Raw genomic sequence first — 56,818 nt, 5'->3', positions numbered from 1 at the left:
CGTTGAAGTGGCTGCTGCCGCTGAAGAGGCTGCCCTGCGCATTGCCAACGAACTCGGCGTCACCGGGGTCATGGCCGCAGAGCTGTTCGAAACTCCGGGAGTCGGAGCAGGCTTCCTTATCAACGAGCTCGCGATGCGTCCGCACAACACCGGCCACTGGACGCAGGACGGTTCCATTACGAGTCAGTTTGAGCAGCACCTGCGGGCCGTGTTGGACCTTCCGCTGGGCGCAACGGATGCCCTGGCCCCAGTGGTGGTCATGAAAAACTTCCTGGGCGGCGACAATCAGGACCTCTTCAAGGCCTTCCCCATGGCGTTGGCCTTCGAGCCCGCGGCAAAAGTGCATTCCTACGGCAAGTCCGTTCGCCCGGGCCGCAAGATCGGCCACGTGAACCTGGTTGGCAGCTCGGTTTCCGACGTCGACTCCGTCAGGCAGCGCGCGACCACCGTGGCCAACATCATCCGTGACGGCCGAAAGCCCGAGCAGACCACCCTAGAGGAGACCGCATGACTTCGGAAAGAACAGCCCCGCTGGTTGGGCTCGTGATGGGCTCGGACTCCGATTGGCCGGTGATGGAGGCCGCCGCAGACGCCCTGGCCGAGTTCGGCATCCCCTTTGAGGCAGACGTCGTGTCAGCTCACCGCATGCCTACTGAAATGATCCGCTACGGCCAGACTGCCCACGAACGCGGCCTGCGCGTCATCATTGCCGGGGCCGGCGGGGCTGCCCACCTTCCCGGCATGCTGGCTTCGGTCACGCCCCTTCCCGTCATCGGCGTCCCCGTCCCCCTCAAAACGTTGGACGGCATGGATTCATTGCTGTCCATCGTCCAGATGCCTGCCGGCGTTCCCGTGGCCACTGTGTCCATAGCCGGTGCCCGCAATGCAGGTCTTCTCGCCGTTCGCATGTTGGCTTCAGGCACTGACGACCTTGCATCGAAGCTCCGCGCGGATCTCCTTACCTTCGCCCAGGAGTTGAACGACGTTGCCACAAAGAAGGGCGAAAACCTGCGCCACAAAGTAGAAGAGGTCTTTTCCCCTGCGAATGCCTCCGCCCGGAGCCCCCGCTAGGAAGGCAGCGGTTGATGACCATGCACAAGACCCCCAGTCAGCCCGGTTCCGCCCTGACTGATCCCGTCCGCTATCCGTCCGGCGCCAGCGCTCCGGTGCGGACCAAACGCGCCTTCGTGCTGGTCCTCCTCACTCTCTTTGTTCCCGGCAGCGCCCAAATTGTTGCCGGGGACCGCAAACTTGGCCGCATCGCTTTGCGCGTCACCATCACGGTGTGGGCCCTAGCCCTGCTCACATTGTTCATTGCCTTGGTGAACCGGACGATGCTGCTCAGCGTCGTCACGCATCCGGTGGGTTCGTTGTTCATCATCGTGATCCTCGTGGCGTTGGCTTTGGGGTGGGCCTTCTTGTTCCTCAATACCCTGAGGATCATCAGGCCTGCGCTCCTAGCACCGGGAATGCGCCCCATCATCGCCGTCGTCCTGGCGGTGACCACGGTCCTCGCCAGCGGATCGCTGGGCTATCTCGCCTATGTCCTGAACGTAAGCCGCAATGCAATCGGCAGCATTTTCAATGCCGGTCCCGCCATTGATCCAGTGGACGGACGGTACAACTTCCTCATGATGGGTGGCGACGCCGGGGACGATAGGACCGGCCGCCGCCCGGACAGCCTTTCCGTCATCAGCGTCGACGCGAAAACCGGCGAGAGTGCCATCATCTCTGTCCCCCGAAACCTTCAGAACGCCCAATTCAGCGAGGGCTCGCCTATGCGCGGGATCTACCCCGATGGCTACAACTGCGGGGACGAATGCCTCATCAACGCTGTCAACACCGAGGTCACCAATAACCACCAGGACCTCTATCCAGGGGTCGCGGATCCCGGAGCGCAGGCCACGCTCGAAGCCGTGTCCGGCACCTTGGGCATCACCGTCCAGGCGTATGTCCTGGTGGACATGGACGGTTTCGCCAAACTCATCGATGCCATGGGCGGCATCCGTATCAAAGCCGGTGGCTGGGTGCCCATCAGTGGTCCCGTCACTGACGAGGCCAACGGAATTCACGGCATGCCTGACGGTTGGATTCCTGCCGGCGACCAACACTTGAATGGCTTCCAGGCCCTTTGGTACGGACGGTCCCGCGAATTCGTTGATGACTACGCCCGCATCGCGCGCCAGCAGTGCGTACAGCAAGCCATGCTCAAGCAGTTGGACCCTGCCACGCTCCTCACCAAGTTCGAGGACATCGCCAACGCCGGCACCAAGGTGGTTGACTCCAACATTTCCTCGAACCAGCTGGGCAGCTTTGTGGACCTCGCCTTGAAGTCCAAGAACCAGCCTGTCAAGCGCCTCACCATCGGCCCCCCGGACTTTGACGCGTCCTTCTCCACGGTGCCGGACTTTGACCTGATCCATTCCAAGGTCCAGGAAGTGCTGGCCTCGTCCGACACCCCCAAGGCGAGCGACGCCGTCGTTTCCTATGATGGAGCCGGGGCCGGAGCCTTTATGGCCGCGGGGCCGGTTGCGGGTTCCGTTCCCGTGAGCCAGCTGCCGTCGCCTTCGGCCGATTTCACCCCGGTGACCACCACGCCCGACGGCACCCCGATCACCATCGAGTTGCTGAACGGCCTCAAGGCCCAAGGCGATGAGCAAGGTATCCGTGACCTCGTGGCAACCAACGGACAGTGCGCACCGCTGTAAGCTGCCTTCCGCCCACCCCACGTTCAGCGCAACGATAAGGACTTTCTTTCGTGTACCAGATTGAGAATGTTTTGCGACCCTATGCGTGGGGTTCGACGACGGCGATCGCCGGCTTGCTTGGCCGGCCGGCGTCAGGTGGTCCCGAAGCCGAAATGTGGATCGGAGCCCACCCGGACTCGCCCTCCACAGCCGTTCACCCCAACGGTGTCACCCAGCCCTTGGACGCGTTGATCGCGTCGGATCCCCTGCGCTGCCTGGGCTCGGAAAGCCTCGCCGAATTCGGCCCACGGCTGCCGTTTCTCACCAAGCTCCTGGCCGCAGAGCAGCCGCTGTCCTTGCAGGTGCACCCTAGCCTTGATCAGGCCCGGGAAGGATTCGCACGGGAGAATGCGGCCGGCGTCCCCGCCGATGCAGCAGACCGCAACTACCGGGATGACAACCACAAACCGGAGATGATCTTCGCCCTCACTCCGTTCAAGGCATTGTGTGGTTTCCGTTCACCTGCTGAGTCCAGGGACATCTTTGGGCACCTGGCCCACGTCCTTGATTCCGCGGCAGTGGACGTTCCCGATGTCATCAAAGGCGTCATCGCAGATCTCGGCCAGCCTGATGAGCCTGCAGCCCTGAAAGCAGCCTTCAGCCGACTCATCGAGGGTGGCACCGGCGTCTCCGACGCTATCAACGAGGTAGTTGCCGTCCTTTCCGCCGGCGCGCCCCTGGAGCCGCACCGCGAAGCGTTGACCGCCATGGTGGACATCAATGAAGCCTTCCCCGGAGATTCCGGCGTCCTCATTTCCCTTCTTCTGAACCATCTTTCCTTGCAGCCCGGTGACGTGGTTTACCTGCCGGCCGGCAACGTGCACGCTTACCTCCATGGGTTGGGCGTGGAGGTCATGGCCTCCTCTGACAATGTTCTCCGTGGCGGACTCACACCAAAGCACGTGGACGTCCCCGAATTGCTGAAGACTGTACGCTTCGAAGCACTCGGCGTGCCCCGCATCGAGGCCAGCGGAACCGAGTTCGGGCAGGAACTGTACCGGCCGCCCTTCAAGGAATTCCAGCTGCAGCGGATTGAGCTTGGCCCGGGCGCCGAACCGGTGCCGCTGGCGCAAACCGGGCCCGCCGTCGTCGTGGTGGTGTCTGGTTCGGTGTTGCTCGACTCCCCCAAGAGTGATCTCAGGCTGCAGCGTGGTGCTGCAGCGTTCATCCCCGACATCGAGGCCCCCGTGAACGTCCACCCCGTGCAGGGAGCGACGGACACCAGTGTTGCCTTCGCGGTGACCACGGGGCTGGGGAACTGATTCATGGAGTTTTTCCTGCAAACGCCCGCATGGGCGGCTGTCCAGCGTTCCTTGGGACGCCGTGTCCATGAGCAGTCCGGGCCGGGCTGGAGTTTCCTCGCGATCGAGGAGAAGAACCCCGCCGGCAAGGTCATCTACGCCCCCTATGGCCCCGTGGCGGAGTCCGTGGAAGCTTTCGACGCCGCCACTGCTGCCCTGGTTGCCCTGGCAAAGGCGGAGGGTGCTGTGTTCGTGCGGATGGAGCCCGCGGCCGCCGGATTCACAGCGTCTGACGCCGATGCTCTCCTTCGCGCCCGCGGTATGACACCGGCGCCGGTTAACCAGCAGCCTGAGCTCAGCTGGATCGTGGATCTTGACGGCGACTTCAAAGACGTCCTGGCCGGGATGAAGCCGACCAACAGGAACCTCTACCGGAACATCCACAAGAAGGGTGTCACGTTCCGCGCTTCCCAGGATCCCGCCGACATCTCTGTGCTTCTGCATTTCCTCCATCTGACAGCTGCACGGAACGGCTTCAAGCCCCAAAGCGACGAGTACCTCACGCAAGTAGCCGCTTCCCTGCTGCCCAATGGCGCGGGAACGCTGTTCATCGCGGAGCTTGAAGGCGAACCGATCGCCGCTGCTTTCGCCTATGACTCCGCTGATACCCGCGTGTACGCCCATGCCGCTTTGGACGACACCCACCGCAAGCTCAGCGCAGGCATCCCGCTCCTGGTGACTTTGATGGCTGACGCCAAGGAGAAGGGCCTCAAACACGTAGATCTTTGGGGTGTGGCGCCGGAAGACCAGCCGGACCACAAATGGGCGGGCTTCACTGCGTTCAAAAAGTCATTCGGAGGCCGCGAAGTCTCCTACCCGGGCACCTGGGACCTCCCGGTCAACAAGCTCCGCTACGGCGCCTACCAGCTTGCCAGGAAGCTCCGCGACAAACTGCGCTAGGCCAGCTCCCGAAGTCAGCACAAGGAACCCGTACCTCCACCACCCACTTTGAGGGCGCCTGCATCACGACACGCCCAGACAGTCGGCGTGCCCGCCGGTTTCCAAAGTCAAAGTAGGTGATGAGAGCACACCTCACTCACTGCTGCGCAGGAGCGCCCGACGTCGGCACCACCGAAGCGCCGTCGTCGAACCCTTGCGTGTTGATCGGCGGGGCCACCCTAATTCCCATGGGCACCGTCGTCCAGGCGCCACCACTCCATCTGCGTAGCGAAATTGTGCCCGGCGCGGTGAGGAACCCGTACCTCCACCACCCACTTTGAGGGCGCCTGCATTACGACACACCCACACACCCGGCGTGCCCGCCGGTTTCCAAAGTCAAAGTAGGTGATGAGAGCACACCTCACTCACTGCTGCGCAGGAGCGCCCGACGTCGGCACCACCGAAGCGCCGTCGTCGAACCCTTGCGTCTTGACCGGTCGGCACCTCGGCGGACCGTGCGCATAACCGGCGAGGCCACCATAATTCCCATGGGCACCGTGGTCCAGGCGCCACCACTCCATCTGCGTAGCGAAATTGTGCAGGGCGCGGTGAGGAACCCGTACCTCCACCATCCACTTTGAGGGCGCCTGCATCACGACACACCCAGACACCCGGCGTGTCCGCAGGCTTCCAAAGTCAAAGTAGGTGATGAGAGCACACCTCACTCACTGCTGCGCAGGAGCGCCCGACGTCGGCACCACCGAAGCGCCGTCGTCGAACCCTTGCGTGTTGATCGGCGGGGCCACCCTAATTCCCATGGGCACCGTCGTCCAGGCGCCACCACTCCATCTGCGTAGCGAAATTGTGCCCGGCGCGGTGAGGAACCCGTACCTCCACCACCCACTTTGAGGACCCCTGCATCACGACACACCCACACACCCGGCGTGTCCGCAGGCTTCCAAAGTCAAAGTAGGTGATGAGAGCACACCTCACTCACTGCTGCGCAGGAGCGCCCGACGTCGGCACCACCGAAGCGCCGTCGTCGAACCCTTGCGTGTTGATCGGCGAGGCCACCCTAATTGCCCATGGGCACCGTGACCGGGCGCCACCACTCCATCTGCGTAGCGAAATTGTGCCCGGCGTGGTGAGGAACCCGTACCTCCACCACCCACTTTGAGGACCCCTGCATCACGACAAACCCAGACACCCGGCGTGTCCGCAGGCTTCCAAAGTCAAAGTAGGTGATGAGAGCACGCCTCGCGAACTGCCCACCCCAAATTCGCGCGCAACCGAAGCCGTCCGGGCACAAAGAAGGACGGCGAGTATCGCGAAAGCGGCATCAAATCGACGAGGTACGAGGAGATAGCCGCCGAGCGTTGCTCGCCGTCCTTCTGTTAGGTGCGGAGGTTACGGCTTGCGCGCGTACGTCTCCCACTTGGATGCGTGGTGCTCAGCCTCTACGAAGCGGACCGTCCCGGACTTGGAGCGCATCACGATGGACTGCGTCATGACGCGGTCCTTCTGGTAGCGCACACCGTGGAGGAGGTCGCCGTCGGTGATGCCGGTTGCTGCGAAGTAGCAGTTGTCCGAGGTGACGAGGTCGTTGGTGGACAGGACGCGGTCGAGGTCGTGTCCGGCGTCGATGGCCTTCTGCTTCTCTTCGTCCGACGTCGGCCACAGGCGACCCTGGATCACACCGCCGAGCGACTTGATGGCACAGGCTGCAACGATGCCTTCCGGGGTGCCGCCGATGCCCATCAGGGCGTCAACGCCGGTACCGGAGCGGGCTGCTGCGATGGCGCCGGCGACGTCGCCGTCCATGATGAACTTGGTGCGGGCACCGGCTTCGCGGATTTCTTCCACGAGGGGGCGGTGGCGGTCGCGGTCCAGGATCATGACGTTGAGCTGGTTGACCTTGACGCCCTTGGCTTTGGCGATGAGGTGCAGGTTCTGCTTGACGGGCAGGCGCAGGTCCACCATGTCGGCGGCTTCGGGGCCGGTGACGAGCTTCTCCATGTAGAACACAGCGGAAGGGTCGAACATGGATCCGCGCTCGGCAACTGCCAACACTGCCAGGGCGTTGTTGATGCCCAGGGCGGTCAGGCGTGTTCCATCGATGGGGTCCACGGCGACGTCGCACTCGGGACCGGTGCCGTCACCAACTTGCTCGCCGTTGAACAGCATGGGGGCTTCATCTTTTTCGCCTTCACCGATGACCACGACGCCGTTGAAGTGGACGGTGTGAAGGAACGAACGCATAGCATCGACGGCGGCACCGTCTGCCTTGTTTTTGTCGCCGAAACCTACCCAGTGGCCACCGGCAATTGCCGCGGCTTCGGTGACACGGACGAGTTCAAGCGCAAGGTTGCGGTCGGGTTCGTCGAGGCCGACGGCAAGCGACGGCGAAATCGTGGAATACTGCTGGGTCATTGGTGCAGGAGACACTTGAACCTCTTCTTCGAGTGACGATTCACGGGACCGGACATGGTTGCACTAGGCAACCCGGGGTTCCTCTATCAACGATCATAGTCGCCGAGTGGTCCGGGAGTCGTTGGATGACCACGGCCCGCAATACCGGCGGTGAGGTTGCCGGATGTGTGTTCCCTGCCTCGATAAGCGATTATGGAGAGGTGAGTGAAACGCAGGACAAGCCCGCTGCCGGCAATGAGCCGGATGCCGCGGAGGCTAGCCAAACAAGCGCCCAGGCATCCCCGGATGCCCCCTATAAACCCGTCATTGCGGCGAAAGCTGCCAAGCGGGCCAACGCTTCGGTCATCGGCATGGTCATAGCGCTGCTTGTCTGTGTACTGGCTTTCCTCCCCATCGTTTTGATGAACCCGGCTCCCAAGGGCGAAGGTTTCAGGCCGGATGTTGACGTCGCGTCCATATCCCGCAACGCCACGGGTGTGGCGGGATTCACACCTGTCACTCCGGATACGGGCGACACATTCAAGCCCAACTACGCCCGTTGGGAGTCCGGCAGCGGAAGCGGCGTTCCTACCTGGGAGATTGGTTTCCTGACTCCCAAGGAAAACTTCATCGGGCTCACCCAGACCAGCCAGGCAAACCCCACGTGGGTTCTGCAGAAAACGGAGAACCTTCCTGTCACTGGCACGCGTAGTGCAGGCGGCCAGGAGTGGGAGCTGCGCGACTCAGGCAAGGAAAAGCGCAGCATGGTCCTGGAGTACCGCGGTACCACCATCATTCTGAACGGCACCGCAAACCTGGATGAGTTCGCAACTTTGGCGGCCGCCGTCGTGAAGTCCGCAGAGCAGGCACCGCCCGCAAGCGCACCGGCCACCGCCACTACATCCGCGCAGCCCTCCGCCTAACTTCCTATCCGGCTCACCCGGCGCAACAGTTTCACGGACTGCCCCGTCCGCGTCGTAAAGTAAGGCTCGTGCCTACTTACCTGACTCCAGCCCTGGCGTGGCGCCGTCTCCGCGAGGGCAACGAACGTTTTGTTTCCGGCGAATCCCTGCACCCCAACCAGGATGCTTCGCGGCGATCTTCTCTCATTGAGAACCAGAACCCCTTCGCCGTGATCTTCGGCTGCTCGGATTCACGGCTCGCTGCAGAAATTATCTTTGACCTGGGACTCGGTGACGCCTTCGTGGTGCGCACGGCCGGCCAGGTCATTGATGATGCGGTCCTGGGTTCCCTCGAGTACAGCATCAGCGAACTTCGGGTTCCGCTGATCGTCATCCTCGGCCATGACAGCTGCGGTGCCGTGAAGGCCACCAAGGCGGCCGTAGAAACAGGCGAGATGCCCCCGGGCTTCATCCGCGACCTCGTAGAGCGCATCACACCGTCCGTCCTGACCGCCAAGCGCAATAGCCAGGAAGACGTCAACGACATGGTGGTGGAGCACGTCAAGCAGACTGCTGCCCGCCTGGCTGACAGCTCACGTGTGATTTCCGACGCCATCGACGACGGCCGGGTTGCCGTGATCGGCCTGTCGTACAAGCTCGACGAAGGCCGTGCGGCGCTCGTTTCCGGGATCGGCAAGCTCTAGGAAGGCGTGCTCCGGCCCCAGCGCCGGAGCACGTAGCACTCCTCTCCGGGTTTTCTGTGGAGCGTCCAATCGCCCTAAGCTAGCCCCATGACTTCCACCACTGAGTTCCGTATTGAACATGACACGATGGGCGAAGTTCGCGTCCCCGTGAACGCCCTGTACCGCGCCCAGACGCAGCGTGCTTTGGAGAACTTCCCGATCTCCGGCAAGACGCTTGAGCGCACACACATCGAGGCTCTTGCCCGCGTGAAGAAGGCAGCTGCACTGGCGAATGCCGAACTGGGGGTGCTCGATGGTGAGCTCGCCGAGGCTATCGCCGCCGCTGCCGATGAGGTTGCCACCGGTAAGTACGACGGCGACTTCCCGATTGACGTTTTCCAGACCGGCTCGGGCACTTCCTCCAACATGAACACCAACGAGGTCATCGCCGAGCTGGCATCGCGCGCCCTCGCGGCCGCAGGGAGTGACAAAGTTGTCCACCCGAACGACCATGTGAACGCGTCGCAGTCCTCCAACGACGTCTTCCCGACGTCCGTACACGTCGCCGCCACCTCGGCCCTGATCAACGACCTGATCCCGGCACTGGAGTACCTGGCAGCTTCCCTCGATCGCAAGGCCGTGGAGTTCAAGGACGTCGTCAAGTCCGGCCGTACCCACCTCATGGACGCCACGCCGGTCATGCTCGGCCAGGAATTTGGCGGCTACGCTGCCCAGGTCCGGTACGGCATCGAGCGCATCAACGCCGCACTCCCCCGCGTTGCCGAAGTTCCCCTGGGTGGCACCGCTGTTGGTACCGGAATCAACACCCCGGCCGGCTTCCCGGAGCGCGTCATCGAACTCCTCGCCGCCGACACCGGCCTGCCGCTGACCGAGGCACGCGACCACTTCGAAGCACAGGCAAACCGTGACGGCCTGATCGAAGGTTCCAGCCAGCTCCGCAACATCGCGATCTCCTTCATGAAGATCAACAACGATCTCCGCTGGATGGGCTCCGGCCCCAACACGGGCCTCGGCGAAATCGCCATTCCGGACCTTCAGCCGGGCTCCTCGATCATGCCGGGCAAGGTCAACCCGGTCATCTGCGAAGCGTCCATCATGGTCTGCGCCCAGGTCATCGGCAACGACACCGCCATCGCCTGGTCCGGCACCAACGGCGCCTTCGAACTCAACGTCGGCATCCCCGTGATGGCCGCCAACCTGCTCGAGTCCATCCGCCTGCTGGCCAACACCAGCCGCGTCATGGCCGACAAGATGATCGACGGCATCACCGCCAACGTCGAGCGTGCGCGCTTCCTCGCAGAGGCTTCCCCGTCCATCGTGACCCCGCTGAACAAGTTCATCGGTTACGAGAACGCTGCCAAGATCGCCAAGATCGCCGTGAAGGAGGGCCTGACCATCCGCCAGGCCACCGAGAAGCTTGGCTTCGTCGGCGAGGGCGAAGGCAAGGTTACCGAGGCAGAGCTCGACAAAGCCCTCGACGTCACCACCATGACGTCCCCCGCTCACAAGAACTAATACTCAAAGCACGACGACGGCCGGTACCTTTCTCACGAAAGGTACCGGCCGTCGTCGTACCCGAAAGTATGAGTAAAGCCATACCCGAAATTTTTTGCACTTTTAGTGCTTGAGTGCAAAACTTTACTTTGTGATCAATAGTGCAAATACTGATGGTGGCCTCCGTGAGCGCAAGCGTGCTGCCACGCGGACGGCGATCACCGCCGTCGCGCGTTCCATGACCGCTGCACGTGGCCTGAGCGGTTTCACCGTTGAAGAAGTCTGCGAAGAGGCGGGGATTTCACGCCGGACCTTCTTCAATTACTTCCACTCCAAGGAAGACGCCGTCATCGGTTCCTTTTCGGATGAGTTGCCCGAGGACGCCTTGGAAGCGTTCAACCAGAACCCTTCCCCCACACCGGACAGCATCTCCGGGACTCTCTTGGCAGCCCTGCACGTGCTCACCGTGACCCTGATGGAGCGTTCATCCATCAGCCGGACCGAGGTCCAACAGTTCATCGCTGCCATTACGGCCGAACCACAGCTACTGGCGCGGCTCACCCTGGAAGGGGAAGCCCGCGAACGACAATTCGCCGCGCTGGTGGCCGCCCGCGAAGGGCTGGACCCCGAGCACCCCGAGGTCATGACGGCAACGGTGGTGTTCGGGGCTGTCTCCAAGAAGACAGCACAGCAATTCTTCTCGGAGGATAATTCGCGCCCCTACCGCGGGATCCTCGAACAGAACCTCAACGCCGCACGGAAACTTTTTGCGCAACCACTGGCCACGAACCAAGAGTTGGGCGCCAACCCCCTTGAGACCACGAAGGACCCCGCATGAGTACACTCTCCAAAGCAGCCGAACCGCTGCTGCTGACCCAGAAACGCATCTGGATCATCTTCTCGGCGCTGATCGCAGGCATGCTGTTGTCCAGCCTCGACCAGACGATCGTTTCCACCGCAATGCCTACCATCGTGGGCAAGCTGGGCGGCGTGGAGCACCAGGCCTGGATCACCACCGCGTACCTCCTTGCCACCACCATCGTGATGCCCATCTACGGCAAGTTCGGTGACATCCTTGGGCGTCGCAACCTGTTCCTCGTCGCAATCGCCCTGTTTACCCTCGCATCCGTGGGTTGCGCGTTTGCCACCGACTTCTGGGGCTTCGTGATCTTCCGCGCCATTCAAGGCCTGGGCGGCGGCGGCCTCATGATCCTCTCGCAGGCGATCATTGCCGACATCGTTCCCGCCAAGGAGCGCGGCAAGTACATGGGCCCGTTGGGCGCAATCTTCGGCCTATCCGCTGTAGCCGGACCGCTGCTGGGTGGCTTCTTCGTTGACCACCTCACCTGGGAATGGGCTTTCTACATCAACATCCCCATCGGCATCGCTGCGTTCATCACCGCCTGGTTCACTTTGACCCTGCCGAATAAGAAGGCAGAGAAGAAGATCGACATCCCGGGTGTCCTGTTCCTCTCCGCTGCCACCACCTGCCTCATCTTCTTCACGGACTTTGGCGGCAAGAAGGACGAGGGCTGGGATTCACCCCTTACGTGGGCGTTTGGGGCCGGCATGGTCCTGGCCGCCTTTGCCTTCGTGATGGTTGAACGCCGCGCCGAGGACCCCATCATTCCGCTGAGCCTGTTCAAGAACCCCATCTTCATCAACGCCACGGCCATCGGCTTTACGTTGGGCCTGGGTATGTTCGCCGCCATCGCTTTCGTTCCCACGTTCCTGCAGATGTCCTCCGGAACGTCGGCCGCTGAGTCCGGACTGCTGATGCTGCCCATGATGGTGGGCCTGATGGGCACGTCCATCTACTCCGGTATCCGCATTTCCAAGACCGGCAAGTACAAGATGTACCCCATCCTGGGTGCTGCGCTCACCATCGCTGCAATGCTCTGGCTGACCACGCTCACAGCGGCAACCCCCATCTGGGTCATCTGCGTGCAGCTCTTCATCTTCGGCGCCGGCTTGGGCCTGATCATGCAGGTCATTGTCCTGGTAGTGCAGAACTCCGTTCCTGCTGACCAGATTGGTACGGCGACCAGTACCAACAACTACTTCCGCGAGGTAGGGGCATCGCTGGGTGTCGCCGTCTTTGGCGCGATCTTCACCAACCGTTTGGCCGAATCACTCACCGACGCCTTCACAGGTGCTGGTGCCTCTGCCGAGCAGGCTTCACAGTCCACCAGTACCCTGGATCCCCAAGCCTTGGCGCAGATGCCTGAACAGTTGCGTGATGCGATCGTCAACGCCTACGCCAACTCGCTGGCGCCCGTCTTCTGGTACTTGGTGCCGTTCATTGCCATCGCACTGATCCTTGCCATCACCCTGAAGCAGATCCCGCTCTCAGACACCGCCGGCATGGTGGCACGCGGCGAGGCTGTGGGTGGCGAAGAGGCGGACCGGCTTGAGGCCGAGCGCCTGGAGACTGCACGACTGGAAGCGGAGTTGGCTGCGTCGGATGGCATCGAAAAGGATCGCCCGACGGCAGATGCGGGCAGACGGTAAGGCTAGTCCTCCACTTGGTACGCCACGGGGCCTTCGGGCTCCGTGGCAAGCCTGATGGCCTCAATGTTCCCGGCACTCATCTCCGGAAGCTCGTCCAGCGCAAACCACCCGACGGCCAGTGATTCGTCGTCATTGACCCGGGCTTCTCCAGAGACGTATCGGCAGCGGAACGTGATGTCCAGGAAATCGCACACGTCGCCGTTGGGGAACGTCACAGGCCCCACAACTCCGACGCCGATGATGCGCTCCGTCTCGGCCACAACGGCTGTTTCCTCCAAGATTTCGCGGATCAAACCAGGCGCGGGGTGCTCCCCCGGTTCCAACATTCCGGTGATAAGTGTCCAGTGGCCGTTGTCGGCACGCTGGCCTAAAAGGACCCTGCCTTCGTCGTCAAACACCACTCCCCGCACGGCCGGCAGCCAGAGCGGGTCGTTGCCGATCTTTTCCCGCAGTTTGATCACGAATTCCGGTGCACCCATGGTGTCAGCTTTCCTTCAATTCGATGGTCGCATGTGAGTTCTTCAAGGTGAGGGTGTCGCCGTCGAGCTTCCACTGAACAGGCTGTTCAAAGAGCTCCTCTGTCCACGCCTGGTAGTTGTCCGTTGGCTCCACGCAGCCGTGGTCGGTGACCATCATCCAAAGCTGAGTAAAGGCATCATCCTGCACTGAAACTGCCACCTGGAGATAATTGCACGGTGTGTGGACGAAGAGGGTCCACTCTCCGTTGGCATGCCTCGAGCTCACTCTCAGCGGGTCCGTTCCGAGCCATGCCACATCTCCCGTGGCGTCGGTTCCCCGCACGGACGTGAACTCGGAACAGCCCAGCGGACCACCTTCACAGGGGGTCTCCGGGCTGCGTGTGGGATCCGGCGGTTGAGTAATGCCCGGCTGCTGCGTATTCCCCGACTGAATACCAATCCCCGGCTGGATGCCGGGTCCCGTGGATACAAGAGGTTCGTTGACTGTCTGCCCGCATCCGGTCAGCAATACTGCGCAGGCAATGGACGCGCCCAGCAGGAACCTCAACCTGATTCGCCGCACTGCAAACCTCCTGCCGCCCTCATACACGTCCGAACACTCGCTGGGCTAAGCATGACCCAGCCCGGTAAACGCCGAGAATACGGGGAGCGTTGCAATTTGGCCGCAGTTGCTATGGGACGAGTGGTTTGCGGCTTCACGCGGGCAGGACCACCATGGCGGCCGTCGCCCCGGCCAGCATGAAGGGGCCGAACGGGATGGCCGAGCGCAGCGTGCCTCGCCGGGCCACCAGGATGCCCAGGCTCCACAGCCCTCCCAAGAGGAAGGCAGCGAACGTTCCCGCAAAGATGTGGCTCCATCCCAAGTAGCCCAGATACAAGCCCAGCACCCCGGCCAGCTTGACGTCCCCAAAGCCCATTCCGGGTGGATGGACGAGCCTGAGTATGAAGTAGAACAGCCAGAGCAAGGCACCGCCGGCGATGACGCCCAGGCCGGGCACACCAAAGACCACAGCCGCCGGTGCGCCCTCCGGGGTTGAATCAGCGAAGTACACCACCAGTGCCGCAGCCAGCAGCAGCACTCCAGCCACTGCGTAGGACGGAAACACGATCCGGTTTGGCAACAGGTGGCTCCGGATATCTATCACTGTGAGTCGGACGGCCATCACCACGAAGTACAGGCATGACGCCATCACGAGCCAGAAGCCCAGCGGATTGGCATCCCAGAGGTCGGAGAGTCGTCGGATCACCTTCGGATGCTATCCCGATGGCCGCCATTCCCGCTTGAACCCGTAGGTAAACTGTGGATATGGGGCGCTACAGTGCAGCTGGACCGGGTTTTGACTTGTCCTCCACATTCCGCAATCTTTGCCGTTCGTCGCCGTGGAAGTGGACCAGCCTCCGCTTTGAGTACCTCGAACGGCCCGGCTCCGGCGCCGCCATGGTCCGGGCTTGGCTTAGGCGCCCGGGTGCCCTCCGCCTCGAGACGCCGGACGGCCAGCTTCTGCACAGCACCACCGGCATCAACGACTCCCGGGACGATCTTTACATCAGTTCCACGCGCCGTTCGTGGCTGCTTCCGGCTCACCTTGTGACGCCGGTTTATGACGACGCCGGCCTTGTCCGCCGGCGCCCTGAGGCCGCCTACGGTGAGCCCTCCTTTGGTAACGGTCGCCTGGCCGCCGCCCTCGACCCCGTAGAGCTTGCCGGCAACGCCCCAGTCCCCTTGGAGTTCCCGGACACCAACCGGGTCTTCCTGGAGCAACCCCGCGAGGTGGACCATGAGGGCCGCCTTGCCTTCGAAACCATCGTTACTCCCAGCCGGACGTATGTCCCTTCCGACCCCAGTGAACCCTTGGCACACCCCGGCAGAACACTGATCAGGATCGACATCGGCACAGGCGTTTGCGTGGCCAGCCAGAGCCTGGACGGCGACACCGCGGGCAAAGGGCACTGGCTCAAGATCCTGGCAGTGGACGAGTACATGCTTGACGACCTCTTCCTGGCAGAATCGATGAACCTCACGGACGTCAGGCGCCACATCTCGTGGGACATCGGCCCTGCCGCCTGAGGGGTGGCCCCCTTCCGGGCTAAGCTACGGCGATGACATCGCTGGCAGAAATATGGCCCCCTTTCGGACTCACCCTCACCACTCCGAGGCTGACCATCCGTCCCGTCCTCGACGAAGACATCCCTTCCGCCGTGGCCGCGGCCCGTTCCGGTGTCCACGAGCCCGGCAAGAGCCCGTTCAGCATGCCGTGGACAGAACTTCCCGACGACGAGCTCGCTCCCAACATGGCCCAGTGGTACTGGCGCTGCCGCGCCAACTTCACAAAGGACTCTTGGACCCTTCTCCTCGGAGTCTGGCATGACGACGAGCTCCTCGGTGTCCAGGACGTCGGCGCCAAGAGCTTCAAAACCTTGAAAACAGTGAGCACCGGCTCGTGGCTCAAGCAGTCCGCGCAGGGCCAGGGTTTCGGCAAGGAGATGCGTGCCGCCGTCGTGAGCTTCGCCTTTGACCATCTGGGCGCGGAAGTAGCCGAGTCCGAAGCGGCGGTCTGGAACCAGCAGTCCCTGGGCGTCTCCACCAGCCTCGGCTACGAATTGAACGGCACTTTCCGCGACGGCTGGGGCGAAAAAGTGGAGGAAGTCCAAAGAGTCCGACTCACCCCCACCACATTCACCCGCCCCCACTGGACCCTAAAAGTCCAAGGCCACGAAGAACTGAAAACCTACCTCACGCTCTAACGGCACTAGAAGCATTAGCGAGGCGGCGGTCTCCCGGGAAGGAGCGCATCGCGACGCATCGGACCCCGAAGGTCGCCCAGCGACCTTCGGGGTCCCTTTGCGGTGTGTCTAAGCGACGGCGAAGGGCCGTGGCCCGGCGAACCGAACCACGGCCCAGCCCAGGATGACCTAGATCTCAGCCCCTTCGAGCAACTCAGTCACAAGAGCAGCAATCGGCGACCGCTCAGAGCGGGTCAGCGTGATGTGCCCGAACAGCGGATGGCCCTTGAGCGTCTCCACTACGGCGGCCACCCCGTCGTGCCGCCCCACGCGGAGGTTGTCGCGCTGGGCGACGTCGTGGGTGAGGACGATTTTGGAGTTTTGTCCGATGCGGCTCATGACGGTGAGGAGCACGTTTTTCTCGAGTGACTGTGCTTCGTCCACGATCACGAAGGCGTCGTGCAGGGAGCGCCCGCGGATGTGGGTCAGCGGCAGGACTTCGAGCATGCCCCGGTCCATGACTTCTTCCACGACTTCCTGGCTGACGAGCGCCCCGAGGGTGTCGAACACTGCCTGCGCCCAGGGGTTCATTTTTTCGGATTCGGAGCCGGGGAGGTAGCCGAGTTCCTGGCCGCCCACAGCGTAGAGGGGACGGAAGACCACTACTTTGCGGTGTTCCCGGCGTTCCAGGACGGCTTCCAGGCCCGCGCAGAGGGCGAGTGCGGATTTGCCTGTGCCTGCGCGGCCACCTATGGAGACGATCCCGACGGCGGGGTCCATGAGGAGGTCGATGGCGAGCCGTTGCTCTGCTGAGCGTCCGTGGAGTCCGAAGACGTCGCGGTCGCCTTTGACGAGCCTGACTTGTTTGTCTGCTCCTACGCGGCCGAGGGCAGAGCCGCGGTTGGACAGGAGAACCAGTCCCGTGTTGACGGGAAGTTCTGCGGCTGCCGGGATGAAGGCGGGTTCGTGGCCGTAAAGGGTTGTGATTTCTTCTTCGGTTGCGTCCACTTCGGCCATGCCGGTCCAGCCGGAGTCTTTGACGAGTTCGTTGCGGTATTCGTCGGCGTGGAGACCCATGGCGGAGGCTTTGACGCGCATGGGGAGGTCTTTGGAGACGACGGTGACGTTGTGGCCTTCGTTTGCCAGGTTTTTGGCGACGGCCAGGATGCGGCTGTCGTTGTCCCCTCCGCGGAATCCTGCGGGCAGCACTTCCGTGGAGATGTGGTTCATTTCCACCCTGAGGAGGCCGCCGTCTTTCCCGATGGGGATGGCGTGGTCCAAGCCGCCGTGTTCGATTCTGAGGTCGTCCAGGAGCCTTAGGGCTTTTCGGGCGAAGTAGCCCAGTTCGGGATCGTGGCGTTTTCCTTCCAGTTCACTGATGACCACGATGGGGACGATGACTTCGTGTTCAGCGAAGCGCAACAGTGCGTGTGGATCGGATAGCAGGACGGACGTATCGATCACGTAGCTGCGGCCTGTGGCGGACGGTGCGGTCCGCGCTTTTTGTGAGACCCGCTTGGTGCGAGAGGTAGCTGCACTTTCCCCGTCGGAAACCATTGCGGGCAGTTGCTCAGAAATAGCCACATCGACTCCAGCCCCGGGCAGTTCGCCCGGCCTAATGGTGAAGCGGCTCGGCCGGAAGGCCGGGCGTGGCCTCCCATGTAACTGGTGCGATAGTCCGCTCCATATACTGGCCTCCCCGATCAGCGGGCGGTTTTGCCTGCTGATGGGATTAACGTAATCCCACTCACAGAAAATTCCGCAACCTGCGTCGGCAAGTCGCATTGCCAGCTGATTAATTCCTGATGAACCGCAGCAAGGTTAGGTCCCGAATCGCCGCTGGCGCCCGGCATAATCCCTGAGTGCACGTAGGAAATCGACCTTGCGGAAGGCAGGCCAGAGGGCTTCGCAGAAGTAGAACTCGCTGTAGGCGCTTTGCCACATGAGGAACCCTGAGAGCCGCTGCTCACCGGAAGTGCGAATGACGAGGTCCGGGTCGGGTTGGCCGCGGGTGTAGAGGAACCGGGAGATGTCGTCCACCGAAAGTTCATCTGCGACGTCGGACATTTTGCGTCCTTTTGCGTCGGCATCGTGAAGAAGTTCCCGGACGGCGTCGACGATTTCGCGGCGTCCGCCGTAGCCGACGGCCACGTTCACGTGGATCTTTTCGTGGACCGGGGTGCGGGCGGTCAGTTTGTTAAGGCGTTCGGCCAGGTAGTCCGGGAGGAGTTCCGGTGCGCCCATTGCGTGGACGGAGACATCCTCGTCTTCATCCAGCCTGTCCATGGTGTTCGCGATGATGCCCATGAGCAGGTCCAGTTCCTCGCCGGAGCGGCTCATGTTGTCCGTGGAGAGCATGTAGAGGGTTACGACTTTGACGCCGAGTTCCTGGCACCAGCCGAGGAATTCGTGGATCTTGTCCGCGCCCGCTTGGTGCCCTTGGCTGGTGGGTGCGTTGAACTGGCGCGCCCAGCGCCGGTTTCCATCCACCATCACGCCGATATGCCGCGGGATTCTGTCCTGCTTGAGCGACCGCAGCAGTTTGCGCTCGTAGAAGCCATAGAGGAAACCGGGCAGCTCCACCGGACTCTCACCTGACTTCCTTGCTTGTACGACGACGGCGCACATCCAAGGCTACCGTCCCGAGCTGCCGGGCCGGTGCAGAAGACGGTCAAATTCGTCTTCAGGACTTGTTACCAGTGGGTAACTTACCGAAACGTAAGTTATTCTTGACCCATGGCTGAGCTCCTCGAAACCAAGCCCCTATGGCGTGGGTGGATCCACGCCGTCGCCGCCCCCTTTGCACTCGCGGCAGGGATCATCCTGGTGACCGTCGCACCCACCCCCGATCGCAAGATCACCTCCGCCATCTATGCCTTGACGGGCTTCCTGCTGTTTGGTGTCAGCGCCGTTTACCACCGCGGAAACTGGTCGCCCAAGGTCCGAATGCTGCTCAAACGACTGGATCACACCAACATCATGCTGGTGATCGCCGGCAGTTACACCCCCCTGGCGTGGTCCTTGCTGGAGCGATCACAGGCCGTGACGTTGCTGTGGCTAGTTTGGTCCGGAGCAATAGTCGGGGTGCTCTTCCGAATTCTGTGGACACACGCTCCACGCTGGTTGTACGTGCCGGTTTACATAGCACTAGGCTGCGGAGCGTTGTTCTACCTGCCCCAGTTCTTCACCGCCAATGCCCCGGCAGCAATACTCATCTGCGTCGGTGGAGCGTTGTACATCGCCGGCGCGGTGTTCTACGCCATAAAAAAACCGAACTTCAGCGTCCAGCACTTCGGCTTCCACGAACTCTTCCACGCCTTCACAGTGCTGGCGTTCGCGGCGCATTTTGCTGCCATCATGATGGCAGTGCTCAGCTAGGCCTGAGCTGGAAAGGCCGTGTCAGCCGCCTGCCGCCATCGCCGCCAGCCGGGACTGAACCGCTGCCACATCGCTCAGCGGCCTCTCGCACACCATGTCGCGGCACAAGTAAACCTGCGCCGATCCGTCTGGCGCGCCTGACCTGTTGAGCAGCAGAGGAACTTCCACCTCCCCGGCCGGGAACGCGCCGTCGTCCATTTTCACGGCGATAACCAGGCCGGGGCTGGGAGACTTCAGCAGCGCAGTGTGCAACTCGCGTAGCAGCGGCGAGTCCGAACCTGCGACGGCGGCCTCTACCGGGCCGGCTAGTGCAGCTTGCGCGGTGGCCAGCAGCCAACCCGCAACACGTGGCGCCCGCGTGGCGAGGGGTGGTAAGAGGCCGAGGATATTGCCGGCCATCAGGCGATGCTCGTGGGAACCGGAGTAAGCGGCGAAAGACAACAAGGCGCCCGCGAAACCGGCGGCACCGCTGGGCGTGGCATTGTCGAACGGGTCCAGCGCAGTTTGCTGGCCCTGGGCGTTGAAAACCTGTGCGGACTCCCCCGCGGAGTCGGCCAATTGCCCGTTCTCCACAAAACGTGAACATGCGGCAAGAATGAGCTCCTCCGCGAAGCGGTACCAGCGCGTGGCTCCCGTGACGCTATAAAGCGCCAGGAGGCCATCGGCGCAGAAGGCGTAGTCCTCAAGCAGACCGCCAATGCCCCGCGCCCGCGAGTCATGTGAAACCCGGACCAGTACCTGTGACGAGCTGTTCCAGTGAACGTCCGCAAGGTACTCCGCCACGGCTTCGGCCGCGGCAACCAATTCAGGGCGGTCCAGGATGGCGCCTGCTTCGGCGAGGGCGGCCATGGCGAGGCCATTCCACCCGGCCACCACTTTGTCGTCCCTGGCCGGCTGGTTCCGAAGATTACGGGAGGCCAACAGCACCGGCCGGACCCGCTCCCAGAGCCTGCTCTCTGCGTCCTTCACCGCCCGGCCAGGATGTAGCGGCGAACCCAGCTCAGAGACAGTCCCCTCCGCACCGACGTTCATCATGGTCGCCACGGCCTCGGCGTCACCCGGGCCAAGGGCGTCCACGAGCGATTCGGGAGTCCACAAATATGTTGCGCCCTCATGATGCACGCCTCCAACCACGGTGTCAGCGTCCAGGGATGAGGCCAACGCGCCGCTGGACAGCTTGAGGGAACCCAACAGCCACTCGGCACACCTCGAGGCCACGGATGCTGCTTCGTCCGCCGGGAAGACCTCATTGCCGCCAAGCCGGACCCAGTGTGCGTAGACGCGCAGCAGCTGCGCATTGTCGTACAGCATTTTTTCGAAGTGCGGCACGGACCAGTCCGCCGTCACCGAGTAGCGGGCGAATCCGCCGTCGAGCTGGTCGCGCAAGGCTGAGCGGGCCATGCCGGCAAGACCCCGGGCTGCCATGTCGCGGGCAGCAAAAGCAGTATCCGACGGTGCGGCTGCGTGCCGGATGAGGAACTCAAGAACCGCCGACGGCGGGAACTTGGGAGCGGTGCCGAACCCACCGGCGTCGGGGTCTTCAGAACGGGCCAGCAGCGCTACGGCCTCCGGAAGGAGGCGTGCATCCAGCATTTCAGGCGGGCCGTCGAGCCTGACCACACCGGCAAAAGGTGCATCGGCCATGTTCGCTGCCAGTCCCATGGCATTCTGCTCCACGGCATCGCGTCGCTCCATCCACGCCTCATGGACCGCCTCCAGGACATTGAGGAACGACGGCCGGCCGGGCAAGGGAACAGGTGGGAAGTACGTTCCAGCATGGAAGGCGCGCCCGTCCGGGGTGAGGAAGACGGACATCGGCCACCCACCCTCGCCGCTGATGGCCTGGGTGGCCGCCATGTACACGGAGTCGACGTCGGGCCGCTCTTCCCGGTCAACCTTCACGGGGACAAAATGGGCGTTTAGGTAATCGGCAGTTTGCTGGTCTTCGAAGGATTCGTGGGCCATGACGTGGCACCAGTGGCATGCCGCGTAGCCGATGGAGAGGAAGACGGGAACATCACGCTCGGCAGCAAAGGCAAAAGCCTCATCACCGAACGGGCGCCAGAACACGGGATTGTTCGCGTGCTGCCGCAGGTAAGCAGAAGGCTCCGAACCCAGGGCGTTACTTGCCCCGGGCCAGTTGGGTCCGCCGGTTTCGGCGGGTTGACCCGACTCAGCGGGTCCGGGGGCCGCCATCGCCATTCTCGTCAGTGGAGCTACCTGCTTCGGCAGCGCTTTCGCTTCCGCCGTCCGTGTTCCCCGCCTCTGCCGCCAAGCGTGCTTCCTCCACCTGGGCGCGGTAGCGAACGCGGCGGATCCTGCGAACCATGTCCACGATCAGGAAAGTCGTGAGGATCACGATGAAGGCCGTGAGGACGAAGCCCCACGTACCGGGCGTCACCTGATCCTCGGACAGGCCAGGCCGCAGTGTGCCCGTGGGATCGGGCGACGGAGTGACGGTCAGGGCAAGAATCAAGTGATGCACTTTCAAACCTTCTATGGGAGCTGGTGCGTGCCGATTGGCAGCGCGTAGCCGGGAAACCGGCCGGCCACACGGTAATTTCTACGAGCGATAGAAACTACCGGCATTCCTATCTTATCCCTGCGAAGAGGTCCTTCTCCGGCAGCTCGGAAGGGACCCTGGACTTGATCAGGGTGTAGTCCTCCCACGGCCAAGCGGTCCTTTGCAGGTCCGGCGATACCGCGAAGAAGAAGCCGAGGGGATCGATCTGGGTCCGGTGTGCCCGCAGGGCGTCATCCCTGACCTCGAAGAAGTCACCACAATCAACTTGCGTGGTGGTCTGGTGCCCCGCCACCGGCGCAGTGTGACCTTCCGCATCGGCTTCCAGCCATGCCGCAAGCCGCTCGGCATACGGGGACTGCAGCCCCGCTTCTTCCAAGGCGAAGTGCAGCGCACGGAATCGTTCAGGGCTGAAGGCGCGGTCGTAGTAGAGCTTGCTGGGCGCCCATGGCTCGCCCATGCCGGGATAGCGCTCGGGATCGCCTGCGGCTTCAAAAGCTTCCACCGCAACCTTGTGGGCCATGATGTGGTCCGGGTGCGGATAGCCACCGTTTTCGTCGTAGCTAAGAATGACGTGGGGCTTGAAATTCCGGACCAGCCGGACCAAGGGCGCCGTGGCGCGCTCCAACGGCTGCAAGGCGAAGCACCCCGGGGGCAAGGGCGGAAGCGGATCGCCTTCGGGAAGGCCCGAATCCACAAAACCGAGCCAGCGCTGCTGGATACCCAGGACCGCTGCCGCGTTGGCCATCTCAAGGCGCCGTGCGCCAGCCATGTCACGTTTGGGATGGGGGGCGTCCTCCAAGGCGGGGTTCTGGATGTCACCGCGCGAACCGTCCGTGCAGGTGGCAACCATGACGTCCACTCCCGCCGCGGCGTACATCGCCATGGTTGCTGCGCCCTTGCTGGACTCATCATCCGGATGGGCGTGGACGGCGAGCAGACGCAGCTGCTGCTCGGAACTGCTGGACGCTGTCACGTGACGGCTCCTCTTTCATGGATCATGCTTTTGTGGGCGGTGATGGGGCGCCGGGATCGGCACTAAACTGGATGGGTGACTTCAGAGGACCTATCGGCCACCCAAGTACCGGCAAGCACCAGCCTAGCCAATCGTTACGGCGGTCAAAAGCGCGCCATGACCCGCAAAACCAAGCGGAACATTGTCATCGCCGCCTTGGTCCTCGGAATCGGGTTCGCCGCCTATGTAGCAACCGGCTCAGCCCAGGCCCCGGTCACCTTCAAGGACATCGGTTACAGCACCGTGGACGACACCCAGGCTGAGGTGGACTACCAGGTCACCAAATACCCCGGAGCTACCGCCAAATGCGCCATCAAAGCCCTGGATTCGAAGTTCGCAGTGGTCGGCTGGAAAGTGGTGGAGATCGGGCCCAACGACCCCCAGGACGATCCCGACGGCGGCAGCACCACCATGCAGCGGACTGTCCTGAGGACCGAGTCGCCGGCAGTCTCCGGAATCGTGGACAACTGCTGGATCGTGGACAGCGGGAAATAGCCATCATGTGACCCACGACTCAACCGGTTTGGGTTCGTCCAGAGGATTTACTACAATGGATGAAACCTTCACCCCGTTAAGTTGGTTACTGAGATTCACGAGTGGCCAACTCGGCGGGGTCTTTTGCATTGTCAGATCTAGAGGAGAAATCCGTGTCTACCACCAATAGCGCCACTGCGGCTTGGCTTACCCAGGAAGCTTTCGACCGCTTGCAGGCTGAGCTGGACCACCTTTCCGGCGCTGGCCGGGCGGAAATCGTCCAGAAGATCGAAGCTGCACGCCAGGAAGGCGACCTCAAGGAAAACGGCGGTTACCACGCCGCCAAGGAGGAGCAGGGCAAGATCGAGGCCCGCATCCGCCAGCTCACCGCCCTCCTGCGCGATGCCCAGGTGGGCGAAGCCCCCGCCGACGACGGAATCGTCGAGCCCGGCATGCTGGTTGTTGCCCGCATCGCCGGCGACGAAGAGACGTTCCTGCTGGGTTCCCGCGAAATCGCCGGCGACTCCGACCTTGACGTCTTCAGCGAAAAGTCCCCCTTGGGTGCCGCAATCATCGGCCACAAGGAAGGCGACAGCCTGAGCTACGTCGCCCCCAACGGCAAGGAAATCCCGGTGGAGATCGTTTCCGCCAAGCCCTACGTCGCTTAAGCAGCGGCTAAAACGGCCTGAAATACACGACGCCGGCCCACCCCTTCGCGGGGCGGGCCGGCGTTTTTCGTGTGCGTACCCAACTGGGTCGCAGTTAAGCGCGTTTGACCGCTCATAACGCGCACAGATGCGACCTAGACTCTTCTATGTCTGTCAAGCCGCGGTTGTCAGTTCGGGTGAGGCACTAAGCGTCCGGTAGATGCGGCGGGCCATGTAGCGTTTGATGCAGCGGCGGATTTCTTTGTCTGTACGTCCCTCGGCCCGTCGTTTCTCCACGTATTGGCGTGTTTCTGAATCATGGGTCATCCGGGTTACTGCGGCCATGTGCAGTGCGCTGTTCAGGGATCTGTCTCCGCCCCGGTTCAGTCGGTGCCTGACGGTGTTTCCGGAGGACGCAGGGATGGGGTTTACCCCGGCGAGTGAGGCGAATGCCGCCTCGTTCCGGACTCTTCCTTCGTGCGACCACGCGGTGAGGCATTTCGCGGCGCTGATCGCTGCGAACCCTGTCTCCTCCAGCAAGGGTGCGGCCTCGCTGGCCTTGACCAGCTCATCGAGTTGGTTCTCGTTTACGGTGAGCTGCTCATCGAGCGCCAGGACGTGTTTTGCCAGCCGCACGGCCTCGGCGCGGGCGATGGACAGCGAGAGTTCTTCCTCGCGGGACCGCCACTTTGAGACCTCGGTGATCTGGGCGCCGGTGAGCTTCTTGCGGGCGTCGATGCCCAGGTCGTTGCTCCGCACCAGGGCGTTGAGTGCATTGATCGACCGGGTGCGGTCCTTGCTCATGGATCCCCGCGCTGTCACCAGGATCCTCACGCCTTGGCGGACCCCGTCATGCAGGCGGGGGCGGCGAAGCTTGTCTACCGGCAGTGGCAGGGTGGAAGCGGCGATCTGGTGGGCGTCCAGGGCGTCGGTCTTGCCCACCCCACGGCGCTTCCTGGCATCCATGCGGGGTGCTTCGGCTACAGGGAAGCCATGGGTGGCCACGGTGCCGGCAAGGATCGCCCCGTAGGACGCGGCACCTTCGATCACCCAGAGAGTATCGGCACTACCACCGGTGCGGCGGGCGACCCAGTCGATCGCCCGGTTGATCCCGGCCCCGGTAGCGGGGAAATCCCGGGATTCGAGCAAGGCGCCGGTATTTGCGGCGAGGATCGCGTAGACGTGGTTACGGGCGTGCGTGTCGACACCGACGACAAATGGATGGGTATGCGCGACGATAGACATGGCGGTCATTGGTACCTTTCCTCTTCACGGACGTGGTCATGGCCGTCGCCGGCCGGTACCAGTCCGGGTAGAGGTCACCAAGGAACAGCACTGTGACGGGTCACGCCCCCGAAAGGGGGTGGACAATCTTCTGATCAAGCTACCGAGGTGGGCCGGACAGGTGCCGGCCGGACCACCCCCATGGACTGACAGGTCTAAGTAAAGACACCATGCGGGTCACTTGGGTCACGAGTCACATCCACGGGGGCGGAACGGCCTGCACCCATCCTGCCAGCCAGTCCCAGACCAGCCACTGTCAAGACTCACAGTTGGGTTAGGGGGTGAGATTGGCCTTGGGACGGAGCAGGATGGCCGCTACGACGCCCCCTACGGCCCCACCCAGGTGCGCCTGCCAGGAGATGTAGCCCAGCACCGTGGGTAGAACGCCGAAGAGGATGCTGCCGTATGCCATGAACAGGACCACCGAGAGCAGGATCTGCCACCAGCTGCGGTTGAAGAATCCCCGCACCAACAGGAAGGCAAAGAAGCCGAACACCAGGCCGGAAGCTCCGACTGTCACCCCTCCCCCGCCAATCAGCCACACCGCAAGTCCCGATCCGAGCCAGCTGAAGGCCAACGCTGTGATGAACACCCGGATTCCGGACAGGAACACCAGGAAACCGAAGATGATCAACGGCAGCGTGTTGGACAGCAGATGGTTCAGGTTCGCGTGCAGCAACGGAAACGTCAGGATGTCCAGCAAACCGTCCATGGAACGGGGTCGCAAGCCAAAGGTTGGATTGAGCCCGTGGCGCATCAAGGTGTTGAGGATCTCGATGATGTAGAGCAGAATAACGAATCCGCCCATGAAGAGCAGCCCGCCCTTCGCCCGACCAGCGAGCGACTCTCTAGCCGCTTCCTTTGAGCCCTCAGGCATTCCAAGCACCATTGGCGCCCCTCCTGTCAGTGCACCACGATTGGCTGGAAGCCCTCGGCCCTGAGCGCGCCGAGAACCTGCTCGCCGTGCTCGTGGCCCTTGGTTTCCAGGTTGATAGTGATGGAGACGTCGCCCATGCTGATGGAACCACCCAAGCGGGTGTGGTCCAGGCCGGTGACGTTGGCATCGTTTTCAGCGATGATGCGGGCGATGGTGGCCAGTGAACCCGGGCGGTCGTCCAGCATCATCCGAACCGTCATGAAGCGGCCAGCGGCGGAAAGACCGCGCTGGATGACTTTGAGCATCAGCATGGGATCGATGTTGCCGCCGGAAAGCACGACGGCGGTGTTCCCCGGGTTTTCGATCTTGCCGTCCATGAGCGCGGCTACTCCGACTGCCCCGGCAGGCTCAACAACCATCTTGGCGCGCTCGAGCAGGAAGATCAGTGCCCGCGCGAGGGAGTCCTCGCTCACGGTCACGACGTCGTCAACAAGCTCGCGGATGATGCTGAAGGGAAGCTGCCCGGGACGTCCCACCGCGATGCCGTCAGCCATGGTGGTGACCTTCTTCAGCGGCACCAATGCATCGGCAGCCAAAGATGGCGGGTAGGCGGCGGCGTTTTCTGCCTGCACGCCAATGACCCTGATCTCACGGCCGAGCTCCTTGGCCCTGGCCTTGATCGCGACAGCCACACCGGCCAACAGCCCGCCGCCGCCAACTCCCATGAGAATGGTGTCCACGTTGGGGATCTGGTCCAGGATTTCAAGCCCGATGGTGCCCTGTCCTGCAACAACGTCCACGTTGTCGAAGGGATGAACGAAAACCGCGCCTGTTTCGTTGGCGTAACGCTGCGCTTCCGCCAGCGCTTCATCCACGTTGTGGCCGTGCAGTATGACTTCGGCACCGTGGCTTCGGGTGGCAGCCAACTTGGGAAGGGCCACGCCGAGGGGCATGTAGATGCGGGCATTGATGCCAAGGCTCTTGGCAGCCACCGCCACACCTTGGGCGTGGTTGCCGGCCGAGGCCGCCACCACACCGCGCTTCTTTTCCTCATCCGTCAGCCGGGCCATCCGCACGTAGGCGCCGCGGACCTTGAAGGAACCCGCACGCTGCAGGTTCTCACACTTGAAAAAGACGTTGCCGCCCACGAGGCTGCCCAGCGCACGGGACGACTCCACCGGAGTCTTGGTAATAATGCCCTCGAGCAGCTCCTGCGCCTTGAGGACATCGTCCAGCGTGACGGGCAGGGTTTCGAGGGTATTCACTGACTATTCTCCTTTGTTGGTGTCGGCTTGGGGCCCCTCAACAGAGGTGCTCCCCGAAGCCTTGGTCTTGCCGGCGACGCCTTTGCCGAGGCGGGATTCGGGCCTTGGAAGGTGGACCTCCTTGAAGTTGGCGTCGCCTCCTGGCCCCGCCGAAGCGGCTGCCGGCTGGAGCTCCACACCGCCCAATCCTTCATCATGTTCCCACGTCCGGCCGGCAATGTAGCGAACTGCCGTGTTTACTACGGCGAGCAGCGGGACCGCGAACAGCGCCCCGGGGATGCCTGCCAGGTAGGAACCGGCGGCAACCGAGAGGATCACAGCCACCGGGTGTAGTGCCACCGCCTTGCCCATGACCAGCGGCTGCAGGATGTGGCTTTCCAACTGCTGCACCACCAGAACGATCGCCAGCATGATCAACGCGTTGATGGGCCCGTTGGCAACGAGGGCGAGCAACACAGCGATTGCCCCCGTAACCAAGGCACCGACCACCGGGATGAACGAGCCGATGAATACCAGGACAGCCAAGGGAAGAGCCAGCGGAACCTGAATGATGGCAGCGCCAACGCCAATGCCCACAGCATCCACGAACGCGACGAACATTTGAATCCGCACATAGCTGACCATGGACGTCCAGCCTCGACGCCCGGCGCCATCGGTGGCCCTCCGCGCGCTCTTGGGCAGGAGACGAACCATGAAGGCCCAGATCCTGGGCCCCTCCAGCAGGAAGAAGATGAGGATGAACAGAGCCAGAACAAGACCTGCCGCAAAGTGTCCGGCGGTGCTGCCAAAGGATAGTGCACCACTGAGGATGCTGCTGCTGTTGTTCTGGAGTGCATCGGCGCCGTCGGAAATGTACTGGTCAATCTGGTCCGCGGTCAGGTGCAGCGGGCCATCGGCCAGCCAAGTTTGGATCTGCTGGATGCCCGCCAGTGCTTCCTGCCATAGCGCACCGAAGCCAGTAACAAGTTGCCTGCCCACCAGTGCCAAGGCACCACCGATCACGCCAATGAAACCAAGCACGGTAATGGCGACTGCTCCCCCGGTGGGAAGCTTCCGACTGCGCAGCCATGCCACAACCGGATGCAGCAAACCGGCCAGCAGCGCGGCAACCATCACCGGGATAATGAGGAAGCTGACCTTGCCCAGCAGCCAGACGAGGGCACCGATCATGAGAAGGATCAAGCCTGCCCGCCAGGACCAGGCTGCAGCAATGCGCACCCCGTAGGGGATGTCTTCGGCAATTTGGCGGTCAGAACGTGTTTTGGCGTCCGGTGTTGGCGTCATGAATCCATAATTCCGTAGCCCGGGCCGTATGGGAAACCGGCTCTCACTTCCGAGACAATCCGAGACATTCCGAGGTATTTCCCGGAGCGAGGGCCTACAGGGATGCTGTGATTCCCCAGCGCATGGTGAACGCCTCGCCAGGGGCCAACCAGCGAAGGCCGTCGCCGCTGTTGAACGCGTTGGCCGGGCCGGTCATCGGTTCGATAGCCACGGCTTTGGAGCGGCCAGGGAACGTGTCCGTGACGAAAACGTGGGCGTATTGGCAGCTCTCGTCCTGCTCAAGGCTTACGCTGCGGCCATCCGGTGCGGTGAGCGTGTGGCGCGCCGTCCCGCCGTCGAACGCCAGATCCGTCAGTGCAACATCCACCAACAAGCTGCCCACAGCGGCACCCCCGGAGAAGTCATACGCGCCGTCCACAGGAGCGGTGCTACGTGGGATGAGTCGCTCGTCCGCCACCAGCCGGGTGCCTGCATGGACCGTCAGAACCAGGTCCTCCGGAGCGACATCACCCACACGCAGGTAGGGGTGCGCGCCCAGGACAAAGGGAGCCGTGGCTTGGGAATCGTTGATCAGCGTCTGCGAGACCCGGAGATCCAAGCTCTGATCGAGCTCGTAACGCACCCGATGCCGCACCAGGAACGGGTAGCCGTGTTGCGGGAAGACCGTGGCTTCCAGCGTCACGGAAAACTCGGTTTCGTCCACCAGGGTGTACCCGGTGTTGCGCAACAGGCCGTGGCTGGCGTTGTTGCGTGACGCTTCAGTGATATCGAGTTGTTGCTTTTTTCCTTCCAGGTACCAGACCCCGTCTTCTACCCGGTTGGCCCACGGCGCCAGGGTGATGCCGGTGGCTCCGGGCGAAATTTCGCCGTCTCCATAGCTTTCAGTCAGCTGCACTCCACCCCGGGAGTAAAGCCGCAAACCCGCGGCGAGCTCCGTGATGACGGCGAGCGCGTCGTCCCTCCGGAGCTCGAACTGACGCCCTGTAGCATAGCGGCGGGACTCGGACTGGTGGGGGTTATCGGCAGGCGACGGGGAGGCAGACATGGCAATACCGTACTGCATTAGAGGACGGTTCCCCACCGAGAAATGTTTGCTTTTGTTAGAAACTATGCGTTTTTGGTTGCTTGTGGAATGATTGATGTATGAGCCGCATCACCAGCACCCGCCTCGCAGACAGCCGAGAGCTGATCTACTTCGACGACCCCGGGACTCCGGAACGAACACCGGACTCGTTGGTGGACCACCGCGAGCTTCCAACCCGCGGTGAGCCGGGTGAGGTCCGCTATGACGCCTTGTCGGGTGACTGGGTGGCCGTGGCTGCCCACCGCCAGACGCGTACGCACCTTCCCCCTGCTGATCAGTGCCCCATCTGCCCCACCACAGCTGCGAACCCCTCCGAAATTCCGGCATCGGATTACGACGTCGTGGTATTCGAGAACCGCTTCCCGTCCCTCGGCCCGGCCTTGGGCGACATCCCCCCGATTCCTGCCCCGGGGCACTCCGGCCACAACGTCAAGGGAGCGGCATATGGCCGTTGTGAGGTGGTTGCCTTCACGCCACAGCACACCGGCTCCTTCGCCGAACTGGGCGAAACGCGTGCCCGCACGGTCATTGAAGCGTGGGCCCAGCGGACCGAAGCGTTGAGCGCCCTGCCCGGCATCAAGCAGGTCTTTCCTTTCGAGAACCGCGGCGCGGACATCGGAGTCACCCTGCACCACCCTCACGGCCAGATCTACGCCTACCCCTACGTAACTCCCCGCGCCGCCCAGCTCGGTGCGGTGGCACGGAAGTACTACGACGACGTCGACGCGAAGGAAACGCTCGGGGCCTCACTCCTCAACGCTGAACGCGAGGACGGCAGCCGTATGGTCCTGGAAGCCAAGCATTTCAGTGCCTACGTACCTTTCGCGGCCCGCTGGCCCCTGGAAGTCCACCTCGTTCCGCACCGCAGCGTCCCCGATCTTGCGGCACTCACGGGGGAAGAACGCGATGAGCTTTCGCAGGTCTACTTGGACCTGCTGAAGCGGCTCGACGCCCTCTACCCCACCCCTATGCCGTACATCTCGGCCTGGCACCAGGCCCCGCTGGACCCGGCTCTTCGCCCTGCGGGCCAGTTGCACCTGCAGCTGACCTCACCTCGCCGCGCTGCCGATAAGCTCAAGTATCTGGCCGGCTCCGAGGCCGCCATGGGAGCCTTCATCAACGACACCACCCCCGAGGCGGTGGCGGAGCGGCTACGCAGCGTCGCCGCATCACCTTCGAACAAGACCCTGGAAGGCACACGAGCATGACCACCACCACCGAGACCGGCGTCCTCGCAGCCCGCTTCCAGGAAACGTTCGGCGCAGCTGCCGACGGCGTGTGGCAGGCACCGGGACGCGTCAACCTGATCGGCGAGCACACGGACTACAACGAGGGCTTTGTGCTCCCCTTCGCCATCGATAAAACGGCAAAGGTGGCACTGCGGGTCCGCGACGATTCAAGGGTGCGTATGCTGTCCACCTTTGGCGGGCACGGCGTGGTGGAAGCCGACCTCGCGGACTCGGAACCCGGATCCGGTGAGGGATGGTCCCGCTACCCGCTCGGCGTCGCCTGGGCGCTCAAGGAACGCGGCATCGAGGTGCCCGGCTTTGACCTCCTCCTTGATTCCGATGTTCCTTCCGGAGCCGGCCTCTCTTCATCACACGCGATTGAGTGCGCCGTCATCTCTGCCCTTAACGAATTGACGGGCGCCGGTTTCGCTGCCGAGGACCTGGTCCTCGCAACCCAGCGCGCCGAGAATGTGTTCGTTGGCGCACCCACCGGAATCATGGACCAGTCAGCATCCCTGCGCGGCGCCAAGGGACACGCTGTGTTCCTGGACTGCCGTGACCAGCATGTGGAGTTGGTCCCGTTCGACGCAGAAGCTTCCGGCCTGGTCCTGTTGGTTATCGACACAAAGGTGTCGCACTCGCATGCCGACGGCGGATACGCCTCCCGCCGTGCGTCCTGCGAGTTAGGTGCCGAGATTCTTGGCGTCAAGGCACTGCGCGATGTCGGCGTGGAGCGTTTGGAGGAAGCATCAGGCCTGCTTGACGAAACTACCCTTCGGCGGGTCCGCCATGTGGTCACGGAAAACGATCGGGTCCTCCAGACGGTGGAAGTCCTGGGCACCGAGGGCCCTGCCGCCATCGGAGCATTGCTGGATGCCAGCCACGTTTCGATGCGCGACGATTTTGAGATCTCCTGCCCGGAACTGGACCTTGCCGTGGATACTTCCCGGGCCAACGGCGCTATCGGCGCCCGCATGACGGGCGGTGGTTTTGGCGGTTCCGCCATCGCACTGACCCCGGTTGGCCAGGAGCAACAGGTACGCGACGCCGTCGTGCGTTCCTTCGCGAAGGCGGGCTTCACTGCCCCTGACATCTTCACCGTTACCCCGGCAGCTGGAGCTCTTCGCCTGGCCTGAGGCGACCGGTTTCTCCTGCAAGCGCCCGGCGTCCCACCTGATGCCGGGCGTAAGCTGGGGCCATGACTGAGGCTGTCATCGTAGCTACTGTAAGAAGCCCTATTGGCCGGGCTTTCAAAGGCTCCCTCAAGGACGAACGTCCAGACGACCTGGCAACCGCCATGGTGCAGGCCGCCCTCGCGAAGGTTCCGGGCTTCGATCCCGCAGCGGAGGACGGCCAAGGATTGGACGACATCCTGCTGGGCTGCGCTGAACCCAGTGGCGAGGCCGGATCCAACATGGCACGAGTGGTGGCCGTCCTTGCCGGGCTGGACCGCGTGCCAGCGGCCACTATCAACCGTTTCTGCGCCTCGAGCCTGCAAACCTTGAGGATGGCCTTCCACGCCATCAGATCCGGGGAAGCCCACGCGATTGTCTCCGCGGGAGTGGAGAGTGTGTCCAGGTACCAGAACTGGGCGGGTGCCGGCGAAACGGACTCCTCCAACCACAACCCGCTGTTCGACGCGGCAGCCCAACGTACGGCCTCCCGCGCGGCGTCCAACATCCCTTGGACCGACCCCCGGCTTGGCGGCCGCCTGCCCGACATCTACATCTCCATGGGCCAGACGGCCGAGAACGTTGCCACCAGCTATGGCATCAGCCGGGCCGAGCAGGACGAGTGGGCCGTCCTCAGCCAGAATCGTGCCGAAGCCGCGATCGACGCAGGGTTTTACGCCCGGGACATCACGCCCTACACACGCAAGGACGGCACCGTCGTGGAGCGGGACGACTCCCCCCGCGCGGGTGTGACCCTCGAAGCTGTATCCGCCCTGCAACCGGTCTTCCGTTCAGAAGGGACCGTCACAGCCGGCAACGCATGCCCGCTCAACGACGGCGCCGCGGCGGTAGTGGTCATGAGTGACTCACTTGCGCGCGAACTGGGCCTGCAGCCGCTCGCGCGGGTGGTTTCAACCGCCGTCAGCGCCCTCTCTCCCGAGCTCATGGGCATGGGGCCCGTGGAATCCACGCGACGGGCCCTCGGGTTAGCTGGCCTGACCATGGATGACATTGATCTGGTGGAGCTCAACGAAGCTTTCGCTGTGCAGGTGGTGGCGAGCGCCCGTGAGTTGGGTATTGACCCCGCAAAGCTCAACGTCCATGGTGGTGCCATTGCCCTGGGCCATCCCTTCGGCATGACCGGCGCCCGGATGACAAGCACGCTCCTCAACGGCCTCAAGGAACGAGACGGAACTTTGGGGCTTGCCACCTTGTGCGTCGGTGGCGGTCAAGGGATGGCGGTTGTTTTCGAACGACTGACCTAGTCAGAAACGCAAACATGCCGGGACGCAAAAATGCCCCCGAAACTCGGGGGCATTTCGCGTTGGAGCTGTTGTAACTAGTCGTCGCCTCGCAGGATCGCCAAAAGGCGGATGATTTCGACGTAGAGCCAAACCAGCGTGACCGTCAGGCCGAACGCGGCAACCCAGGAGTAACGCTCCGGGGCGCCTGCGCGGACGCCTTCTTCGATGCTGGTGAAGTCCATGATCAGCGAGAACGCTGCCAGGCCGATGGCCAGGATGCCGATGAAGACACCCAGCGGGATGCCGAAGATCTCGAAGCTTGTGCGGAGGCCGAAGGGCTCCTGCACAGCGCCGGTCCACATCATCACCATGTTGATCAGAGCGAAGACCGCGTAACCGATGGTGGCGATCATGAAGAAGCGCACCATCTTGGGGGTGGCGCGGACCTTGCCGCTCTTGAAGAGCACCAGGGTGACGCCGAAGACTGCCAGCGTACCGATGACGGCCTGGAGGCCGACGCCGGGGTACATGCCGTCCAGGATGCGGGTAAGGCCACCGAGGAACAGGCCCTCAAGGCCGGCGTAGGCAAGGATCAGTGCCGGTGAAGGCTGCTTCTTGAACGTGTTCACCAACGCCAGGACGAATCCACCCAGTGCACCAACGATCATGAGCATGGTGGAGAGAGCGGGCGCCACGAAGAGTGTGACGCCGGCGCCGAGGATGAGAACCACGAGGCAGGCGACAGTCTTCATGATGACGTCGTCATAGGTCATGCGGCCAGTGTCGGCAGGGCCTGCAGCGGGCTGGTTGTACATCTGCTGCAGCTGTTCATTGGTCATGTTCTGCTGCTGGGCAGACCATGCTGCATGGCCGTCCATGACCTGGCTCGGTGCACGGCCGGGTGCCTGGTTGAACTGCTGGCCGTACGGGTTCTGCGGTACAGGCGGGGCCTGCTTTGCTCCACGGAAATTCTTTCCGTTGAAGACTGGGTTTCCGCCAAGTGCCATTGCGGGTGTCCTCCTGAAAAAGGGCTAGTGATAGTTCACGGTACCAAGTACTACGCGCGCGTGGCAGGGAAAGTTCCCTTGGTCACGCAGACGAAACTCAACCGTGACAAGAAATTGGAAGACTGTCGCCCTGGGAACGTTTAGTAGCACCCTTAAACAACAAAGGTTTACTTAAGGATTGCTACATCACTAGTTGCCTATAGCTTCACAGTTGTTATCCGATCGCGATCTTCGCACCCCCGAACTGGGCATTTATTATCTCCACCGGACGGTAACATAGGCCACACATGGGTGACTTAGATCACAAACGAGGCAGCTAGGCAAGAACTGTTCACAAGCCCCATGACCGTTCGCACCGGCTGCAAAGGCGCAGCCGGGACCACCCCCACTGTGGAGGTTTCCATTTTGAGAAGCACACTGCGCGACCCGTCCATGAGACGGTCCAAAGGACTGCAGAGAGTTGTGGGGGCGCTGTTCGCAGCCCTCATCACCGCTCTGTTGATCGCCGCCCCTTCGGCACAGGCAACCACCCCCTCGCCTTCGCCGTCCCCGACGACTTTCCAGAACAACATCAGCGGGTTCCTCCGCGATGATGCCCGGGCTCCCATACCCGGCGTCAAGATCAAAGCCACGGGCAACGGGTTTGAGGGTGAAGCCACCTCCGGAGCCAACGGAGCCTGGACCATCGGCGTTCCCGTCCAAGGCACCTACACCATTGAGCTGGACACCTCCACCTTGCCGGAGGGCATCGCACTGGCCGAGGGCCAGGACAATCCCCGCGATGTCACGTTCAGCCAGACGTCCAACTTGTCGGTGATCTTTGCCTTCGGCGAGGGCATCGTGGTCCAGCAACAGGACTTCGGCCAAAACCTCCTCAACCGCCTCGTCGCGGGCCTGAGCTTCGGCCTCCTCCTTGCACTCGCCTCGGTCGGCCTCTCCCTGATCTTCGGAACCACCGGCCTGACCAACTTCGCCCACGGTGAGATGGTGACGCTGGGCGCAGTACTGGTGTTTATGTTCAACGCCTTTGGGTTCCCCTTCTGGCTGGCCATCCTGCTTGCCCTGGTGGGCGGCGGTCTCTTCGGCTACGTCCAGGACGCAGGGCTCTGGCGGCCGTTGAGGAAACGTGGCTCAGGCTTGGTCCCCATGATGATCGTCAGCATCGGTCTCGCGTTGGCCATCCGCTACGTCATCCAGTTCTTCTTCGGCGGTGCAACGCAGCAGCTGCCCGGCGCCCAGAGTGCCGAGATCCAGATCGGCCCTGTTTCGATCTCCCCGAACAACCTGTGGTCCCTGATCATCAGTGCGGTGGTCATCGCCCTGATCGGCATCGTCCTGCTGAAGACCCGTCTCGGCAAGGCAACCCGTGCAGTAGCCGACAATCCCGCGCTGGCAGCCGCCTCCGGCATCGACGTCGACTCCGTTATCCGCATTGTGTGGATCGTCGGCGGCGTCCTCGCCTCCCTCGGTGGCATCCTGTGGGCGTACTACCGCCCTGGCGTCACCTTCGACATGGGCTCGCAAATCCTGTTGCTCATCTTCGCCGGCGTGACGCTGGGTGGTTTGGGAACCGTCTTCGGCGCCCTGATCGGCTCAATCGTCGTCGGCATCTTCGTGGAACTGACCACAGTGTTCGGCCTCCCCGCCGACCTCAAGTACGTCGGTGCCCTGTTCATCATGATTGTTGTTCTTCTGTTCCGACCGCAGGGTATCCTCGGCCGGCGTGAGCGTGTGGGTTAGGAGCGGGCCATGGACTTCGGATTTATTTTCTCCAGCGCCCTTGGCGAACTGTTCAGCCCGACGACGGCGGCCTACGCACTTGCCGCTTTGGGCCTCGCGGTGCACTTCGGCTACTCAGGCCTGCTGAACTTCGGCCAGGCCGGCTTCATGGCTGTGGGTGCCTACGGTTTCGCAATCTCTACCTTGAGTTTCGACGCCCCGTTCTTCCTTGCACTGATCATCTCTATTCTTTGCTCGGTGATCTTCGCGTTCATCCTGGGTATTCCTACGCTGCGGCTTCGTGCCGACTACCTGGCTATCGTCACCATCGCCGCCGCCGAAATTGTGCGGTACGTGGTCACTACCAACCAGCTCACCAGCGTCACAGGCTCCGCCAACGGCCTGGCAGCGTTCGAAAACACCTTCTATGCCATGAACCCCTTCCCTGAAGGGTCCTACATGGGCATGAACAACCGCGACTTCTTTATCCGCGTCGTCGGATGGGGCCTGGTCATCGTTTGCTGCCTCTTGGTGTGGCTCCTGATGCGCAGCCCCTGGGGCCGCGTCCTGAAGGGCATCCGCGAAGACGAGAACGCTGTCCGCTCGCTCGGCAAGAACGTTTACGCCTACAAGATGCAGGCGCTGGTCATTGGTGGCGTGCTCGGCGCCTTGGCGGGCATGATCTTCACCCTCCCCCGCGGCGCCGTCCAGCCGTCCAACTACGGCACAGAGCTCACGTTCTTCCTGTGGACCTGCCTCCTGCTCGGCGGCATGGCCACGGTCCTGGGGCCCGTCATCGGAGCCATGATCTTCTGGGTGGTACTCTCACTGACCCAGAGCCTGCTCTACGGCCTCATCGAATCAGGGGCAGTCACCTGGCTGACCACCGTCCAGGCAGGCCAGCTGCGCTACATCCTGGTAGGCGTTGCACTGATGCTCCTGATGATCTTCCGCCCGCAAGGCGTCTTCGGCAATAAGAAGGAGCTTGCTTTCGCATGAGTGAGACCAACGAACGCAACACCGAAAATATCGACTACATGACCGATTCGCGGCCCATCGCCGTCGGGGAGAATACCCCCGGCTGCAAGAAGCGCGATCCCATTGTGGTGGCAGAGGATGTCACACGTTCCTTTGGCGGCATTAACGCAGTGGACGTGGAATACCTGGAGATCCCCCGACACAAGATCACCGCCTTGATCGGGCCCAACGGAGCTGGCAAGACCACCTTGTTCAACCTGCTCACGGGCTTTGACACCCCCAACACGGGCAAGTGGCAGTTTGAAGGCAACAGCCTGGCCGGCGTCTCGTCGTACAAGGTTGCCCGTATGGGCATGGTCCGCACGTTCCAGCTGACCAAAGTGATGGGCAAGCTGACCGTCATGGAAAACATGCGCCTTGGTGCTGCAGACCAGCCCGGCGAACGGCTGTCCAGGGCCCTGTTCAAAGGCATGTGGGGAGGTCGCGAAAAGGAAATCACGGCCCAAGCCGACTTGCTGTTGGAGAAGTTCAAGCTGGATACCAAGAAGGACGACTACGCAGCGTCCCTCTCCGGTGGTCAGCGCAAGCTCCTGGAGATGGCACGCTCCCTGATGGTGAAGCCCAAGCTGGTGATGCTGGATGAGCCCATGGCCGGTGTGAACCCGGCATTGACACAGTCTCTGCTGGACCACATCAAGAACCTCAAGGCGGAGGGCATGACTGTGCTCTTCGTGGAGCACGACATGAACATGGTCCGCCACATTGCTGACTGGGTTGTGGTCATGGCCGAAGGCAAGGTAGTTGCCGAAGGACCTCCGGGCGAAGTCATGAAGAACCCCGCCGTCATCGACGCCTACCTTGGTGCCCACCACGATGTGGACCTTGGCGATGCTGAAGGCATCAAGGTGCTCGAGGCAGAACTCGAAGCTGACGAAGAGTCCGTAGTGGGAACTGAAGACGCCGGCATCCTGTCCGAGATCGAAGAAACCAAGAAGGAGGACGGGAAATGAGCAGCAGCACCAGCGCAATGCCCGCCTCGGCTGCAACGCCGGCCAGTGATTCCGTGGTCAAGGTTACTAACCTCGTGGCTGGCTACATTCCTGGCGTCAACATCCTCAATGGCTGCAGCATAGAGGCCCGCAAGGGTGAGTTGATAGGCATTATCGGCCCCAACGGCGCCGGCAAATCCACGCTCCTGAAGGCCATGTTCGGCCTGGTGAAGGTCCACTCCGGCACAGTGGTGGTTCGTGGCCAGGACCTCACGGGGTTGAAGGCCAACAAGCTGGTCACCCAGGGTGTGGGCTTCGTCCCGCAGACGAACAATGTCTTCGCCACACTGACCATTGAAGAGAATCTCCAAATGGGCATGTTCCAGCGGCCCAAGGACTTCTCCGAACGCTTCGATTTTGTCACCAGCCTCTTCCCGGAGTTGGGAAAGCGGCGTGCCCAGCGCGCGGGGTCCCTGTCCGGCGGCGAACGCCAGATGGTGGCCATGGGCAGGGCACTCATGATGGACCCGGCTGTGCTGCTGCTCGACGAGCCGTCGGCAGGCCTCTCCCCCGTCAAACAGGACGAGACCTTCCTCCGTGTCCATGAGATCAACCGCGCCGGAGTCTCGGTGATCATGGTGGAACAGAACGCCCGCCGTTGCCTGCAGATCTGCGACCGCGGCTATGTCCTGGACCAGGGCAAGGATGCGTACACCGGTACAGGCCGCGAGCTCATGAAGGACCCCAAGGTCATCCAGCTCTACCTGGGTACCTTGGCCGACGAGGTTTAATCGCCCCACACCCAAAGGACGGGCAAAGGAGGGCTCCGGAATATCCCGGGCCCTCCTTTTGCTTGCGACGGCTCCGGACCTCCCGCTCGTTGCGAGGCCCGCTCTGCGCCCCAAAAACACCCCTAAGCACGCACACCAGGCCCCACAACACGAGCCCACCATCCACATAGTCGGTGCGGCTATCACCTTCTTTGAACGGCGACACATAGTGACACGCCGAGGAATGCGGCGCGTCGGACGGGCTGCAGATTCAAAGTGGGTGGATGCCGCACGCCCCGCTCGTTGCGAGGCCCGCTCTGCGCCCCAGACACATCCCTAAGCACGCAGAGCGGGCCCCACAACACCGCTCACAGGGCCAGCAAGCGTTAACGCCCAACGGGTCCCCTTCCTTGTGAGGAAGGGGACCCGTTGCTAACTGCGGTCTAGTTGGCGTTCAGCTTAGAGCTTGCCGAACTCTTCGCGGACCGGCTTGTAGGTGTTGTCGTCCTGGTATTCGTAGATACCGATGTATGCCTCGGTGGGGTCGCCGGCATCGGAGAACGTTACCGGACCGGACTGGCCGTCGTAGTCGATGTCCTTGCCCTCGCGGAGCAGGGTGACGCATGACGGGAAGTCTGTGCACTTCTCGCCGCCTTCAGAGACTTCCTTGAGCTTGGCCGCGATGTCCGTGCCCTTGGTGCTCTTGGCTGCCTCAGATGCCAGCGCAATCAGGTTCACGGCGTCGTAGGACTCTCCTGCGTAGCTGTAATCCTTCAGGGCGGGATCGATCGCGAGGAGCTTCTGCTTGAAGGCGTCCTTGGCGAACGTACCGGGGATGGTTCCCTGTGCGCCCTTCATGGTGCCTGCCTGGAAGTCCTTGCTGTAGTCCGAGGTGTTGCCGTCAACCATGAACAGCTGCGTGGGCTTGACGCCCTTGCCGGTCATGAGGGGCACGATGCTCTTGGCCTGGTCGAAGGTGATCAATGCGATCGCATCCGGCTTGGCTGCGAGGACCTTGTCCACTTGGCTGCTGAACTGCGAATCACCTTCGTTGAAGAGTTCTTCTGCAACAACCTTGCCGCCGGCTGCCTCGAAGGCTTCCTTGACGTTCTTCTGCAGGCCGGTTCCGTAGGCGTCGTTGAGAACGATCATGCCAACAGTCTGGGCGCCACAGGTAGCCATGTAGTTACCGAGGACCTTGCCCTGCAGGACGTCGGACGGTGCCGTGCGCCAGTAGAGGCCCTTGTCGTCCCAGGTGGTGAAGTCAGGTGAGGTGTTCGCCGGGGAGAAGTGGATGACGCCAGCGCCGGTGATCTGGTTAATGACCGTCTTGGAAACGCCGGACGAGGCCGCACCGATTACTGCGCTCACACCCTGGCCCAGCAATGCTGTGGTGGACTGCGTGGCGATGTCGGTCTTGGTGTCACCGGAGTCGCGGTGGGTTACTTCCACCGGGGCACCCAAAACGCCACCGGCGTCGTTGACTTCCTTGACGCCGAGGTTGACACCGGCAATTTCAGGCGGGCCGAGGAACGCCAGCGACCCCGTTGTCGGCAGGAGCGATCCAAGCTTAAGCGGCGTAGCCGTGGTGGTGGTCGAGGGAGGTACAGGTCCCGTGTTGGTGGCAGCCTGGCTGTTGCCAGCTCCCGCCCCGCCGCTCGGTGCCGGGCAGGCGATACCTGCCGCGGCGGCGGATTGAGACCCAGTCTGGGTAGGTGTCGAAGACCCACCACAAGCTGTGGCCAAGAGAGCGACCCCAATGCCAAGCGCGGTTAGCTTGGCGGCTCGGGGCGCCGCTGGGGAAAGATCAAACATTCGTTGTCTCCTCGATCGAAAGGTGCGAACTGCCTTTGATGCGATTACTCAGGTGTTCCTGATTAAGACTCAAACTAGTGCAATTGCCCCGGGAACATAAGTGATTCAGGTCACATCCCTATAACACTCGTTGCCTGTGGGGAATCTACGAGCTTGCTGGGAAAAGTCACTGAAGAGGAGAACCGTGCACACGAAGCGAGAAAGAGCTCTCACCTTGCGTCTGTGCCCCAGGTGGGACTCGAACCCACAACACGCGGATTTTAAGTCCGCTGCCTCTGCCAATTGGGCTACTGGGGCGCCCGGACCATGGTATCCCAGCTAGAGCCGGTTGAATGGCGCGGCGTAGCGAAAGGTGCCCCGGACGCCGTCGGGCCATTCCGGTAGGGGTAGAAGCTGGAAGTGCTCGCCCCACATCGCCTCAGGCGGTTCAACGCCCATGGAGGTGGCTGGCACATAGCCGAAACGCGGATAGTAGAGCGGGCTGCCGAGCAAGGCGATTCCGGGTTCCCCGAGTGCCGTGGCACGAGCCGCCGTCTCGCGCATCAACGCCGAACCAACCCCGCGCCGCTGGAAGGGCGGAAGCACGCCTATGGGACCCAAACCCAGCAGTTCGAGCTCTCCGACCCAGGCCCGCGTGCTGATGGCGTGACCCACGATTTCACCGCCCATTTCCGCCACGATGCTGAGTTCCGGGACGTACTCGCTGCACTCAAAAAGCTCGCGCAAGAGCCCCACTTCAATCGGCGTGCCGTCAACGGGTTCACCCGTCACCGGGGAGACAGAAAACGCCCGTGCAGTCAGTTCCAGAATCTCGGCCCGGTCCTCGGGCCGCTCCGAACGCAGGACCACGCCGCGGGCAAGAAGCCGCAGCACGTCCATGGCCCGGCTGGCGTCCTCCGACGGCACCAGCAGGTGATCGTGATGGAAACCGGCCAGGACGTTGCAACTGATCCCTGCGTGCGTCAGCGCAGCACTGACAGCAGCAGTGAGCCCCACGGCTTCGAGGGCCGAATGGACCTGGAGCGTGATCCATGTGGCCACGAAATCGTAGCTAAGTCCCAAAGAATCGGCTTCGTCGCGGTGAAGGACCACCGTTAGGCCTTCGGCCTCGCGAACTGCCGCTTCGATGCCACCTTCCAAAGGCCGGCCGTGCGGCCAAAGAGCGTAAACGTAGTCGCCATCGCGGGCTACGGGATGAAGCGACTCCAGGAGCGTCTTCAGATCAGTTTCGCCGGACATGGCAACAGTCTAGGGGCAGCTTTGGCGCGCCCGCCCAGGCGACGCCGTTAAACGCCGACGGCGACCATCCCCCGCAAGGGGACGGCCGCCGTCGAGCGTGTACTACTTGGCGTCAGCAGTTACCGGAGTCTTGACTTCCTCGGCAACCGGCTTGGTTTCCACCGGTGCCGGAGCTGCAGCAGGCTTGGGAGCCGGCGTCGCTGCGGCCACGAAGGCACCGCGCGGGTTGTCCAGGTCCATCAGCGGCGTGGTGTCGCGGCCGGCGAAGAAGGCCAGGATCCAGCCGAGGATCACGCGGAACTTGCGTTCCACCGTAGGCATCGCCATGCCGTGGTAACCACGGTGGGCCAGCCAGGCGAGGCCGCCCTTGAGGCCGATGCGGCCGAGCAGGTTGATGTTTGCAACACCCTTCCACTCGCCGAAACCGGCTACAGCACCGAGGTTCTTGTGCTTGTAGTCGTGCAGCGGCTTGTCCCAGCGGGAGGCCCAGAGGTTCTTAGCGAGCTTCTTGGCCTGGCGCAGGGCGTGCTGGGCGTTGGGGACGCAGGTGCCGTCCGGCAGGCCCTTGCCCGTGAGGTCCGGAACAGCGGCGATGTCGCCGGCTGCCCAGGCGTTCTCCACGATGCCTTCGTCGCCTGCGATGCGCAGGTCAGGCAGGACGCGAACGCGGCCTCGCGGTTCCAGCGGGAAGTCGGTGGAGCGGATCATCGGGTTGGCCTGCACGCCGGCAGCCCATACCAGGGTGTCTGCTTCAACTTCACCGGCGGGGGTCTTGTCCGGGAGGTTGATCAGCTTGAGGTTGCCCTCGGCACTGTCAAGGGAAGTGTTCAGGAGTACTTCGATGCCGCGGCTGCGGAGGTGCTCCACAACCCACTCGGCCTGCGAGGCGGTGACCTCGGGCATGATGCGGCCCATGGCTTCAACCAGGATGAAGCGGACTTCTTCCTGGCGGATGCGGGGGTTGTTGCGCACAGCAGCGCGGGCGAGGTCTTCCATTTCGGTGAGGCATTCGATGCCGGCAAAGCCGCCACCCACCACAACGAAGGTCAGCGCCTTGGCACGCTCTGCGGGGTCAGTCATGGTGGAAGCTGATTCGATGCGCTCCAGCACCTTGTTGCGAAGTGCAACGGCTTCCTCGATGGTCTTCAGGCCGATGCCCTTGTCCGCGAGTCCCTTGATGGGGAACGTGCGGGTGATGGCGCCGGCTGCGATCACGACGTCGAAGTACGGGATCTCGAAGTTCTCGCCGCCGTCGGACGGGGCGATAACCGCGGTCCGGTTGGCGTGGTCGATGCTGGTGACGCGGCCCTGGATGAGCTCAGTCTGCTTGAGGTGCTGACGGTGGGAGACGACGGCGTGGCGTGCCTCGATGTTGCCACCGGCTACTTCCGGGAGGAAGGGCTGGTAGGTCATGTACGGCAGTGGATCAACGACGGTGACGATTCCGCCTGCGTTCGCGATCTTCTTCTGCAGTTTGAGTGCTACGTACAGGCCGACGTAGCCGCCGCCGACGACGAGAACCCGGGGACGGTCAATGAGCTCTGGGGTGGTTGCCATGAGTCCAGAGTACAGTACTTTGTGAAAATCTTCACTAACTACTTCCGGGCAGGCGGATCCACCTTCAAAAGGGCGCCTGTTTCGGCCTCCTCAGTAGCTACTGGCGGGTTCCGTAGGACCCTTCGCAGCTGGACCGCTGCACCTGCAACGAGAACAATGAACAACGCTCCAAAACCCAGAACGACGGCGGCAGGAAGGGCTTCGTCCACGGTGGCCGGCGTCTTCGCGACAGGGACAGTCGGATCGGCAAGCGTCGGAGCGGCGCTGGTAGGACTCGCCACGGGCGCTTGTGAGGGTTCGCTGAAGACGCCGCGGCGGTGGACGCGGATCCAGTCCGCGATGGAACCCAGCGGGTTGGTGCTGGTGGTGGGTACGTCGCTCTTGAGCGCGGCCTCAGCGTTGAGGATGCCATACCCATAGAGGGGGTCCTTGCCCGGGGCGCCGGCATCCTTGGCAGTGCTGACGATCCTGTTGATGACCTGGGTAGCGCTCATTTCCGGCCACTTGGAACGGATCAGTGCCGCCACACCTGAAACGATGGGTGCCGCACCGGAGGTTCCTGCCCACTCGGCATACGAACCACCGGGAATGCCGCCCACCAGTTTCTCCGCCGGAGCTGCTACTCCAATACTGATGCCCTGGGACGATGAGTCGACGCTGGCGCGTCCCTCGCCATCCAACCCGGCTACAGTGAGGACGCCGGGAATAGTTGCCGGGGCACCAACCTGCACGTTGCCACCCACCCGGTTTCCCGCTGCGGCAACAATCACCACATCCTTTTGCTCCGCGTACAGGAACGCTGCGTCCCAGCTCTGCGGCCAATCCGGCGAAGTACTGCCGAGGGAAATGTTGATGACCTTGGCACCGTTGTCCACCGCCCAGCGCACGGCTTCAGGTATTTGCTCCTGGTCCGTCTTGCCGCCCGGGTTGGGCGAACCGAGCCACGTTGAGATGGCGAGAATCTCCGCTTCGGGCGCCACGCCCGTGATCCCATCCGGTCCCCCGGCGGGCGGGGTGGTGGGTGGCGGTGGAGGTGCGGCCGGCTTTGGCGCTGCTGACCCTGACGCCGATGGCGATGGCGAGGGGGTGGGCGTGGTGTGGCCGCGCCCGGCGAGCATGGTTGCCACCAGGGTGCCGTGTTCGGTCTTGGCGCCGATACTCTTTTGTCCATTCGGAGCCCCGGCGCCGGAGACATCCGTCCCACCGACCACGACGCCCTTGAGGTCAGGGTGGCTCCCGTCAATACCGCTATCGATGATCGCGACCTTGACGCCGGCACCCTTGGACACCTGCCAGGCGTTGGTGACACCCGATTCCTTGAGCCAGTACTCCTTGTCGCGCCAAGCATCCGCGTTGGCTGCCGGCGCGGACAACAGCGCACCTGCAAGCGCCCCGCCGGCCAATGTGGTGGCAAGCGCAGCGGACAGGGTGCGTCGGTGCCGCAACGTCATTCGCCGTCCCGGATACTCAGGGCGATGCCGTCAAGAATGTCGTGTTCGCTGGAAACAGCCGCGCGAATGGTTCCGTTGCTGACCGTTTCCATCCGTGCCAGAATGCGGTGCCAAACCAAAGCTCCCGCTCCGATCACATCTACGCGTCCCGGGTGCATATAGGGAAGGGCAGCACGTTCTTCGCGCGTCATTTCCAGCAGGCTGGTGCATGCGTCGGTGATGGTTTCGACATCCAGCGAAGCACCGTGGATTCGGCCCGGCTCATATTCGCTCAGGCCCAATGCGTGCGCGGTGATGGTGGTGATGGAACCAGCCACCCCAACCACCGCTGTGGCGCGGCCGAGCGGTACCGTCCGAGCGGCAAGATCAAGTGCGGCATCGACGTCGGCCTCTGCTGCGGTGATTTGCGCAGCCGTGGGCGGGTCGCTGCGAAGGTGACGTTCAGTCAACCGCACGCACCCAATGTCCACCGAGCGCGCTGCGATAACGCCGCTGGAGTCGCCCAGCACGAATTCGGTACTCCCACCGCCCAGGTCCACCACTAGGATGGCGTCCTCCCCCGTGGCCGGCAGGACGCTGCTGGCTCCCGCGAAGGACAACGCAGCTTCCTCGTCACCGGAAATGACCTCTGGCCGTACGCCCAGGAGATCCCGGATGCCGTCCACAAAGACCTGGCGGTTACTGGCATCACGAGTTGCCGACGTAGCGGCGAAACGGACTCGTTCGGCACCGTGTTCCTGGATGAGCCGGGCGTAGTCCCGCGTAGCAGCAAAGGTGCGCTCCAAGGCCTCCGGAGCCAGCTCGCCCGTGGCATCGACGCCCTGGCCCAGCCGCACCACGCGCATTTCACGCACGACGTCGGTCAGCGGACCCTGCGCGTCCGGTAGTCCATCTGAGACATCAGCGATAAGCAGCCGGATGGAGTTGGTTCCGCAGTCAATGGCAGCCACGCGGCTCATGCGGTGCCTTCCTGCTCGTCAAGGGATTCAATCTTGGACTTCCGCACCGGCGCGGGACGCCCCACGATGTCAGGCAGCCCCTGCGGACCATGGCGGCTCAAATCCCGTGAAGGAGCCTCGCCGGCTGTGTCCCAGGCGCCGTCACAATAGCAACGGTCCTTGGTCCACCACTCCGTGATGGCATCCAGCGCCTCGTCCCCCAGCGGATTGACGCCCGGGCCGGCAGCCAACGAATGACCCACCAGGACATGCAGGCACTTCACGCGGGTGGGCATACCGCCAGCAGAGATACCGTCGATCTCGGGGACTGCCCCGGTGCCGGAGCGATCAGCGATCTGGTTGCGCGCCTGCAGATAGGCATCGTGGGCCCCGTGGTAGGCGCCGGCCAACTCCTGGTCAGCGGTCAGTCGCTCGTTCATCTCGTTCATGAGCCCGCCCGCTTCAAGGCGCGACACCGCGGAAGTGATGACGGGGTGGGTCAGGTAGAACGTGGTGGGAAACGGTGTTCCGTTGCTGAGCCGGGGAGCTGTCGCTGCCACCAAGGGGTTGCCGCAGACGCACCTCGCCGGGATTTCCACGACATCCCGGACCGGCCTGCCCAGCTGTCGGCTGAGTACCTCAAGATCGTGTGCTGATGGCTGGCGGGATTCCTGCGGCACGGCTGCCGTGTTCTCTTCCACTTGCGCTGCCAACCTTCCTGCCCCTTTTGTCGCGTCCCATGCGGACACGACGGCGGCGGGCACCGCGTCTAGTCAGTTGCCGATCGTCTGATTGACTCCCAGAGAGCATCCACCCAGGGCAGATTCTCCGGGTTTGCCGACGATCCGGAGCCGGTGCGGCCACCCGGTGTGCCGGCGGCTTCTTCTCCCCCAAACACCCAGTAACCTGTTTCACCCGGCATAACCATGTTAATGCGGTCGCGGGCCTGCTGTTTCACGTAGTTGGGGTCCTGCCACCGGGAGAGCTGTTTGTTCAGCTCGGTTTGCTCCGCTTTCCGGCTGGCAATTTCTGCTTCCAGTGCGGAGATTTCGGCGCGTTTCTCCAGGAAAATCTTCACGGTGGGGGCCAGCAGGATAGTGATGGCAATCATCACCACGGCCAGTGCGAGCATCCTCCCGGAGAACGCCTTGGCCGGCACGGGATCCAGCTCACCGTCATCCTTCGCCCCGGGCCATGGTTTTTCCTTGCCCTTGTCCGCAGCCTTCGTGGAAGTGCCTGCCGGCTTGCTCTCCTTGCCCGCCTTGGTACTGGTGGGCGTCTTGCTGTTGCCAGGGGCTTTGGCGCCAACCGCCGCCGTCGATGTCTTTGACGAAGCCCGCGGCCCGCCGAACTCGGCTTTAATGACGTCGGCGCCCTCGGAACCTGAGCCTTCAGACACCTTGCCGGCAGCGCCGCCTGCGCCGGCCGGACGGGCACCACTAGACGGACGGGCACCACTTGACGGGCGACCAAGGGCGTCGGCCCTGGGTACCTTTGGACGACGGGTGGCCATGACACTCCTGTAATGCCCGGTGCTTGCCTGGCGGGTTGCTGCGCTTGCTGTTGCTGACCTGGCCTGTGGTGAACAGAACCGGAGTTAAACAGAACCGGCGGCCATGGTCTTTCCACCATAGCCACCGGTTACGTGTTTTCGCTGAAGGCTAGCCCTTGAAACGCGGGAACGCGCTGCGGCCGGCGTAGCGTGCGGCGTCGTCGAGTTCTTCTTCGATGCGCAGCAGCTGGTTGTACTTGGCAACGCGCTCGGAGCGGGCCGGGGCACCGGTCTTGATCTGGCCCGCGTTGGTGGCAACGGCGATGTCAGCAATAGTGGTGTCCTCGGTTTCGCCGGAGCGGTGCGAGGTAATGGTGGTGTAACCGGAGCGCTGAGCCAGGGAAACGGCGTCGAGCGTCTCGGTCAGGGAACCGATCTGGTTGACCTTGACCAGCAGGGAGTTGGCCGTGGCCGTCTCGATGCCCTGCTGCAGGCGGACCGGGTTGGTGACGAAGAGGTCGTCGCCAACAAGCTGGACTTTGTCACCAATGGTGTCGGTGAGGGTCTTCCAGCCTTCCCAGTCGTTTTCGTCCAGCGGGTCTTCAATGGAAACCAGCGGGTAGTCGGCAACGAGCTCAGCGTAATAGGCGCTCATCTCGGTGGCAGTAAGTGCCTTGCCTTCGAACTGGTAAGCACCGTCCTTGTAGAACTCGGAAGACGCAACGTCCAAGGCAAGTGCGATGTCCGTGCCCGGGGTGTAGCCGGCGTTCTTGATGGCTTCCTGGATCAGGTCCAGTGCAGCGCGGTTGGACGGCAGGTTGGGGGCAAAGCCACCCTCGTCGCCGAGGCCGGTGGAGAGGCCCTTTTCCTGCAGGACAGCCTTGAGGTTGTGGTAAACCTCAACGCCCCAGCGCAGGCCTTCGGAGAAGGTCTCGGCACCGATCGGGGCAATCATAAATTCCTGGATGTCAACATCGGAGTCGGCGTGCGAGCCACCGTTGAGGATGTTCATCAGCGGAACGGGCAGGACGTGGGCGTTCGGGCCGCCCAGGTACTTGTACAGCGGCAGGTCAGCAGAAGCAGCAGCTGCGTTGGCCACGGCCAGGGAAACACCCAGGATGGCGTTGGCGCCGAGCTTGCCCTTGTTGGGCGTACCGTCCAGGTCGATCATGGCCTGGTCGATGCTGCGCTGGTCAGTGGCGTCGAAACCAATCAGGGCCGGGGAGATCTCGTCGATGACGGCGTCAACGGCCTTCTGGACACCCTTACCGAGGTAACGGCCCTTGTCGCCGTCGCGAAGCTCAACGGCTTCGTGCTCGCCGGTGGAGGCACCGGAGGGAACTGCTGCGCGGCCGATCTGGCCGTCGGAGAGCAGGACCTCAACTTCTACGGTCGGGTTTCCGCGGGAATCAAGGATCTCGCGTGCGTGGATGGCATCGATAAGCGCCATGGATGTGCTCCTTATGGGCGAATTACAGGAATGTGGAGGGAAATTCTCAACGTCCTCGTCGCTACTAGCGTAGTCGAGAGTGGCTTACGTTACGGCACAGCTTCCAACTGCTCACGTCATGAAGGCTGCGCCTGGTTGTTCTGAAACGATCGAACTGCGGCACGGAGGGCCCGTTCGGCGTCGAGTCCTTGCTCCCGGGCGCCCGCGACGACGGCGAGCAGCAGCTCCCCCAGCGCCTCTTCCGAGGCCGGGATGACAGGAAGTCCGACGGCGGCCAGTCGGCTTTGGGCGTCAACGGGCATGTCGGCGCGAACTGCCCGGTCGATGGACTTCTGCGCTCCTGCCAACGCCGGCAGATGGGGCGGAATCCCCTCGAAGGGGTCTTTCCGCTCCGGCTTCTCCGCGCGTTTGGCGGCGTCCCATTTGACGATGATTTCCTCGACGCTGGCCGGGAAACTCTCCTGCAGGGAACCGTCGGCTTTGAAGACGTGCTGGTTTCGTCGGACCATCTTGGCATTGATGCTGCGCGCCACGTCCCCGAAATCAAAGCTGCCGCGCTCCTCGGCGAGCCGGGCATGAAGCACTACTTGAAGCAGCACATCGCCCAGCTCGCCGCGGAGCTCTTCATCAACAGCACCGGCTTCGATCGAATCAACCACTTCGTAGGCTTCCTCGATCAGGTACTCCACCAGCGACTCGTGGGTCAGGGCGCCCATCCACGGGCAGTGCTCCCGCAAGGCAGCAATTGTCCCCAGCAGCTCCCCGACCTCGCAAGCTCGGCCAGGGACCCCGGCTGCTGTGGGCCCATGCAGCTCCGGGAGGCTGGAATCGTTAGCCGAGGTTGGCGTAGGCATCGTTGATGTACTCAACCAAGGCTTCACGCTCGTCCAGCGGCAGGAACGCTGCCTCGGCCGCGTTGAGCGTCAGCTCGAGCAGATCATCGAGGTCGTAGTCGAAGGTCTCCACCAGGAGTTCGAACTCGTCGGTAAGCGTCACGCCGCTCATGAGGCGGTTGTCAGTGTTGATGGTGACGTTGAAGCCGAGCTGGAAGAGCATGTCCACCGGGTGGCTTTCGATGCCGTCGCCAAAGCCGGAAATGGCACCGGTCTGGAGGTTGGAGGAAGGGCAGATTTCAAGGGCGATTCCGCGGTCGCGAACCCATGCTGCCACGCTGCCGATGGTCACCATGCCGATGGTGTCCTCGCCATCGTCGTCGGAGTTGTCCTCAAACTCCACCAAGATGTCCTCGGCAATCCGCACGCCATGGCCAAGGCGCAGGGCGCGGCCGTCCACCAGGGCAGACTGGATGCTCTCCAGGCCGGCAGCCTCGCCGGCGTGGACCGTCGCCGGGAAGTTGTTCTCGGCCAGGTACGTGAACGCGTCCTTGAAGCGGGACGGGAGGAAGCCGTCTTCAGCGCCGGCAATGTCGAAACCGACCGCGCCGTTGGCGCGGTGGCGGACGGCCAGCTCGGCGATCTCCTGGCCGCGATCAGCGTGGCGCATGGCAGTGATGAGCTGCCCGACCTGAATCTGCTGGCCGCGCTCTTCGGCGGAATTCATGCCGGCTTCCAGCCCGGTCTGGACTGCTTCCACAACTTCGTCCAGGGTCAGGCCCTGCTGCAGGTGCTGCTCAGGAGCCCACCGGACTTCGCCGTACACGACGCCGTCCTCGGCCAGGTCCTCCACGAATTCCTTGGCGACCCGGAACAGGCCTTCCTTGGTCTGCATGACGGCGACGGTGTGGTCAAAAGTTTCGAGGTAGCGGACCAGCGAACCGGAGTCAGCGGATTCACGGAACCATTCACCCAGCGCCACCGGATCGGTGGAGGGCAGGGTGTGGCCGGCGGCCTCAGCCAGCTCGATGATGGTGGCCGGGCGGAGGCCTCCGTCCAGATGATCGTGGAGGGAAACCTTGGGAAGGCTCTTCAGATCGAAGTCAAGGGCAGGGGCAGCGTCAAGAATGGGCTCAGTCACGTACTAAGACTAGTCCCCACTGCCGCCCTCGGCAGGTCCTTAGCCGGCAGGATTGGAGAGGTCGGCCCCGGCAACTGCTTTTTGCGACAGATTCGGCTCCGCTGCGGGATCTGTATTGCTTGCGGCCGCATCACGGGCCTGATCCTTCTTCTCAAGGTACTTATGCCACCAACGCAAGGCATGGTCCACCACGATTCCGAGGACCACGGCGAAGGCCACTGCAATTCCGACGCCGAGGAGCGGGTTGTGGTGCACCCACTGACCTGCGAGCAACCCAATGCCGATCGAGTAGCCAACCCACGTGATGCAGGCGAAGGCGTCCAGCCAGAAGAAGGTGCGGTGGCGGAATCCGGTCTGCCCGGCGACGTAGTTCACCGCTACCCGACCCCACGGAATGTAGCGGGCGGTGAAGATCAGGACCGCACCGCGCTTGTCCAACTCGTACTGTGCCCACGCGAACATTTTCTGGACCTTGGGTCGCCGCATCCACTTCCAGCGGGTGAGGCCGATCTTGCGGCCCAACATGTAAGCCATGTTGTCGCCGGCCATGGCACCTACCAACGCAGTTGCACCCAGGATCCACAGGTTGGGTTCTCCGCTGTGAAGGGACAGCGCCGAGAGACCCACAATGGCTGTTTCGCTGGGGAGAATCGTGGCGAATCCGTCAATGAAAAAGAAGACCAAAAGTACCGGGTATATCCAGGGCTGCCCGGCTGCATGCTCGAGCATTTGATTCAAAAACTCCACGCGGGGGTAGCTCCTAGACGAATGTGACTTGACGATGTGACGGAAGTCGCTCTAGTGTCCCACGGCCGGGACGTCGTTCGCTACGTCCCAGCCTTGGGATCACACGTTTAACGCTATCGGTTTGATGAGGTTGTGGTCGTCAACCGCCAGGCTGATCTTCCGGGGCATGAATCGTCATACCGTGGGTGGAGTCGGGGCGTCTTCCTCAGGAATGTTCTTGCCATCCAACGGCACTGATCCCCGGACTTTGCTGATGATGCGATCGATGATGATTCCCAGGATCACGGCTACCACGATCGCTATGACGGCACCCAGCAGGTGGTTGTCCTCGAACCAGACACCGAAGAAGTACCCGAGGATCACCGAATACGTTGCCCACAGGACGGCCGACATGGCGGTCAGGGCTACGAATTTGCGGTGGTGGAAGTGCGTTGCGCCGGCCGTCAGGTTGACCGCCACCCTGCCAATGGGGATGAACCGGGCCACCATGATGAGCGAGGCTGACCGGCGTCGAAGTTCCTTGCCCGCCCAACGAAAGGCGCCCTGCATCCGCTGGGTGCGCATCCAGCGCCAGCGTTGGATGCCAATGCGGTGTCCAATGATGTAGGCGATGTTATCCCCGGAGAACGCGCCGATAGCTGCCATCAAGCCCAGCAGCCACACGTTGGGTGAGCCGCTGCTGCCGGACACGGCACTCAGGCCCACCACCACGGATTCGCTGGGGATGGGCGGGAAGAAACCATCAATCACGCAGCAGGCCAGCACCAGGACCAACACCCACGGCTGTTCCGCCGCGGCGAGGATGAAATCGTTGATGCCCTGCACGGTTTCCTTACGATAGCCGGCTCCCCCACAGGCGCCGGATGGCTAGTGTCCCGGGCTGTTCGAGGAACAGCCCGGGACACTTAAGCCTAGGCGATGCGGTCGATGATCAGCTGATGCGCCGGGCGTGACCCTTCAGGAGCAATCACGACGGCACTCTGGAGCGCTTCCTTGGCCCGGTCGAACTTTTCCGGGGTGTCCGTCAGGAGCGTCATCAGCGGTTCCCCGGCACGGACCAACGCGCCGGGCTTGGCGTGCATGCGGACACCTGCCCCGGCTTGGACCTGGTCCTCCTTGCGGGCACGGCCAGCACCCAGGCGCCAAGCGGCAACACCAACAGAAAGGGCATCAAGTTCCACCAGGACACCGTCCGCTGGAGCGTAGAGGACCTCGGACTCCTTTGCCACCGGCAGCGCGGCCCGGGGATCTCCACCCTGTGCTTCGATCATCCGGTTCCAGACGTCCATGGCCCGACCGTCCTTCAGGGCAGCGGCGGGATCGGCATCGTGGATGCCGGCACCGGCCAGCATCTCCTCGGCCAGGCGGACGGTCAGTTCGACGACGTCTTCCGGACCGCCGCCGGCAAGGACCTCCACTGATTCCTCCACCTCGATGGCGTTACCCGCGGTCAACCCCAACGGTGTGGACATGTCCGTGATCAGCGCGACGGTGTGTACGCCTGCGTCCTTGCCCAAAGCCACCATGGTCTCTGCAAGCTCCCGGGCCCGTGCTTCGTCTTTCATGAAGGCGCCCGAACCCACTTTGACGTCCAGCACCAAGGAGCCTGTTCCTTCGGCGATCTTCTTGCTCATGATCGAGGAGGCAATCAGCGGGATGGCTTCCACCGTTCCAGTGACGTCACGCAAGGCATAGAGCTTCTTGTCCGCGGGTGCGAGCCCTGAACCTGCAGCACAGATGACTGCGCCCACGTCCTGCAGCTGGGCCATGATTTCGTCGTTGCTCAGGTTGGCCCGCCACCCGGGGATGGCCTCCAGCTTGTCCAGCGTCCCGCCGGTGTGGCCGAGGCCGCGGCCCGAAAGCTGCGGAACTGCGACACCGAACACGGCCACCAGCGGCGCCAAAGGCAGCGTGATCTTATCCCCCACTCCACCGGTGGAGTGCTTGTCGCTGGTAGCCTTCCGGCCGCCGTCGGGCCTTGTCAGGGACGAAAAGTCCATCCGCTCGCCGGAGGCGATCATGGCCGATGTCCAGCGTGAAATCTCGGCGCGGTCCATGCCGTTCAGCAGGATGGCCATGTTCAGCGCCGCCATCTGCTCCTCGGCGATCACGCCGCGGGTGTAGGCATCAATGGTCCAGTCGATCTGCTCGGGAGAGAGCGTGCCCTTGTCCCGCTTGATGGAAATGATCTGGACGGCGTCGAACGCTTCAGTGGTGGTCACGTGGTTTCCTCCAGATGTTCGGGACCAAAGGCGTCAGGAAGTACCTGGTCCATGGATTTGATTCCCTGCGTTGTCATGAGCTGCATTCCGGGCGCCCTGAATTCATAGAGCAGCTGGCGGCAACGCCCGCACGGCATGAGGATGTTGCCTTGCCCATCCACGCAGTAGAACGCGGCGATTTTGCCGCCGCCTGTCATGTGGAGCTGGCCGACCAGGGCACATTCGGCGCAGAGAGTCAGCCCGTAGCTGGCGTTCTCAACGTTGCAGCCGCTGACGATCCGGCCGTCCTCGGTGAGCGCCGCAGCCCCCACCGGGAACTTGGAATAGGGCGCGTACGCCTGTTGCATTGCCTGTTTAGCCGCGTCTTCCAAGGCCCGCCAGTCGATATCTTCCGCTGGCATCGTCAACCCTTCACGTACGGTATGCCGCTTGCGGCCGGTGGCCGCGACTTACCTACCAGGCCGGCGACGGCGAAGATGGTCACCAGGTACGGCAGCATGGCCATGAACTGGCTCGGTACCGGGGTGCCGATGATGCCCAGGATGGACTGCAGGTTGTAGGCGAAGCCGAACAGCAGCGAGGCCAGGAACGCGCCGATCGGATTCCAGCGCCCAAAGATCAGGGCAGCCAAGGCAATGAAGCCGCGGCCACCGGAGATGTCCTTGGTGAAGGAGTCGATGGTCACCAGTGTGAAGACGGCACCACCGATACCCGCAATGGCACCACCCAACGTGACGTTCCAGAAACGGGTTGCGTTGACGTTGATACCCAAGGTGTCAGCAGCCTGCGGGTGTTCACCCACGGCCCGGACGCGGAGGCCCCAGCGGGTCTTGAACAAACCAAACCACACCACGGCCACCGCAATGTACATGAGATAGCCAGCGATGGACTGCTCGAACAGGATGGGCCCGATGATGGGGATGTCCGAAAGCAGCGGGATCGGCAGGATGTCCAAGCGGCCCGGGGTATTGAACTGTTCCTTGTTGGGCACCATCAACGTGCCGTACAGGAAGCCTGTGAGGCCGGAGACCAACACGTTCAAAACCACACCGACGATGATCTGGTTGACCAGGTATTTGATGCTGAACACGGCCAGGACCATGGACACAGCAGCACCCGCCGCAGCGGCTGCAATCAGGCCGATGTAAGGGCTGCCCGTCATGGTGGCCACCAAGGCGGCAGTGAATGCTCCGCCCAGGAGCTGCCCCTCGATGGCGATGTTTACAACGCCCACACGCTCACAGAGCACGCCGGAGAGCGAGCCGAAGACCAGTGGGACAGCAAGTGTTACCGAGCCGGCAACGAGACCTGCCAGCGAGATGGAGGGCTGGCGGGCGCCTGCCACGATCCAAACAAGCAAGGCGAACACGAACACCACTGCAAACGCGATGGGCAGCCACTTGGGCGACCGCTCTCCTTGGGTCCAGAGGTAGATCGAGTAGGCGGCCATGGCCAGCAGCAGGATGCCGAGGACAATTCCGCCCACCTGTCCCGGAATCATCAGGGCAGGGACCGCAACGGCGTCGCCAGCGTCGCTGATCTTCATCTCTGCTGTCTGGTCCGGGCCAAGGAATCCGAAGAAGACCAATGCTATGAGCGCCAGGATGCCGAGGGTAAGCGGAACCTTCATGGAAGGCCGGAACGCCGGCAGGGCCGTTGATCCCGACTTGGGAGCGGTGGTTGTTGCGCTCACTTGGCACCTCCGGTGGCGTTGGCAAGGGCAGCTTTCGGGGCGGCCTTCGGTGTCTTGTTCTTGTTCTTCTTCTTGGGCTCAAGCCGGAAGATCGAACGGATGAGGGGCGGCGCGGCGATGAAGAGCACAATGAGCGACTGCACCACCAGCACGATGTCGATGGGCGTTCCGGTCTGGATCTGCATCTGTACTGCGCCTGCACGGAAAGCTCCGAACAGCAGTCCGGCAAAGAACGTCCCCCACGGTGTACTGCGTCCCAACAGCGCAACAGTGATCGCGTCGAAGCCGATCTGGGCAGCGACGCCGCCTGTCAGCACCTTTTCGGTGCCGGCTACTTGGGCAATACCACCGAACGCGGCGAGGGCGCCGGCCATGGCCATCACCAGGATGGTGGCGCGGGATACTTTGACGCCGGCGGTCCGCGCTGCGACGGGGTTGGCACCGACGGCACGGAACTCGAAGCCGATGGTGGATCGGTTCAGCAGCCACCACACACCGTAGGTCAGCGCGATTGCCACGAGGAAGCCCACGTGGAGTCGGGATCCGGGGATGAGGACGGGATACGTTGCCGATTCATCGAGGCGTGGCGAAATGGGGCTGTTGTCCCCCGGACGCCGGAACGCAGCAGTGTTCAGCAGGAAGTCGAGCAGGAACAACGCCACATAGTTCAGCATGATGGTGACGATGACTTCATGCGCGCCGGTCCGGGCCTTGAGGATGCCCACAATTGCACCCCACAGAGCTCCACCCAGGACGCCCATGATGACGACTACCAGCAGGTGCAGGCCGAACGGCAAGTGCCAGGCAAACCCTATGTAGGCAGCGAGGGTGGCGCTGATGATGATCTGCCCCTGGGCACCGATGTTGAACAAGCCGGCGCGGAATGCAAGTGCAACGCCAAGGCCGGCACAGATCAGCGGGGTTGCCACGGTCATGGTTTCGAGCAAGGGCTTGAAGCCTTCACGTGGATTGAACACAGCGCCTTGGAAGAGTGCAACGTAGCTCTCGGTCATGGCTGTCCACAACGCACTCAGGAAGTCCGTGGGGCGTGCGAACAAGTAGCCCGCGGTTTTTGCCACCTGGGCGTCCGTGCTGGCAATCAGCAAGCCGCCGAGGAAGAGCGCCACAATGACCGCCAGGACGGAGACAAAGC

Annotated in this window: 54 protein-coding genes and 1 tRNA gene (2 of these 55 only partly in view); 22 read left to right on the top strand and 33 right to left on the bottom strand. The window is 62.9% G+C overall.

What is annotated here, in order from left to right:
• The 5 genes in view from ACNAOT_RS06830 to ACNAOT_RS06810 are tightly spaced (at most 50 nt apart) and all read left to right on the top strand, a layout consistent with a single transcriptional unit that may run on beyond the window.
• Positions 1–511: the end of a 5-(carboxyamino)imidazole ribonucleotide synthase gene (locus tag ACNAOT_RS06830; RefSeq protein ID WP_091466142.1), read on the top strand. 677 nt of this gene lie to the left of the window's left edge; the window shows 511 of its 1,188 coding nt (coding positions 678–1,188); its start codon lies beyond the left edge, outside the window; its stop codon occupies positions 509–511.
• Entirely contained in the window at positions 508–1,071 is a 564-nt protein-coding gene (gene purE, locus ACNAOT_RS06825) for a 5-(carboxyamino)imidazole ribonucleotide mutase (RefSeq protein ID WP_420180514.1), read from the top strand. The genes ACNAOT_RS06830 and purE overlap by 4 nt, the downstream gene beginning before the upstream one ends.
• A gap of 14 nt (positions 1,072–1,085) precedes the next feature.
• On the top strand, positions 1,086–2,708 hold the full coding sequence (locus ACNAOT_RS06820) for an LCP family protein (RefSeq protein ID WP_420180513.1): 1,623 nt from the start codon (positions 1,086–1,088) through the stop codon (positions 2,706–2,708).
• A gap of 50 nt (positions 2,709–2,758) precedes the next feature.
• Positions 2,759–4,009 (top strand): mannose-6-phosphate isomerase, class I, encoded by a 1,251-nt coding sequence (gene manA / locus ACNAOT_RS06815; protein WP_420180512.1) that lies wholly within the window; start codon positions 2,759–2,761, stop codon positions 4,007–4,009.
• Positions 4,010–4,012: 3 nt separating this feature from the next.
• The gene (locus ACNAOT_RS06810) at positions 4,013–4,948 is read left to right on the top strand and encodes a lipid II:glycine glycyltransferase FemX (RefSeq protein WP_091466135.1); all 936 of its coding nucleotides are present in this window, start codon (positions 4,013–4,015) and stop codon (positions 4,946–4,948) included.
• A 404-nt stretch (positions 4,949–5,352) separates the two neighbouring features.
• Here the strand turns inward: ACNAOT_RS06810 and ACNAOT_RS06805 are convergent, their stop codons facing one another.
• Both ACNAOT_RS06805 and glpX read right to left on the bottom strand, forming a co-directional pair.
• A complete protein-coding gene (locus ACNAOT_RS06805) occupies positions 5,353–5,580 on the bottom strand; it encodes a hypothetical protein (RefSeq protein ID WP_420180511.1) in 228 nt (75 codons plus the stop codon).
• Positions 5,581–6,334: 754 nt separating this feature from the next.
• Positions 6,335–7,357 (bottom strand): class II fructose-bisphosphatase, encoded by a 1,023-nt coding sequence (gene glpX, locus ACNAOT_RS06800; protein WP_017198677.1) that lies wholly within the window; start codon positions 7,355–7,357, stop codon positions 6,335–6,337.
• A gap of 200 nt (positions 7,358–7,557) precedes the next feature.
• Here glpX and ACNAOT_RS06795 point away from each other — a divergent pair, with 200 nt between their 5' ends.
• From ACNAOT_RS06795 to ACNAOT_RS06775, 5 genes are all read left to right on the top strand, one after another.
• On the top strand, positions 7,558–8,259 hold the full coding sequence (locus ACNAOT_RS06795) for a DUF4245 domain-containing protein (protein WP_420180510.1): 702 nt from the start codon (positions 7,558–7,560) through the stop codon (positions 8,257–8,259).
• Positions 8,260–8,327: 68 nt separating this feature from the next.
• Positions 8,328–8,942 (top strand): carbonic anhydrase, encoded by a 615-nt coding sequence (locus ACNAOT_RS06790; RefSeq protein ID WP_011774029.1) that lies wholly within the window; start codon positions 8,328–8,330, stop codon positions 8,940–8,942.
• A gap of 87 nt (positions 8,943–9,029) precedes the next feature.
• Entirely contained in the window at positions 9,030–10,457 is a 1,428-nt protein-coding gene (locus tag ACNAOT_RS06785; protein WP_420180509.1) for a class II fumarate hydratase, read from the top strand.
• A gap of 130 nt (positions 10,458–10,587) precedes the next feature.
• The gene (locus ACNAOT_RS06780; protein WP_420180508.1) at positions 10,588–11,274 is read left to right on the top strand and encodes a TetR/AcrR family transcriptional regulator; all 687 of its coding nucleotides are present in this window, start codon (positions 10,588–10,590) and stop codon (positions 11,272–11,274) included.
• Positions 11,271–12,947 carry an MDR family MFS transporter gene (locus tag ACNAOT_RS06775; RefSeq protein ID WP_420180507.1) on the top strand — a complete coding sequence of 559 codons (1,677 nt, stop codon included), beginning with the start codon at positions 11,271–11,273 and terminating at the stop codon, positions 12,945–12,947. Before ACNAOT_RS06780 ends, ACNAOT_RS06775 begins: the two co-directional genes overlap by 4 nt.
• A gap of 2 nt (positions 12,948–12,949) precedes the next feature.
• On the opposite strand, the gene ACNAOT_RS06770 is transcribed toward ACNAOT_RS06775, so the two are convergent.
• From ACNAOT_RS06770 to ACNAOT_RS06760, 3 genes are all read right to left on the bottom strand, one after another.
• On the bottom strand, positions 12,950–13,426 hold the full coding sequence (locus ACNAOT_RS06770) for an NUDIX hydrolase (RefSeq protein ID WP_091466129.1): 477 nt from the start codon (positions 13,424–13,426) through the stop codon (positions 12,950–12,952).
• A gap of 4 nt (positions 13,427–13,430) precedes the next feature.
• Positions 13,431–13,988, bottom strand: coding sequence for an META domain-containing protein (locus ACNAOT_RS06765; RefSeq protein WP_420180506.1), 558 nt, complete (start codon positions 13,986–13,988; stop codon positions 13,431–13,433).
• Between the two features lie 133 nt (positions 13,989–14,121).
• Positions 14,122–14,673 carry a prepilin peptidase gene (locus tag ACNAOT_RS06760; RefSeq protein ID WP_420180505.1) on the bottom strand — a complete coding sequence of 184 codons (552 nt, stop codon included), beginning with the start codon at positions 14,671–14,673 and terminating at the stop codon, positions 14,122–14,124.
• A gap of 59 nt (positions 14,674–14,732) precedes the next feature.
• On the opposite strand from ACNAOT_RS06760, the gene ACNAOT_RS06755 reads away from it, so the two are divergent.
• Together ACNAOT_RS06755 and ACNAOT_RS06750 are read left to right on the top strand one after the other, a co-directional pair.
• On the top strand, positions 14,733–15,494 hold the full coding sequence (locus tag ACNAOT_RS06755) for a hypothetical protein (RefSeq protein ID WP_178997880.1): 762 nt from the start codon (positions 14,733–14,735) through the stop codon (positions 15,492–15,494).
• Positions 15,495–15,526: 32 nt separating this feature from the next.
• On the top strand, positions 15,527–16,171 hold the full coding sequence (locus ACNAOT_RS06750; protein WP_179019227.1) for a GNAT family N-acetyltransferase: 645 nt from the start codon (positions 15,527–15,529) through the stop codon (positions 16,169–16,171).
• 168 nt (positions 16,172–16,339) lie between these two features.
• Here the strand turns inward: ACNAOT_RS06750 and ACNAOT_RS06745 are convergent, their stop codons facing one another.
• Together ACNAOT_RS06745 and ACNAOT_RS06740 are read right to left on the bottom strand one after the other, a co-directional pair.
• Positions 16,340–17,734: a PhoH family protein gene (locus ACNAOT_RS06745; protein WP_370629234.1), complete on the bottom strand. Its 1,395-nt coding sequence runs from the start codon at positions 17,732–17,734 to the stop codon at positions 16,340–16,342.
• Between the two features lie 237 nt (positions 17,735–17,971).
• Positions 17,972–18,778, bottom strand: a complete 807-nt coding sequence (locus ACNAOT_RS06740) for an isoprenyl transferase (RefSeq protein ID WP_017198688.1) — start codon at positions 18,776–18,778, stop codon at positions 17,972–17,974.
• A 108-nt stretch (positions 18,779–18,886) separates the two neighbouring features.
• Between ACNAOT_RS06740 and trhA the strand changes: the two genes are divergently transcribed.
• Positions 18,887–19,528: a PAQR family membrane homeostasis protein TrhA gene (gene trhA, locus ACNAOT_RS06735; protein WP_420180504.1), complete on the top strand. Its 642-nt coding sequence runs from the start codon at positions 18,887–18,889 to the stop codon at positions 19,526–19,528.
• Positions 19,529–19,549: 21 nt separating this feature from the next.
• On the opposite strand, the gene ACNAOT_RS06730 is transcribed toward trhA, so the two are convergent.
• From ACNAOT_RS06730 to mca, 3 genes are all read right to left on the bottom strand, one after another.
• Positions 19,550–21,724 (bottom strand): thioredoxin domain-containing protein, encoded by a 2,175-nt coding sequence (locus ACNAOT_RS06730; RefSeq protein WP_420180503.1) that lies wholly within the window; start codon positions 21,722–21,724, stop codon positions 19,550–19,552.
• Entirely contained in the window at positions 21,702–22,013 is a 312-nt protein-coding gene (locus ACNAOT_RS06725; RefSeq protein ID WP_420180502.1) for a hypothetical protein, read from the bottom strand. Before ACNAOT_RS06725 ends, ACNAOT_RS06730 begins: the two co-directional genes overlap by 23 nt.
• A gap of 106 nt (positions 22,014–22,119) precedes the next feature.
• Positions 22,120–23,025, bottom strand: a complete 906-nt coding sequence (gene mca, locus ACNAOT_RS06720; RefSeq protein WP_420180501.1) for a mycothiol conjugate amidase Mca — start codon at positions 23,023–23,025, stop codon at positions 22,120–22,122.
• A 75-nt stretch (positions 23,026–23,100) separates the two neighbouring features.
• On the opposite strand from mca, the gene ACNAOT_RS06715 reads away from it, so the two are divergent.
• Both ACNAOT_RS06715 and greA read left to right on the top strand, forming a co-directional pair.
• On the top strand, positions 23,101–23,559 hold the full coding sequence (locus tag ACNAOT_RS06715; protein WP_091466113.1) for a DUF4307 domain-containing protein: 459 nt from the start codon (positions 23,101–23,103) through the stop codon (positions 23,557–23,559).
• 152 nt (positions 23,560–23,711) lie between these two features.
• Positions 23,712–24,206 carry a transcription elongation factor GreA gene (gene greA, locus ACNAOT_RS06710; protein WP_026542824.1) on the top strand — a complete coding sequence of 165 codons (495 nt, stop codon included), beginning with the start codon at positions 23,712–23,714 and terminating at the stop codon, positions 24,204–24,206.
• 153 nt (positions 24,207–24,359) lie between these two features.
• Here greA and ACNAOT_RS06705 read toward each other — a convergent pair whose 3' ends face one another.
• The 5 genes from ACNAOT_RS06705 to ACNAOT_RS06685 form a co-directional block, all read right to left on the bottom strand.
• Positions 24,360–25,439 carry an IS110 family transposase gene (locus ACNAOT_RS06705; RefSeq protein ID WP_420179916.1) on the bottom strand — a complete coding sequence of 360 codons (1,080 nt, stop codon included), beginning with the start codon at positions 25,437–25,439 and terminating at the stop codon, positions 24,360–24,362.
• 304 nt (positions 25,440–25,743) lie between these two features.
• Positions 25,744–26,358, bottom strand: a complete 615-nt coding sequence (locus ACNAOT_RS06700) for a rhomboid family intramembrane serine protease (RefSeq protein WP_420180500.1) — start codon at positions 26,356–26,358, stop codon at positions 25,744–25,746.
• 14 nt (positions 26,359–26,372) lie between these two features.
• Positions 26,373–27,611: a threonine ammonia-lyase gene (ilvA, locus tag ACNAOT_RS06695; protein ID WP_091466109.1), complete on the bottom strand. Its 1,239-nt coding sequence runs from the start codon at positions 27,609–27,611 to the stop codon at positions 26,373–26,375.
• Between the two features lie 3 nt (positions 27,612–27,614).
• Entirely contained in the window at positions 27,615–28,895 is a 1,281-nt protein-coding gene (locus ACNAOT_RS06690) for an AI-2E family transporter (protein WP_420180499.1), read from the bottom strand.
• 94 nt (positions 28,896–28,989) lie between these two features.
• Positions 28,990–29,958 (bottom strand): aldose 1-epimerase family protein, encoded by a 969-nt coding sequence (locus ACNAOT_RS06685; protein ID WP_420180498.1) that lies wholly within the window; start codon positions 29,956–29,958, stop codon positions 28,990–28,992.
• 80 nt (positions 29,959–30,038) lie between these two features.
• Here ACNAOT_RS06685 and galT point away from each other — a divergent pair, with 80 nt between their 5' ends.
• The 3 genes from galT to ACNAOT_RS06670 all read left to right on the top strand — a co-directional run bounded on the left by galT (position 30,039) and on the right by ACNAOT_RS06670 (position 33,645).
• Positions 30,039–31,187: a galactose-1-phosphate uridylyltransferase gene (gene galT, locus ACNAOT_RS06680; RefSeq protein ID WP_420180497.1), complete on the top strand. Its 1,149-nt coding sequence runs from the start codon at positions 30,039–30,041 to the stop codon at positions 31,185–31,187.
• Positions 31,184–32,344 carry a galactokinase gene (gene galK / locus ACNAOT_RS06675; protein WP_420180495.1) on the top strand — a complete coding sequence of 387 codons (1,161 nt, stop codon included), beginning with the start codon at positions 31,184–31,186 and terminating at the stop codon, positions 32,342–32,344. The genes galT and galK overlap by 4 nt, the downstream gene beginning before the upstream one ends.
• 62 nt (positions 32,345–32,406) lie before the next feature.
• A complete protein-coding gene (locus tag ACNAOT_RS06670) occupies positions 32,407–33,645 on the top strand; it encodes an acetyl-CoA C-acetyltransferase (protein ID WP_420180494.1) in 1,239 nt (412 codons plus the stop codon).
• 74 nt (positions 33,646–33,719) lie between these two features.
• Here ACNAOT_RS06670 and ACNAOT_RS06665 read toward each other — a convergent pair whose 3' ends face one another.
• Positions 33,720–34,631 (bottom strand): Bax inhibitor-1/YccA family membrane protein, encoded by a 912-nt coding sequence (locus ACNAOT_RS06665; protein WP_420180493.1) that lies wholly within the window; start codon positions 34,629–34,631, stop codon positions 33,720–33,722.
• A 342-nt stretch (positions 34,632–34,973) separates the two neighbouring features.
• On the opposite strand from ACNAOT_RS06665, the gene ACNAOT_RS06660 reads away from it, so the two are divergent.
• Genes ACNAOT_RS06660 through ACNAOT_RS06645 form a run of 4 tightly spaced genes read left to right on the top strand, consistent with a single transcriptional unit; the run spans position 34,974 to position 39,108 of the window.
• Positions 34,974–36,371, top strand: coding sequence for a branched-chain amino acid ABC transporter permease (locus tag ACNAOT_RS06660; protein WP_091466096.1), 1,398 nt, complete (start codon positions 34,974–34,976; stop codon positions 36,369–36,371).
• Positions 36,372–36,380: 9 nt separating this feature from the next.
• A complete protein-coding gene (locus ACNAOT_RS06655; protein WP_420180492.1) occupies positions 36,381–37,349 on the top strand; it encodes a branched-chain amino acid ABC transporter permease in 969 nt (322 codons plus the stop codon).
• A complete protein-coding gene (locus tag ACNAOT_RS06650; RefSeq protein WP_420180491.1) occupies positions 37,346–38,338 on the top strand; it encodes an ABC transporter ATP-binding protein in 993 nt (330 codons plus the stop codon). The genes ACNAOT_RS06655 and ACNAOT_RS06650 overlap by 4 nt, the downstream gene beginning before the upstream one ends.
• Positions 38,335–39,108: an ABC transporter ATP-binding protein gene (locus ACNAOT_RS06645; RefSeq protein WP_420180490.1), complete on the top strand. Its 774-nt coding sequence runs from the start codon at positions 38,335–38,337 to the stop codon at positions 39,106–39,108. The genes ACNAOT_RS06650 and ACNAOT_RS06645 overlap by 4 nt, the downstream gene beginning before the upstream one ends.
• 438 nt (positions 39,109–39,546) lie before the next feature.
• Here the strand turns inward: ACNAOT_RS06645 and ACNAOT_RS06640 are convergent, their stop codons facing one another.
• The 17 genes from ACNAOT_RS06640 to ACNAOT_RS06560 all read right to left on the bottom strand — a co-directional run.
• Positions 39,547–40,902, bottom strand: a complete 1,356-nt coding sequence (locus ACNAOT_RS06640; RefSeq protein WP_420180489.1) for an ABC transporter substrate-binding protein — start codon at positions 40,900–40,902, stop codon at positions 39,547–39,549.
• 223 nt (positions 40,903–41,125) lie between these two features.
• Positions 41,126–41,199, bottom strand: a tRNA-Leu gene (locus ACNAOT_RS06635).
• Between the two features lie 21 nt (positions 41,200–41,220).
• The gene (locus ACNAOT_RS06630; protein ID WP_420180488.1) at positions 41,221–42,141 is read right to left on the bottom strand and encodes an N-acetyltransferase; all 921 of its coding nucleotides are present in this window, start codon (positions 42,139–42,141) and stop codon (positions 41,221–41,223) included.
• A 102-nt stretch (positions 42,142–42,243) separates the two neighbouring features.
• Positions 42,244–43,698: an NAD(P)/FAD-dependent oxidoreductase gene (locus tag ACNAOT_RS06625; protein WP_420180487.1), complete on the bottom strand. Its 1,455-nt coding sequence runs from the start codon at positions 43,696–43,698 to the stop codon at positions 42,244–42,246.
• Positions 43,699–43,736: 38 nt separating this feature from the next.
• Entirely contained in the window at positions 43,737–45,149 is a 1,413-nt protein-coding gene (locus ACNAOT_RS06620; RefSeq protein WP_420180486.1) for a S8 family serine peptidase, read from the bottom strand.
• Positions 45,146–46,108, bottom strand: a complete 963-nt coding sequence (locus ACNAOT_RS06615) for an exopolyphosphatase (protein ID WP_420180485.1) — start codon at positions 46,106–46,108, stop codon at positions 45,146–45,148. Before ACNAOT_RS06615 ends, ACNAOT_RS06620 begins: the two co-directional genes overlap by 4 nt.
• Positions 46,105–46,788 (bottom strand): DUF501 domain-containing protein, encoded by a 684-nt coding sequence (locus ACNAOT_RS06610; RefSeq protein WP_178997842.1) that lies wholly within the window; start codon positions 46,786–46,788, stop codon positions 46,105–46,107. Before ACNAOT_RS06610 ends, ACNAOT_RS06615 begins: the two co-directional genes overlap by 4 nt.
• Positions 46,789–46,856: 68 nt before the next feature.
• Complete coding sequence (locus tag ACNAOT_RS06605; protein WP_420180483.1) at positions 46,857–47,600, bottom strand: FtsB family cell division protein; 744 nt, start codon at positions 47,598–47,600, stop codon at positions 46,857–46,859.
• Positions 47,601–47,748: 148 nt separating this feature from the next.
• The gene (eno, locus tag ACNAOT_RS06600) at positions 47,749–49,029 is read right to left on the bottom strand and encodes a phosphopyruvate hydratase (RefSeq protein WP_420180482.1); all 1,281 of its coding nucleotides are present in this window, start codon (positions 49,027–49,029) and stop codon (positions 47,749–47,751) included.
• Between the two features lie 116 nt (positions 49,030–49,145).
• Entirely contained in the window at positions 49,146–49,745 is a 600-nt protein-coding gene (locus ACNAOT_RS06595) for a MazG nucleotide pyrophosphohydrolase domain-containing protein (RefSeq protein WP_420181134.1), read from the bottom strand.
• Between the two features lie 115 nt (positions 49,746–49,860).
• The gene (locus tag ACNAOT_RS06590) at positions 49,861–51,003 is read right to left on the bottom strand and encodes an adenosine deaminase (RefSeq protein ID WP_420180481.1); all 1,143 of its coding nucleotides are present in this window, start codon (positions 51,001–51,003) and stop codon (positions 49,861–49,863) included.
• A 39-nt stretch (positions 51,004–51,042) separates the two neighbouring features.
• Positions 51,043–51,732 carry a DedA family protein gene (locus tag ACNAOT_RS06585; protein WP_420181133.1) on the bottom strand — a complete coding sequence of 230 codons (690 nt, stop codon included), beginning with the start codon at positions 51,730–51,732 and terminating at the stop codon, positions 51,043–51,045.
• 192 nt (positions 51,733–51,924) lie between these two features.
• The gene (locus tag ACNAOT_RS06580) at positions 51,925–52,575 is read right to left on the bottom strand and encodes a DedA family protein (RefSeq protein WP_091466072.1); all 651 of its coding nucleotides are present in this window, start codon (positions 52,573–52,575) and stop codon (positions 51,925–51,927) included.
• Positions 52,576–52,661: 86 nt separating this feature from the next.
• Complete coding sequence (locus ACNAOT_RS06575) at positions 52,662–53,972, bottom strand: thymidine phosphorylase (RefSeq protein WP_420180480.1); 1,311 nt, start codon at positions 53,970–53,972, stop codon at positions 52,662–52,664.
• A complete protein-coding gene (locus ACNAOT_RS06570) occupies positions 53,969–54,373 on the bottom strand; it encodes a cytidine deaminase (protein ID WP_420180479.1) in 405 nt (134 codons plus the stop codon). Before ACNAOT_RS06570 ends, ACNAOT_RS06575 begins: the two co-directional genes overlap by 4 nt.
• Positions 54,374–54,375: 2 nt before the next feature.
• Positions 54,376–55,665, bottom strand: a complete 1,290-nt coding sequence (locus tag ACNAOT_RS06565) for an ABC transporter permease (protein WP_420180478.1) — start codon at positions 55,663–55,665, stop codon at positions 54,376–54,378.
• Positions 55,662–56,818, bottom strand: partial view of an ABC transporter permease gene (locus ACNAOT_RS06560; protein ID WP_420180477.1) — the 3' portion only. 190 nt of this gene lie beyond the right edge of the window; 1,157 of the gene's 1,347 nt are visible here — the last part of the coding sequence; its start codon lies off the right edge, out of view — the gene reads right to left on this strand; the stop codon is at positions 55,662–55,664. The genes ACNAOT_RS06565 and ACNAOT_RS06560 overlap by 4 nt, the downstream gene beginning before the upstream one ends.

Source organism: Paenarthrobacter sp. TA1.8, from assembly GCF_048595705.1.
Lineage (GTDB): Bacteria > Actinomycetota > Actinomycetes > Actinomycetales > Micrococcaceae > Arthrobacter > Arthrobacter nitroguajacolicus.
This window is presented reverse-complemented; position numbering and strand designations above follow the sequence as displayed.

What these genes read in the sequence shown, in the direction of transcription:
- purE (WP_420180514.1), top strand. Translation starts at nt 508, where the DNA reads ATGACTTCGGAAAGAACAGCCCCGCTGGTTGGGCTCGTGATGGGCTCG.
- ACNAOT_RS06820 (WP_420180513.1), top strand. Translation starts at nt 1,086, where the DNA reads ATGACCATGCACAAGACCCCCAGTCAGCCCGGTTCCGCCCTGACTGAT.
- ACNAOT_RS06810 (WP_091466135.1), top strand. Translation starts at nt 4,013, where the DNA reads ATGGAGTTTTTCCTGCAAACGCCCGCATGGGCGGCTGTCCAGCGTTCC.
- ACNAOT_RS06805 (WP_420180511.1), bottom strand. Translation starts at nt 5,580, where the DNA reads ATGCAGGCGCCCTCAAAGTGGATGGTGGAGGTACGGGTTCCTCACCGC.
- glpX (WP_017198677.1), bottom strand. Translation starts at nt 7,357, where the DNA reads ATGACCCAGCAGTATTCCACGATTTCGCCGTCGCTTGCCGTCGGCCTC.
- ACNAOT_RS06785 (WP_420180509.1), top strand. Translation starts at nt 9,030, where the DNA reads ATGACTTCCACCACTGAGTTCCGTATTGAACATGACACGATGGGCGAA.
- ACNAOT_RS06775 (WP_420180507.1), top strand. Translation starts at nt 11,271, where the DNA reads ATGAGTACACTCTCCAAAGCAGCCGAACCGCTGCTGCTGACCCAGAAA.
- ACNAOT_RS06770 (WP_091466129.1), bottom strand. Translation starts at nt 13,426, where the DNA reads ATGGGTGCACCGGAATTCGTGATCAAACTGCGGGAAAAGATCGGCAAC.
- ACNAOT_RS06755 (WP_178997880.1), top strand. Translation starts at nt 14,733, where the DNA reads ATGGGGCGCTACAGTGCAGCTGGACCGGGTTTTGACTTGTCCTCCACA.
- ACNAOT_RS06750 (WP_179019227.1), top strand. Translation starts at nt 15,527, where the DNA reads ATGACATCGCTGGCAGAAATATGGCCCCCTTTCGGACTCACCCTCACC.
- ACNAOT_RS06740 (WP_017198688.1), bottom strand. Translation starts at nt 18,778, where the DNA reads ATGTGCGCCGTCGTCGTACAAGCAAGGAAGTCAGGTGAGAGTCCGGTG.
- trhA (WP_420180504.1), top strand. Translation starts at nt 18,887, where the DNA reads ATGGCTGAGCTCCTCGAAACCAAGCCCCTATGGCGTGGGTGGATCCAC.
- ACNAOT_RS06730 (WP_420180503.1), bottom strand. Translation starts at nt 21,724, where the DNA reads ATGGCGGCCCCCGGACCCGCTGAGTCGGGTCAACCCGCCGAAACCGGC.
- ACNAOT_RS06705 (WP_420179916.1), bottom strand. Translation starts at nt 25,439, where the DNA reads ATGACCGCCATGTCTATCGTCGCGCATACCCATCCATTTGTCGTCGGT.
- ACNAOT_RS06700 (WP_420180500.1), bottom strand. Translation starts at nt 26,358, where the DNA reads ATGGTGCTTGGAATGCCTGAGGGCTCAAAGGAAGCGGCTAGAGAGTCG.
- ACNAOT_RS06690 (WP_420180499.1), bottom strand. Translation starts at nt 28,895, where the DNA reads ATGACGCCAACACCGGACGCCAAAACACGTTCTGACCGCCAAATTGCC.
- ACNAOT_RS06685 (WP_420180498.1), bottom strand. Translation starts at nt 29,958, where the DNA reads ATGCAGTACGGTATTGCCATGTCTGCCTCCCCGTCGCCTGCCGATAAC.
- galT (WP_420180497.1), top strand. Translation starts at nt 30,039, where the DNA reads ATGAGCCGCATCACCAGCACCCGCCTCGCAGACAGCCGAGAGCTGATC.
- galK (WP_420180495.1), top strand. Translation starts at nt 31,184, where the DNA reads ATGACCACCACCACCGAGACCGGCGTCCTCGCAGCCCGCTTCCAGGAA.
- ACNAOT_RS06670 (WP_420180494.1), top strand. Translation starts at nt 32,407, where the DNA reads ATGACTGAGGCTGTCATCGTAGCTACTGTAAGAAGCCCTATTGGCCGG.
- ACNAOT_RS06665 (WP_420180493.1), bottom strand. Translation starts at nt 34,631, where the DNA reads ATGGCACTTGGCGGAAACCCAGTCTTCAACGGAAAGAATTTCCGTGGA.
- ACNAOT_RS06660 (WP_091466096.1), top strand. Translation starts at nt 34,974, where the DNA reads ATGACCGTTCGCACCGGCTGCAAAGGCGCAGCCGGGACCACCCCCACT.
- ACNAOT_RS06655 (WP_420180492.1), top strand. Translation starts at nt 36,381, where the DNA reads ATGGACTTCGGATTTATTTTCTCCAGCGCCCTTGGCGAACTGTTCAGC.
- ACNAOT_RS06650 (WP_420180491.1), top strand. Translation starts at nt 37,346, where the DNA reads ATGAGTGAGACCAACGAACGCAACACCGAAAATATCGACTACATGACC.
- ACNAOT_RS06645 (WP_420180490.1), top strand. Translation starts at nt 38,335, where the DNA reads ATGAGCAGCAGCACCAGCGCAATGCCCGCCTCGGCTGCAACGCCGGCC.
- ACNAOT_RS06640 (WP_420180489.1), bottom strand. Translation starts at nt 40,902, where the DNA reads ATGTTTGATCTTTCCCCAGCGGCGCCCCGAGCCGCCAAGCTAACCGCG.
- ACNAOT_RS06630 (WP_420180488.1), bottom strand. Translation starts at nt 42,141, where the DNA reads ATGTCCGGCGAAACTGATCTGAAGACGCTCCTGGAGTCGCTTCATCCC.
- ACNAOT_RS06625 (WP_420180487.1), bottom strand. Translation starts at nt 43,698, where the DNA reads ATGGCAACCACCCCAGAGCTCATTGACCGTCCCCGGGTTCTCGTCGTC.
- ACNAOT_RS06620 (WP_420180486.1), bottom strand. Translation starts at nt 45,149, where the DNA reads ATGACGTTGCGGCACCGACGCACCCTGTCCGCTGCGCTTGCCACCACA.
- ACNAOT_RS06615 (WP_420180485.1), bottom strand. Translation starts at nt 46,108, where the DNA reads ATGAGCCGCGTGGCTGCCATTGACTGCGGAACCAACTCCATCCGGCTG.
- ACNAOT_RS06605 (WP_420180483.1), bottom strand. Translation starts at nt 47,600, where the DNA reads ATGGCCACCCGTCGTCCAAAGGTACCCAGGGCCGACGCCCTTGGTCGC.
- eno (WP_420180482.1), bottom strand. Translation starts at nt 49,029, where the DNA reads ATGGCGCTTATCGATGCCATCCACGCACGCGAGATCCTTGATTCCCGC.
- ACNAOT_RS06595 (WP_420181134.1), bottom strand. Translation starts at nt 49,745, where the DNA reads ATGGGCGCCCTGACCCACGAGTCGCTGGTGGAGTACCTGATCGAGGAA.
- ACNAOT_RS06585 (WP_420181133.1), bottom strand. Translation starts at nt 51,732, where the DNA reads ATGCTCGAGCATGCAGCCGGGCAGCCCTGGATATACCCGGTACTTTTG.
- ACNAOT_RS06570 (WP_420180479.1), bottom strand. Translation starts at nt 54,373, where the DNA reads ATGCCAGCGGAAGATATCGACTGGCGGGCCTTGGAAGACGCGGCTAAA.